The 56,257-nt window shown below is 71.0% G+C and carries 53 protein-coding genes and 2 pseudogenes (2 of these 55 only partly in view); 29 read left to right on the top strand and 26 right to left on the bottom strand.

Annotated features, from left to right (window positions below; all coding sequences use genetic code 11):
- Positions 1 to 122, bottom strand: partial view of a TetR/AcrR family transcriptional regulator C-terminal domain-containing protein gene (locus tag EER30_RS23485; protein ID WP_127502663.1) — the start only. Its footprint begins 748 nt before the window's first position; 122 of the gene's 870 nt are visible here — the first part of the coding sequence; its start codon is at positions 120 to 122; the stop codon falls past the left edge of the window.
- Positions 123 to 186: 64 nt separating this feature from the next.
- Here EER30_RS23485 and EER30_RS23480 point away from each other — a divergent pair, with 64 nt between their 5' ends.
- The 5 genes and pseudogenes from EER30_RS23480 to EER30_RS23460 form a co-directional block, all read left to right on the top strand.
- Entirely contained in the window at positions 187 to 921 is a 735-nt protein-coding gene (locus EER30_RS23480) for an ABC transporter ATP-binding protein (protein ID WP_127502662.1), read from the top strand.
- A complete protein-coding gene (locus tag EER30_RS23475; RefSeq protein WP_127502661.1) occupies positions 918 to 2,213 on the top strand; it encodes an FtsX-like permease family protein in 1,296 nt (431 codons plus the stop codon). The genes EER30_RS23480 and EER30_RS23475 overlap by 4 nt, the downstream gene beginning before the upstream one ends.
- Before the next feature lie 325 nt (positions 2,214 to 2,538).
- Entirely contained in the window at positions 2,539 to 4,419 is a 1,881-nt protein-coding gene (locus tag EER30_RS23470; protein ID WP_127502660.1) for an elongation factor G, read from the top strand.
- A 60-nt stretch (positions 4,420 to 4,479) separates the two neighbouring features.
- Positions 4,480 to 5,124: a hypothetical protein gene (locus EER30_RS23465; RefSeq protein WP_127502659.1), complete on the top strand. Its 645-nt coding sequence runs from the start codon at positions 4,480 to 4,482 to the stop codon at positions 5,122 to 5,124.
- 36 nt (positions 5,125 to 5,160) lie between these two features.
- A pseudogene (locus tag EER30_RS23460) lies at positions 5,161 to 5,400 on the top strand (zinc-binding dehydrogenase); the annotation flags it as partial.
- 3 nt (positions 5,401 to 5,403) lie between these two features.
- On the opposite strand, the gene gap reads toward EER30_RS23460, so the two are convergent.
- Both gap and EER30_RS23450 read right to left on the bottom strand, forming a co-directional pair.
- Positions 5,404 to 6,399, bottom strand: coding sequence for a type I glyceraldehyde-3-phosphate dehydrogenase (gene gap / locus EER30_RS23455; protein ID WP_127502657.1), 996 nt, complete (start codon positions 6,397 to 6,399; stop codon positions 5,404 to 5,406).
- Positions 6,400 to 6,462: 63 nt separating this feature from the next.
- Positions 6,463 to 7,413, bottom strand: coding sequence for a GlxA family transcriptional regulator (locus tag EER30_RS23450; RefSeq protein ID WP_127502656.1), 951 nt, complete (start codon positions 7,411 to 7,413; stop codon positions 6,463 to 6,465).
- A 72-nt stretch (positions 7,414 to 7,485) separates the two neighbouring features.
- Here EER30_RS23450 and EER30_RS23445 point away from each other — a divergent pair, with 72 nt between their 5' ends.
- Complete coding sequence (locus tag EER30_RS23445; RefSeq protein ID WP_127502655.1) at positions 7,486 to 8,418, top strand: thioredoxin family protein; 933 nt, start codon at positions 7,486 to 7,488, stop codon at positions 8,416 to 8,418.
- Positions 8,419 to 8,501: 83 nt separating this feature from the next.
- Here the strand turns inward: EER30_RS23445 and EER30_RS23440 are convergent, their stop codons facing one another.
- Together EER30_RS23440 and EER30_RS23435 are read right to left on the bottom strand one after the other, a co-directional pair.
- Positions 8,502 to 8,900 carry a four-helix bundle copper-binding protein gene (locus EER30_RS23440; protein WP_127502654.1) on the bottom strand — a complete coding sequence of 133 codons (399 nt, stop codon included), beginning with the start codon at positions 8,898 to 8,900 and terminating at the stop codon, positions 8,502 to 8,504.
- A 78-nt stretch (positions 8,901 to 8,978) separates the two neighbouring features.
- Positions 8,979 to 9,872: an aldo/keto reductase gene (locus EER30_RS23435; RefSeq protein ID WP_127502653.1), complete on the bottom strand. Its 894-nt coding sequence runs from the start codon at positions 9,870 to 9,872 to the stop codon at positions 8,979 to 8,981.
- 181 nt (positions 9,873 to 10,053) lie between these two features.
- Between EER30_RS23435 and EER30_RS23430 the strand changes: the two genes are divergently transcribed.
- Positions 10,054 to 13,587 (top strand): S8 family serine peptidase, encoded by a 3,534-nt coding sequence (locus EER30_RS23430; protein ID WP_127502652.1) that lies wholly within the window; start codon positions 10,054 to 10,056, stop codon positions 13,585 to 13,587.
- A 29-nt stretch (positions 13,588 to 13,616) separates the two neighbouring features.
- Here the strand turns inward: EER30_RS23430 and EER30_RS23425 are convergent, their stop codons facing one another.
- Positions 13,617 to 14,582: a winged helix-turn-helix transcriptional regulator gene (locus EER30_RS23425; RefSeq protein ID WP_127502651.1), complete on the bottom strand. Its 966-nt coding sequence runs from the start codon at positions 14,580 to 14,582 to the stop codon at positions 13,617 to 13,619.
- A gap of 254 nt (positions 14,583 to 14,836) precedes the next feature.
- Here EER30_RS23425 and EER30_RS23420 point away from each other — a divergent pair, with 254 nt between their 5' ends.
- Both EER30_RS23420 and EER30_RS23415 read left to right on the top strand, forming a co-directional pair.
- The gene (locus tag EER30_RS23420) at positions 14,837 to 15,520 is read left to right on the top strand and encodes a response regulator transcription factor (RefSeq protein ID WP_127502650.1); all 684 of its coding nucleotides are present in this window, start codon (positions 14,837 to 14,839) and stop codon (positions 15,518 to 15,520) included.
- Positions 15,517 to 16,851 (top strand): HAMP domain-containing sensor histidine kinase, encoded by a 1,335-nt coding sequence (locus EER30_RS23415; RefSeq protein ID WP_127502649.1) that lies wholly within the window; start codon positions 15,517 to 15,519, stop codon positions 16,849 to 16,851. Before EER30_RS23420 ends, EER30_RS23415 begins: the two co-directional genes overlap by 4 nt.
- Here the strand turns inward: EER30_RS23415 and EER30_RS23410 are convergent.
- Positions 16,838 to 17,164, bottom strand: a complete 327-nt coding sequence (locus EER30_RS23410) for an STAS domain-containing protein (RefSeq protein ID WP_127502648.1) — start codon at positions 17,162 to 17,164, stop codon at positions 16,838 to 16,840. The genes EER30_RS23415 and EER30_RS23410 overlap by 14 nt on opposite strands.
- A complete protein-coding gene (locus EER30_RS23405) occupies positions 17,161 to 17,472 on the bottom strand; it encodes a hypothetical protein (protein WP_127502647.1) in 312 nt (103 codons plus the stop codon). The genes EER30_RS23410 and EER30_RS23405 overlap by 4 nt, the downstream gene beginning before the upstream one ends.
- Positions 17,473 to 17,610: 138 nt before the next feature.
- Between EER30_RS23405 and EER30_RS23400 the strand changes: the two genes are divergently transcribed.
- A complete protein-coding gene (locus EER30_RS23400; protein ID WP_127502646.1) occupies positions 17,611 to 18,165 on the top strand; it encodes a GerMN domain-containing protein in 555 nt (184 codons plus the stop codon).
- A 3-nt stretch (positions 18,166 to 18,168) separates the two neighbouring features.
- Here EER30_RS23400 and EER30_RS23395 read toward each other — a convergent pair whose 3' ends face one another.
- Positions 18,169 to 18,663 carry a hypothetical protein gene (locus EER30_RS23395; RefSeq protein WP_127502645.1) on the bottom strand — a complete coding sequence of 165 codons (495 nt, stop codon included), beginning with the start codon at positions 18,661 to 18,663 and terminating at the stop codon, positions 18,169 to 18,171.
- A gap of 157 nt (positions 18,664 to 18,820) precedes the next feature.
- Here EER30_RS23395 and EER30_RS23390 point away from each other — a divergent pair, with 157 nt between their 5' ends.
- Positions 18,821 to 20,503, top strand: a complete 1,683-nt coding sequence (locus tag EER30_RS23390; protein ID WP_127502644.1) for an aminotransferase class V-fold PLP-dependent enzyme — start codon at positions 18,821 to 18,823, stop codon at positions 20,501 to 20,503.
- 468 nt (positions 20,504 to 20,971) lie between these two features.
- A complete protein-coding gene (locus tag EER30_RS23385; protein ID WP_240670257.1) occupies positions 20,972 to 22,201 on the top strand; it encodes a hypothetical protein in 1,230 nt (409 codons plus the stop codon).
- 52 nt (positions 22,202 to 22,253) lie between these two features.
- Here EER30_RS23385 and EER30_RS23380 read toward each other — a convergent pair whose 3' ends face one another.
- The 4 genes from EER30_RS23380 to EER30_RS23365 form a co-directional block, all read right to left on the bottom strand.
- Positions 22,254 to 22,631 carry a DUF732 domain-containing protein gene (locus EER30_RS23380; RefSeq protein ID WP_127502643.1) on the bottom strand — a complete coding sequence of 126 codons (378 nt, stop codon included), beginning with the start codon at positions 22,629 to 22,631 and terminating at the stop codon, positions 22,254 to 22,256.
- An 86-nt stretch (positions 22,632 to 22,717) separates the two neighbouring features.
- Positions 22,718 to 24,544 (bottom strand): protein kinase domain-containing protein, encoded by a 1,827-nt coding sequence (locus EER30_RS23375; RefSeq protein WP_127502642.1) that lies wholly within the window; start codon positions 24,542 to 24,544, stop codon positions 22,718 to 22,720.
- A gap of 103 nt (positions 24,545 to 24,647) precedes the next feature.
- Entirely contained in the window at positions 24,648 to 25,847 is a 1,200-nt protein-coding gene (locus tag EER30_RS23370; RefSeq protein WP_127502641.1) for a globin domain-containing protein, read from the bottom strand.
- 21 nt (positions 25,848 to 25,868) lie between these two features.
- Positions 25,869 to 26,297 (bottom strand): RrF2 family transcriptional regulator, encoded by a 429-nt coding sequence (locus tag EER30_RS23365; RefSeq protein WP_127502640.1) that lies wholly within the window; start codon positions 26,295 to 26,297, stop codon positions 25,869 to 25,871.
- A 200-nt stretch (positions 26,298 to 26,497) separates the two neighbouring features.
- Between EER30_RS23365 and EER30_RS23360 the strand changes: the two genes are divergently transcribed.
- From EER30_RS23360 to EER30_RS23345, 4 genes are all read left to right on the top strand, one after another.
- The gene (locus tag EER30_RS23360) at positions 26,498 to 27,388 is read left to right on the top strand and encodes a dioxygenase family protein (protein ID WP_127502639.1); all 891 of its coding nucleotides are present in this window, start codon (positions 26,498 to 26,500) and stop codon (positions 27,386 to 27,388) included.
- Between the two features lie 58 nt (positions 27,389 to 27,446).
- The gene (locus EER30_RS23355) at positions 27,447 to 28,667 is read left to right on the top strand and encodes a DUF1800 domain-containing protein (protein WP_127502638.1); all 1,221 of its coding nucleotides are present in this window, start codon (positions 27,447 to 27,449) and stop codon (positions 28,665 to 28,667) included.
- A gap of 11 nt (positions 28,668 to 28,678) precedes the next feature.
- Complete coding sequence (locus tag EER30_RS23350; RefSeq protein WP_127502637.1) at positions 28,679 to 29,896, top strand: DUF1501 domain-containing protein; 1,218 nt, start codon at positions 28,679 to 28,681, stop codon at positions 29,894 to 29,896.
- A gap of 72 nt (positions 29,897 to 29,968) precedes the next feature.
- Positions 29,969 to 30,319, top strand: a complete 351-nt coding sequence (locus tag EER30_RS23345) for a hypothetical protein (RefSeq protein ID WP_205650379.1) — start codon at positions 29,969 to 29,971, stop codon at positions 30,317 to 30,319.
- Here EER30_RS23345 and EER30_RS23340 read toward each other — a convergent pair.
- Complete coding sequence (locus tag EER30_RS23340) at positions 30,212 to 32,929, bottom strand: ATP-binding protein (protein WP_127502636.1); 2,718 nt, start codon at positions 32,927 to 32,929, stop codon at positions 30,212 to 30,214. The genes EER30_RS23345 and EER30_RS23340 overlap by 108 nt on opposite strands.
- 105 nt (positions 32,930 to 33,034) lie before the next feature.
- Between EER30_RS23340 and EER30_RS23335 the strand changes: the two genes are divergently transcribed.
- Complete coding sequence (locus EER30_RS23335) at positions 33,035 to 35,617, top strand: BREX system ATP-binding domain-containing protein (RefSeq protein ID WP_127502635.1); 2,583 nt, start codon at positions 33,035 to 33,037, stop codon at positions 35,615 to 35,617.
- A gap of 106 nt (positions 35,618 to 35,723) precedes the next feature.
- Positions 35,724 to 36,275, top strand: a complete 552-nt coding sequence (locus tag EER30_RS23330; RefSeq protein WP_205650378.1) for a hypothetical protein — start codon at positions 35,724 to 35,726, stop codon at positions 36,273 to 36,275.
- 25 nt (positions 36,276 to 36,300) lie between these two features.
- Here EER30_RS23330 and EER30_RS23325 read toward each other — a convergent pair whose 3' ends face one another.
- The 3 genes from EER30_RS23325 to EER30_RS23315 all read right to left on the bottom strand — a co-directional run bounded on the left by EER30_RS23325 (position 36,301) and on the right by EER30_RS23315 (position 41,295).
- Positions 36,301 to 39,048, bottom strand: coding sequence for an AAA family ATPase (locus EER30_RS23325; RefSeq protein WP_205650377.1), 2,748 nt, complete (start codon positions 39,046 to 39,048; stop codon positions 36,301 to 36,303).
- A gap of 429 nt (positions 39,049 to 39,477) precedes the next feature.
- Complete coding sequence (locus tag EER30_RS47260) at positions 39,478 to 40,239, bottom strand: hypothetical protein (RefSeq protein WP_164842459.1); 762 nt, start codon at positions 40,237 to 40,239, stop codon at positions 39,478 to 39,480.
- 426 nt (positions 40,240 to 40,665) lie between these two features.
- Positions 40,666 to 41,295, bottom strand: a complete 630-nt coding sequence (locus EER30_RS23315; RefSeq protein WP_127502634.1) for an FMN-dependent NADH-azoreductase — start codon at positions 41,293 to 41,295, stop codon at positions 40,666 to 40,668.
- 88 nt (positions 41,296 to 41,383) lie between these two features.
- Between EER30_RS23315 and EER30_RS23310 the strand changes: the two genes are divergently transcribed.
- Complete coding sequence (locus tag EER30_RS23310) at positions 41,384 to 41,863, top strand: MarR family winged helix-turn-helix transcriptional regulator (RefSeq protein WP_127502633.1); 480 nt, start codon at positions 41,384 to 41,386, stop codon at positions 41,861 to 41,863.
- Positions 41,864 to 42,143: 280 nt separating this feature from the next.
- Here the strand turns inward: EER30_RS23310 and EER30_RS23305 are convergent, their stop codons facing one another.
- Positions 42,144 to 43,694: a pectate lyase family protein gene (locus EER30_RS23305; protein ID WP_127502632.1), complete on the bottom strand. Its 1,551-nt coding sequence runs from the start codon at positions 43,692 to 43,694 to the stop codon at positions 42,144 to 42,146.
- A gap of 239 nt (positions 43,695 to 43,933) precedes the next feature.
- Between EER30_RS23305 and EER30_RS23300 the strand changes: the two genes are divergently transcribed.
- A complete protein-coding gene (locus tag EER30_RS23300; RefSeq protein WP_127502631.1) occupies positions 43,934 to 44,113 on the top strand; it encodes a hypothetical protein in 180 nt (59 codons plus the stop codon).
- A 114-nt stretch (positions 44,114 to 44,227) separates the two neighbouring features.
- On the opposite strand, the gene EER30_RS23295 is transcribed toward EER30_RS23300, so the two are convergent.
- Positions 44,228 to 45,028, bottom strand: coding sequence for a spore photoproduct lyase family protein (locus tag EER30_RS23295; RefSeq protein ID WP_349290888.1), 801 nt, complete (start codon positions 45,026 to 45,028; stop codon positions 44,228 to 44,230).
- A 79-nt stretch (positions 45,029 to 45,107) separates the two neighbouring features.
- Here EER30_RS23295 and EER30_RS23290 point away from each other — a divergent pair, with 79 nt between their 5' ends.
- From EER30_RS23290 to EER30_RS23280, 3 genes are all read left to right on the top strand, one after another.
- Positions 45,108 to 45,584: a glutathione peroxidase gene (locus EER30_RS23290; protein WP_127502630.1), complete on the top strand. Its 477-nt coding sequence runs from the start codon at positions 45,108 to 45,110 to the stop codon at positions 45,582 to 45,584.
- 139 nt (positions 45,585 to 45,723) lie between these two features.
- On the top strand, positions 45,724 to 46,638 hold the full coding sequence (locus EER30_RS23285) for an AEC family transporter (RefSeq protein WP_127502629.1): 915 nt from the start codon (positions 45,724 to 45,726) through the stop codon (positions 46,636 to 46,638).
- Positions 46,639 to 46,667: 29 nt separating this feature from the next.
- A complete protein-coding gene (locus EER30_RS23280; RefSeq protein ID WP_127502628.1) occupies positions 46,668 to 47,147 on the top strand; it encodes a flavin reductase family protein in 480 nt (159 codons plus the stop codon).
- Here EER30_RS23280 and EER30_RS23275 read toward each other — a convergent pair.
- Together EER30_RS23275 and EER30_RS23270 are read right to left on the bottom strand one after the other, a co-directional pair.
- Positions 47,129 to 47,539: a GNAT family N-acetyltransferase gene (locus EER30_RS23275; protein ID WP_164842458.1), complete on the bottom strand. Its 411-nt coding sequence runs from the start codon at positions 47,537 to 47,539 to the stop codon at positions 47,129 to 47,131. The genes EER30_RS23280 and EER30_RS23275 overlap by 19 nt on opposite strands.
- Positions 47,514 to 47,786, bottom strand: coding sequence for an HAD-IA family hydrolase (locus EER30_RS23270; protein WP_240670254.1), 273 nt, complete (start codon positions 47,784 to 47,786; stop codon positions 47,514 to 47,516). Before EER30_RS23270 ends, EER30_RS23275 begins: the two co-directional genes overlap by 26 nt.
- Positions 47,787 to 48,269: 483 nt before the next feature.
- Between EER30_RS23270 and EER30_RS23265 the strand changes: the two genes are divergently transcribed.
- The 3 genes from EER30_RS23265 to EER30_RS23255 all read left to right on the top strand — a co-directional run bounded on the left by EER30_RS23265 (position 48,270) and on the right by EER30_RS23255 (position 49,949).
- Positions 48,270 to 48,857, top strand: coding sequence for a hypothetical protein (locus EER30_RS23265; protein WP_127502625.1), 588 nt, complete (start codon positions 48,270 to 48,272; stop codon positions 48,855 to 48,857).
- 28 nt (positions 48,858 to 48,885) lie between these two features.
- Positions 48,886 to 49,311, top strand: a complete 426-nt coding sequence (locus tag EER30_RS23260) for a hypothetical protein (RefSeq protein WP_127502624.1) — start codon at positions 48,886 to 48,888, stop codon at positions 49,309 to 49,311.
- 68 nt (positions 49,312 to 49,379) lie between these two features.
- On the top strand, positions 49,380 to 49,949 hold the full coding sequence (locus EER30_RS23255) for a hypothetical protein (protein ID WP_127502623.1): 570 nt from the start codon (positions 49,380 to 49,382) through the stop codon (positions 49,947 to 49,949).
- Positions 49,950 to 49,997: 48 nt separating this feature from the next.
- Here the strand turns inward: EER30_RS23255 and EER30_RS23250 are convergent, their stop codons facing one another.
- The 4 genes from EER30_RS23250 to EER30_RS23230 all read right to left on the bottom strand — a co-directional run bounded on the left by EER30_RS23250 (position 49,998) and on the right by EER30_RS23230 (position 53,418).
- A complete protein-coding gene (locus EER30_RS23250) occupies positions 49,998 to 50,486 on the bottom strand; it encodes a hypothetical protein (RefSeq protein WP_127502622.1) in 489 nt (162 codons plus the stop codon).
- A 129-nt stretch (positions 50,487 to 50,615) separates the two neighbouring features.
- Positions 50,616 to 51,407, bottom strand: a complete 792-nt coding sequence (locus tag EER30_RS23245; RefSeq protein ID WP_127502621.1) for a hypothetical protein — start codon at positions 51,405 to 51,407, stop codon at positions 50,616 to 50,618.
- Between the two features lie 623 nt (positions 51,408 to 52,030).
- A complete protein-coding gene (locus tag EER30_RS23235) occupies positions 52,031 to 52,225 on the bottom strand; it encodes a ferredoxin (protein ID WP_127502619.1) in 195 nt (64 codons plus the stop codon).
- Positions 52,222 to 53,418, bottom strand: coding sequence for a cytochrome P450 (locus EER30_RS23230; RefSeq protein ID WP_127502618.1), 1,197 nt, complete (start codon positions 53,416 to 53,418; stop codon positions 52,222 to 52,224). Before EER30_RS23230 ends, EER30_RS23235 begins: the two co-directional genes overlap by 4 nt.
- A 92-nt stretch (positions 53,419 to 53,510) precedes the next feature.
- Between EER30_RS23230 and EER30_RS23225 the strand changes: the two genes are divergently transcribed.
- The 3 genes and pseudogenes from EER30_RS23225 to EER30_RS23215 form a co-directional block, all read left to right on the top strand.
- Entirely contained in the window at positions 53,511 to 54,323 is an 813-nt protein-coding gene (locus EER30_RS23225) for a leucine-rich repeat domain-containing protein (RefSeq protein ID WP_205650375.1), read from the top strand.
- Positions 54,324 to 54,345: 22 nt separating this feature from the next.
- Entirely contained in the window at positions 54,346 to 55,305 is a 960-nt protein-coding gene (locus EER30_RS23220) for a DUF1152 domain-containing protein (protein WP_127502617.1), read from the top strand.
- Positions 55,306 to 55,458: 153 nt separating this feature from the next.
- Positions 55,459 to 55,725: pseudogene (locus EER30_RS23215) on the top strand (IS5/IS1182 family transposase); the annotation flags it as partial.
- Between the two features lie 32 nt (positions 55,726 to 55,757).
- Here EER30_RS23215 and EER30_RS23210 read toward each other — a convergent pair.
- Positions 55,758 to 56,257, bottom strand: the final stretch of a protein-coding gene (locus EER30_RS23210) for a hypothetical protein (RefSeq protein ID WP_127502615.1). The gene runs 559 nt beyond the window's last position; 500 of the gene's 1,059 nt are visible here — the last part of the coding sequence; the start codon falls outside the window, past its right edge; the stop codon is at positions 55,758 to 55,760.

Raw genomic sequence — 56,257 nt, 5'->3', positions numbered from 1 at the left:
GCCGTGGCCATCGCCACCCCGTACTCGGCCATGATCTGGCGGGTCGAGGGGATGCGCTGGCCGGGGGCGGGGAGGCGGGTGGCGAGCTCGGCGGCGATGCGGCGATAGACGGGCGTCTGCACTAGTGCAGGATACGGGTGCTAGCACTACTGCCTGCCGATGTAGTGCGCTCGTACGGTGTACTTCATGACTGACGTGGTGCGGGTCGAAGAGCTTTACAAGACGTACGACGGGGGTGTCACGGCACTCGACGGGGTCACCGCCGGGTTCGCCGCGGGCAGCTTCACCGCCGTCATGGGGCCGTCGGGTTCGGGCAAGAGCACGCTGCTGCAGTGCGCCGCCGGGCTCGACCGTCCGACCGGAGGGCGGGTGTTCCTGGACGGGCACGAGCTGACCGCCACGAAGGACACCGCGATGACGAAGTTCCGGCGCGGGCGGGTCGGATTCGTCTTCCAGGACTACAACCTGTTGCCGTCCCTGACTGTCCTGCAGAACGTGGTGCTGCCGTTGCGTCTGGCCGGGCGGCGGGCTGATCTGGCGGCGGCCCGGGCGGCGCTGGCTCAGCTCGACCTGGCCGACAGAACGGATGAGTTGCCCGAGCGGCTCTCGGGTGGGCAGCGGCAGCGGGCCGCGGTGGCCCGGGCGCTGGTCACCCGGCCGGCGGTCATCTTCGCCGACGAGCCGACCGGGGCGCTCGACCTGGGCAGCGCTCGCGAGGTACTGACCCTGCTGCGCGAGGTAGTGCACCAGCACGGACGGACCGTCGTCATGGTCACGCACGACCCGGTCGCGGCGGCGTACGCCGACTCGGTGCTCTTCCTGGCCGACGGGCGACTGGCCGGGTCGTTGAGCGCGCCGACGGCCGACGCGGTGGCCGAGCGCCTCGCCCACCTCGGGGACCGCGCGAGGGCCGCCGCATGATCGCCGTCGCGCTGCGCAACCTGCGCCACCGTCCGGGCGGGTTCATCGCCACGTTCCTGTCCGCCTTCCTGGGTGCGGTGCTGCTGATGGCGTTCGCGTCGCTGATCGACACGGCGTCGGGGGTGGACGCGGCCAGCAACGAGTCGCTGATCACCACGGCCGGCGTCGGCGGCGGATGGTGCCTGGTCATCGTGGCGTTCGCGGTGACGTCGACGCTGACCCTGGCCGTGCGGCGCCGGGAGGAGCAGATCGCCCTGCTGCGGCGGGTCGGGGCGACCGGTCAGCAGCTCCGCCGCATGATCGTGGGCGAGGCGGTGGCGGTCGCGCTGATCGCCTCGGCGGCGGCGGTCCCGGTCGGGTTCGTGCTCGGGCGGTTGCTGGTCTCCCTGATGAAGGACACGGGTCAGGTCGCGGCGGCCGTCGACGCGGCGTTCGGGCCGATCGCGCTGGGGGTCGGGTTCGGCGTGACGCTGCTGGGTTCGCTGGTCGCGGGCATCGCTACGGCCCGGCGTACAGCTGCGCCGGTGGGAACGAAACGCGCCCGGCCGTTGCTGCGCCGGATCGGGGCGGGGCTCTTCCTGCTCACCGGGGCGAACTGCGCGGTGCTGACCGCGACCGTGATGGACGGCAAGGGCATCGACGCCATGCAGACGGCAGGGCAGGCCGGCATCTGGGCGTCGATCGGGCTCGCGCTGCTGGCCCCCGAGTTGCTGCGGCTCGTCACTGCCGTTCTAGGCCCGGCCGTACGTCTGTTCGGCGCCGCGGGTGAGCTGGCGTTGCGGCCGCAGCCGTCCGCGGTCATGCCGGTGCTGCTGTTCACGGGAATCGCGACGGGCACGGTCTACATGCAGGGCATCGAGGACCGTGCCTCTTCGGGTGAAGTTCAGGCGGCGTACGCGCGGGACATCCAGACCCTCAACTATGTGGTCGTCGGGATGATCGCCCTGTTCGTCGCGATCATGCTGGTGAACATGCTGATCGCGGCGACGACGCATCGGCGGCGCGAGTTCGCCCAGCAGCGGCTGGCGGGGGCGACCCGGGGGCAGGTCATCGCGATGGTGGCACTGGAGGGCGCGCTCGTGACGGTGACCGGGGTGCTGGGCGGGGCGGTGGCGTCGCTGTTCACCGTGCTGCCGTTCGGGTCGGCGCGGGCCGGTCAGGTGTGGCCCGACGCGTCACCGCTCGCCTTCGCGGTGGTGGCGGCGATCGCGGTGGCGCTGACCGGGTCGGCCCTGGTGCAGACCACGCGGCGTGCGCTGCGCGGGCCGGCCACGGCGGCGGTGCGCGCCTAAATCGATCGACACGGCCGGCGGGTCTTCTCTACCGTCGGCCCTGTCGATCGCTAATCGATTGCCCGCCGCTGGGTGGGCTGTCGTGCGCCGATCGCTAATCGATTGCCCGCCGCCGGCGGGTTTCGTGTGCCGATTGCTGATCGGTTATCGATTGCTCTTCGAGAGGGGGATGTCGTGCGCTACCGCAACGACGTCATCCTCGTGTCCGGTGTGCCCAGCCTCGGCTGCGCCACCGAGGCTGGTCGTTCCTGACCGCGTTCGCCGAACGCCGCGGTCGGGTGGGCGCCGTCCACCACCGGAACACTCTCGAAAGCCCACCACAACCATGCGAAACATCGGCATCCTCGCGCACGTCGACGCGGGCAAGACCACCCTGACCGAACGCATCCTGTTCCTCACCGGCGCCACCTACAAGCGTGGCGAGGTGCACGACGGCACGACGGTCACCGACTTCGACCCGCAGGAACGCTCGCGCGGCATCACCATCTTCGCCGCCGCCGTGAGCTGCGACTGGAACGGCCATCGGCTCAACCTCATCGACACCCCCGGGCACGTCGACTTCACCGACGAGGTCGAACGCTCGCTGCGGGTGCTCGACGGCGCGGTCGTCGTCCTCGACGGGGTGGCGGGCGTCGAGCCGCAGAGCGAGGCGGTGTGGCGGCAGGCCGACCGGTACGGCGTACCCCGCATCGTGTTCGTCAACAAGCTCGACCGGCCCGGCGCCTCGCTGCCCGCGGCGGTGCATTCGCTGCGCGACCGGCTCGGCGTGACCCCGCTGGTCGCGCAGGTGCCGGTCGAGGGCGGCGTGGTCGACCTGGTCGCGAGGCAATCGATTGTCTGGGCCGACGGCGTCCCGGTCGTCGAGCCCGTCGACGGGTTCACCGCGGAACGCCGCCGCTTGGAGGAGGCGGTGGCCGAGTTGCATCCGGCGGCACTCGAGGAGCTCGGCGCGATGTCGGACGAGACGCTGCGTCAGGCGATGCGTGAACTGACCCTGGCCCGGGAGGCGGTGGTGGTGCTGTGCGGCTCGGCCTATCGGAACATCGGCGTGGAACCGCTGCTGGACGCGGTGGTCTCCTATCTGCCCGAGCCCGGTGGTTCGGCCGCCGCGCCGCTGGCCGCGCTGGTCTTCAAGGTGCAGACCGGCCGCCAGGGACGGCTCACGTTCGTGCGCGTCTATAACGGCACGCTCACGGCGGGCGACACCGTGTGGGACGCGGCGGCGGGCCGCTCCGAACGGGTCGGCCGGATCCTGCGGGTGCAGGCCGACCGGCACACCGACGTAGGCCGCGCGACGGCCGGGGACATCGTCGCGCTCGCGGGCGTGAAGGCGGCCCGGCCCGGCACGACGCTGTCCACTCGTGACAATCCGTCGCTGCTCGTGGCTCCGGTGACGGCTGCGCCGCTGGTGTCGGTGGCCATCGAGGGGCGTACCCGAGCGGACGCGCACCGGCTGCCCGGGGCGCTCGCCGCACTGGTCGAGGAGAACCCGTCGCTGTCGGTGCGCACGGACGCCGAGTCGGGGCAGACTCTGCTGTCGGGGATGGGAGAGCTGCAGGTGGAGGTGGCGGTGGCCCGATTGCGTACGGCCGGGCTGGACGTCACGGTCGGGCGCCCGCAGGTGGCCTATCGCGAGACGGTCGTACGGGGTGTGGCCGGGCTGGTCTATCGGCACGTCAAACAGGACGGCGGCGCCGGGCAGTTCGCCCACGTCGTGCTCGACGTGGCTCCGGGCGACGGCTTCACGTTCGGGTCGGCGGTTTCCGGTGGGCACGTTCCGGCCGAGTACGTGCGGGCGGTCGAGGCCGGCTGCCGGGAGGCGCTGACGCACGGCCCGCTCGGCGGCCACCCGGTCGTCGGCCTGCGCGTGACGCTGACCGACGGCGCGACCCACTCGAAGGACTCGTCGGAGATGGCGTTCCGTGCGGCCGGCCGGCTCGGACTGCGGGCGGCGCTCGCGAGTTGCGAGATGGCCCTGCTGGAGCCGGTCGCCGACGTGACGGTGCACGCTCCCGCCGAGACACTCGGTGGCGTGCTCGGCGACCTCGCGGCCCGCCGCGGCCAGGTCACCGGTTCCACTATGGATTCGGTGACGGCGCTGGTGCCACTGGCGTCGCTGTTCGGCTATGCGACCGACCTGCGCAGCCGTACGCGGGGAAGGGGCACTTTCTCGACCAGCCCGGCCGGATATCGCCCGGCCGCCTGAGGGCACCCGGCGGCGTGAGCACGCTCACGCCGCCGGGGTAGGCTGCCGCCCTCTTTGGACATGGGGGACACGATGGGTGACGTGGCCGGTTTGACGATGACGCGGGCGGTGCGCGTCAGTTCGCTGTTGTTCTCGGTCGCCACGGCGCTGGCCGTGACGGCGTTCATCCTGGGGACAGTGGCCTACGACCAATTCACCGCGGAATCGCCGAACTACATCCGCCTGTCGATACTGCCGCAGTTCAAGTCCGAGGAGGCGGTCGAGGATCTTCGAGGAGCCCTGATCTACATCCTCGTGGCCTACGGCGCGGCTTTCGTGCTCGCCGCCATTCTGACCCTTCTCGTACGCCGTCCGCGTCCCTGGGTCCGCCCGGTCGCCTGGGTGGCGGCGCCGCTGGCCGCGCTGCTCGTGTTCCTCGCGCTCATGGGCGCCCTCGAATCGGCCGGCCTCAACCCGGACAGCGAGGATCACGAGCAGATGCTCTTCGCCGCCCTCGTCCCCGACTGGTTCACGCAGGTCAACGCAGTCGTGGGAGGCTGTCTGCTGGCCGCCTTGATCGCCGCCCTGATCGCCGCGACCCGCAGCTCCTCAACCGACTTCTACCGCCCGGCCAGCAAGGTCGAAGATCCGCGGTGGGCCGCCTTCGTAGCCCGCCAGCAGGAAGCCATCGAACAGGGCACCGACAACGAGCCTCGAAGCACCTGAGCTGGACGCCTGATCGAAGCCTCCCGAGCAGCCCGGGCCGGCGCTCAGCAGACCGGCGTCCCCTTCAGCCGGGGCGACAGCGGCCGGGCGACGTACGCGTTGGCCCAGGCCGCTCGGCTGGCCGAGGCCGGCCGCTTCACCGTCGTGGTGGGCCGGACCTTCCCGCTCGACGAGGTGGCCGAGGCTCATCGCGTCGGTGAGGACGGGGGCGTGCGGGGCAAGACAGTGCTGACCGTCGCGCCGCTCAGTGGAAAGCGGCGCGACGGCCAAGGGTGAGCGTCAGGCGCTGAGGAGTTCCAGCGTGTCGATGACGCGGTTGGAGAAGCCCCACTCGTTGTCGTACCAGGCGACGACCTTGATGTGGCGGCCGTCGACGCGGGTCAGGGCCGAGTCGAAGATGGACGACGCCGGGTTGCCGACGATGTCGGAGGAGACCAGGGCGTCGTCGGAGTATTCGAGGATGCCGGCCAGGGGGCCGTCGGCGGCGGCCTGGTAGGCGGCCAGCACCTCGTCGCGGGTCACATCGCGGGCCACGACCGTGTTGAGTTCGACGATCGAGCCGACCGGCACGGGGACGCGGATCGAGTCGCCCGACAGTTTGCCCTCGAGGGTGGGCAGCACCAGGCCGATCGCCTTGGCCGCGCCGGTCGTGGTGGGCACGATGTTCACGGCGGCGGCGCGGGCCCGGCGGGGATCGCGGTGCGGGCCGTCCTGCAGGTTCTGCTCCTGCGTGTAGGCGTGGACCGTCGTCATGAAGCCGTGCTCGATGCCGGCCAGGTCGTCGAGCACCTTGGCCAGCGGGGCGAGGGCGTTGGTCGTGCACGACGCGTTCGAGATGATCGTGTGCGCCCCGGGGTCGTACGCGGAATTGTTGACGCCGTAGGCCAGCGTGACGTCGGCGCCGTCGGAGGGGGCGCCGACCAGCACCTTCGACGCGCCCGCGGTGAGGTGAGCGCGGGCCTTCGCGGCGGCGGCGAGGCGGCCGGTGGCCTCGAGGACGATCTCGACGCCGAGGTCACGCCAGGGAAGCGCGGAGGGGTCGGGCTGGGAGAGCACTTCGATGCGGCGGCCGTCGACGACCAGGGCGGTGCCGTCGACCGTCACCGGGCGACCCAGCCGCCCGGCGGTGGTGTCGAAGGCCAGCAGCCGGGCCAGGGCCGCGGGCTCGGTGAGGTCGTTGACGGCCACGACTTCGAGCTTGCTCTCCCGGGAAAGCAGCGCGCGCAGCACGTTACGACCGATGCGACCGAAACCGTTGATGGCGATGCGAGTCATGCGTCAAGCGTCGCCAAAACACCGGAAACCCAACAGTGGCGCGCCGGACACCGATCGCAAGGATCACGCCACGAACGTACGGCGGTAGGAGGACGGCGTCGTGCCGAGGATCCGCTGGAAGTGCAGCCGCAGATTCGCGCCCGTGCCCAGCCCCACGTCGCCCGCGATCTGCTCGATGCTGCGCGACGACAACTCGAGCAGTTCGCGGGCCATGTCGATGCGGGCCCGCATCACCCACTGCATCGGCGTGTAGCCGGTGTCCTCGACGAAGCGGCGCGAGAACGTGCGCGGCGAGACGGCCGCGTGCCGGGCGAGGATCTCCAGGTTCAGCGGCTTGTCGAGCCGGTGCAGCGCCCACTCCCGGGTCGCCGCGAACCGTTCGCCGAGTGGCGACGGCACGCTGCGCGGCACGTATTGCGCCTGGCCGCCGCTGCGATAGGGCGCCGCCACGAGACGCCGCGCCGCGTGGTTGGAGGCGGCCACCCCGAGGTCGCCGCGCAGGATGTGCAGGCACAGATCGATGCCCGAGGCCGCGCCGGCCGACGTCAGCACGCTGCCCTCGTCGACGAAGAGCACGTTCTCGTCGACCCGCACGGAGGGATATCGAGCGGCGAGCTGACGCGTGTAATGCCAGTGGGTCGTGGCCCGTCGTCCGTCGAGCAACCCGGTCGCCGCGAGCGCGAAGGCCCCGGTCGAGATGGCCGCCAGCCGCGCACCCCGGGCGTGGGCCGCGATCAAGGCGGAGACCACGGCGGCGGGTGGATCTTCCCGATCGGGGAAGCGGTAGCCGGGGATGAACACGATGTCGGCCCAGGCGAGAGCGTCGAGCCCGTCAGCCACGTGATAGGACAACCCGTCCCCGCCGGTGACCAGCCCCGGCGCAGCGCCGCACACCCTGACCTCGTACGGCATGCTCTGTCTGGTTGTGAAGACCTGTGCCGGGATGCCCACGTCGAGCGGTTTCGCCCCCTCCAGGACGAGGACGGCGACGCGATTCAGGCGGGGTGAGGACACGAGCCCACCGTACGTCGCGTGCCGATCGCCACATTGCTGGCGTAGCCGCAGGCAGGCTGGCAAGTTGAGTCCATGAGAACGCCCTCGCTTATCGACGCCGAGTGGCTCAACTCCGACCCGCTCGGTCCCGACGACCTGCAAGGCCACGTCGTCGTCTACGACTTCTGGACGCTCACCTGCATCAACTGGCTGCGCACGGCGCCCTACCGGCTCGCCTGGTCCCGCGCCTACCGCGACGACGGGTTGATCGTCATCGGGGTGCACACGCCCGAGTTCGGTTTCGAGCACGACCCCGAGCTGGTCGAGAGCGCGGTCGCCGAGCGCGGCATCGACTACCCGGTCGTGATCGACAGCGACTACGCGATCTGGAAGGCCTTCGACAACCACTACTGGCCGGCCATCTACATCGCCGACGGCGACGGCAAGATCCGCGACCACCACTTCGGCGAGGGGGAGTACGAGGCCAAGGAACGCTCGGTGCAGAAGTTGCTCGGCGTCAAGCGCCCGCTCACCCAGGTCGAACAGGTCGGCGTCGAGCTCGACGCCGACTGGAACACGCTGCGCACCCCCGAGACCTACCTCGGGTACGCCCGGGGGGAGCATTTCTCGTCGGCCGGTGAGGCGGAGTTCGGCCGTCCGCACGACTACGCGTACTCGAACTTCCTGCACTTCAACTATTGGGCGCTCGACGGCAACTGGACCGTGGGCAGCGAGCACGCCGACCTGAACGAGCCGGGCGGCAGCATCGCGTTCCGCTTCCAGGCCCGCGACGCCCACCTGGTGCTCGCGCCGGGCCGCGACGAGCCGATCCCGTTCCGGGTGACGCTCGACGGCGAGGCGCCCGGCGACGCCCAGGGGCTCGACGTCGACGCCGACGGCAACGGGGTGCTGCGCGAGGGCCGCATGTATCAGCTGATCCGTCAGCCCGGCCCGATCGGCGAACGCTTCCTCGAGGTCACCTTCGCCGAGCCGGGCGTCCGGGCGTACGTCTTCACGTTCGGCTGACCGCGGCCGGGCTGAGCGAGCCGGGCTGAGCGATCCGGGCTGAGCGAGCCGGGCAGTGCGAGCCGGGCTGAGCCGGGCGCCGGTCAGAGCGTGGCGAGCAGCTCGCCGCAGGCTTTCTCGCAGGCCCGGCACGCCTCGGCGCAGATGCGGCAGTGCTCGTGCATCTTGGCGTGCTGCTCGCACTCCGCCGCGCAGGCCCGGCAGGTGACGATGCACGCTTCCAGAACGCCGCGGGTGACCTCGGGGTCGTAGCCGGTGCGGCGCGACAGCACGCGGGCCGTGGCGGTGCACACGTCCGCGCAGTCGAGGTTGGTGCGAACGCATGTCGTGAGCATGGCGACCATCTCCTCGCCCAGACAGGCGTCCGCGCAGGCCGTGCATGATTGCGCGCACGCGGTGAGGGCGTCGATCGCGGCAGCGAGCTTCGTCAGGTCCAGCTCGATGGGCGTCGGATAGGTCGCGAGCATCTCAGCGGCGGTCATCGTTCCTCCTCAGGGTTTTCGCCAGCTTGCCCGGCGGCACCGGGATGCATGCGGGACTGAGACGATCACCGCGTTCTGTCACGTCCAGGCCAGCGACGACCGGGTCGCCCAGTAGATCTCGGCCGGTTCGGCCAGCTTCTCGAGGTCGGCCAGCCGGGCGGGGCTGAGCGTGAGCGTCGCCGCCGACAGGTTCGAGGCGAGCTGCGCCCCGGTGGCGGCGCCCGAGAGCACGACGGTCGCCCACGGCTGGGCCAGGATCGCGGCCAGAGCCTCCGCGTCGCGGCCCGCCAGCCGACCGTTCGCCATGCCCTCTTTGATGATCACCGTACGACCGGAGGAGTGCGCCTCGGCCAGGGCGGGGCCGGCGCTCTGCTCCAGCAGGTTCCACGTGGCCTGCACGCTGCGGAAAAGCGGCACGCCGTCGACCTCGACGGCCAGCGCGGCCCGGATCGCGTCAGCCTGGCGCGGCCCGCTGGTCGACAACCCGACCACGGCACCCTGCGCGGCCAGCCGCCGGTGCAGCACCTCGTCGGTCAGGGCCGGGCTGTCGGGCGTGACCGAGTGGATCTGGTAGAGGCCGAGCCGGTCGCCGAGCAGCGCCCGCGACTCGGCGATCTGCCGGTCGAAGGTCGCCACGCTGTGGTCCTTCGTCTCGTGCACGTCGGCCGTGACCCGCCAGCCGGCCGTGTAGGTGTAGCCCCACTTGCTGCCCACGATCGCGTCGTCGTGTCCCGGCAGCCACGAGGCCAGGAACTCCTCGGCCCGACCGTAGGAGCGCGCCACGTCGAAATAGCGAACCCCGGCCACGTACGCCTCGTCGAGCAGGGCGTGCGTGCGCGAGCGCATCGCCTCGACGGTGCGGTCGGCCGGCAGGTCCTCGTCGCGGCCCAGATTGATGTAGCCGGGGCGGCCCACCGCGGCCAGCCCGAGCCCGATCCGCGCCACCCCGGTCAACCCGTCGAAAAGATCCATGCCTCCCATGAAACACCCGCGCGGAGCCGAGCCCCGACGGTGGGTGACGAGACGTGAAACATAACTGGCGGAAGTCCGCCATGTCCCTTCTCCGCCACGGCTGATCTTGTCCACCGCGGCGCGCGGCGTCCAAGAATCGGCGCGCGGCACCGCGTCGGCGTGGCCGGGAAGGGAAGACTTGATGTCCAGTCGGAGACGTCTGTGGGCGGCGGCGGCCGTTCTGACGCTCGTGGGCGGGTTCGTGGCCACGCCGGCCTCGGCGGCCGCCCCGGCCCCGGCCGCCGAGGTCGATCCGCGGCTGTTGCAGGAGCTGGCCAGGCCGTCGGCGGGGGACGTGACGTTCTTCGTCGACCTCGCCGACCGCGGCACGCTCAAGCTCGGCGGTGCGAAGGAACGCGTGGCCCGTACGCGGGAAGTCATCGCGCAGAAGCGGGAGCACGCCGACCGCACCCAGAGCGCGGTGAGAATCCTCTTGCGAGACCGAGGAGCGGCCTTCACCCCGTACTGGATCTCGAACACGGTCGAGGTCACGGGTGACCTGGAGCTGGTGCGGGAGCTGGCGCGGCGCGACGACGTGAGCCGGATCTCGCTGCCCGCGGTGGCGCAGACCGTCGACCCCGCGCCGACCACGGCCAGCAAGAAAGCCGAGCTGCCGTGGGGGCTGACGCAGATCGGCGCCGACAAGGTGTGGAACGGCTACGGCGTGCACGGTGAGGGCGTCGTGGTCGGCAGCGTCGACACGGGCGTGCAGTTCGACCACCCGGCGCTGGCCCGGCAGTACCGCGGGACCAACGCGGACGGCACGGTCACCCACGCCGGCAACTGGTTCGACGCCACCGGCACCTGCCCCGAGGCGGGCGTGCCCTGCGACGACGTCGGCCACGGCACCCACACGGTCGGCACGATGGCCGGCGACGGCATCGGGGTCGCTCCGGGCGCCAAGTGGATCGCCGCGAAGGGTTGCGCGACCAACGGCTGCGCCGAGGGCGACCTGCTCGCGGCCGGTCAGTGGATGCTCGCGCCCGACGGCCGTCCCGAACTGTCGCCCGACATCGTCAACAACTCGTGGGGCGGACCCGAGAACGGCAACCGCTTCTACGACGACATCGTCACCGCCTGGACCAGCGCGGGCATCTTCCCGGTGTTCTCCAACGGCAACGACGGTGAGTACGGCTGCGGCACCGCCGGCTATCCGGCGACCAACCCGAGCACGTACGCCGTGGGCGCCTACAGCAGCAACGGCACGATCGCGTACTTCTCCAGCCGGGGCAACGGACCGTCGATCCGCCCCGACATCGCCGCGCCGGGCGTGGACGTGCTCTCCAGCGTGCCGGGCAGCGGTTACGCCCTGAACAGCGGCACCTCGATGGCCGCCCCGCACGTGGCCGGCGCGGTCGCCCTGCTCTGGTCGGCCCAGCCCGACGTACGCCGTGACGTGCAGGCCACCCGCGAACTGCTCGACCGCACGGCGGGCGACGCCGACGACACAAGCTGCGGCGGCACGGCGGCCGACAACAACGTCTTCGGCGAGGGCCGCCTGGACGCGTACGCCCTGGTCGAAGCGGCCACGGGCGGCGCCCACGGCGGCGTGACCGTGACCGTGACGGGAGCCGGGGCCGTGATGTCCGGCGCGCTCGTGACGCTGACCTCGGCGCTGATCACCCGCTCGGGGCGCACCGGCGCGGACGGCGTGGCCCAGCTCGGCCGGGTGCCGGGCGGCAGCTACACGCTGACGATCGCGGGCTTCGGCCGCCGGACGGTCACGCAGCCGTTGACCGTGGCCGCCGAGCAGCCGCGGGTCACCGTCGACCTGTCGGCCGCGGCGACGTGGCACCCGGTGAGCGGGATTGTTCGTGATCCGGCCGGGAAGGGGCTGGCCGGGGTGCGTGTCACGCTGGCCGGCGAGTCGTTCGCGGGGTTCGTGACCGGCGCGAACGGGCGGTTCACCGGGCAGCTGCCCGAGGGGCGCTACGACGTGCTGGTCGACTACGGCCGGTGGCTGGCGCCCAAGACCGTGCCGCTCACCGTCGACAGTGCCGAGACCCTTGACGTACGACTCGAGGCGAAGACGGATCAGTTCGGCTACACCCTCGCCGAGTCACCGGTCCGGCTCGTTCACGGTGGCCGTCGCGTGTCACCCGGTGCGATCGAGCTGCCGTTCCCGGTCACTTTCTACGGCGTCACCTACCGTGAGGTCACTGTGCGCGCCGACGGTTCGCTGACGTTCGGTGAGTCCGGCGCGGCGATCCGCGGTGTGGCTCCGCGCAAGCACGCCGAGATCCGTATCCACCCGAGTTCGAGCACGTTCATGGTGACCTGGGGTGACGTGCAGATCGCGCTGGCCTCGACCGGCTCGATCACCGCGCAGGGCTCGGCCACGATCCAGGACGAGCGCGGGCGCTCGCTCAGCTACGAAGGACCGCTCGCGGTCACGTTCTCGGTGCCGGGCGCGGGTCTGCTGCGCGGCCGGGTACTCGACGCGAACGACGGACAGCCGGTCGAGGGCGCGGCGGTCACCGTCTCGCCCGAGATCGTCACGACCAGCGGCGCCGACGGGGTCTACCAGGTGCAGGCGCCGGCCGGGCCGCTCACGGCGAGCGTCACCAAGTCCGCGTACGGAGAGGGCACGCTGACCGCCGCGGTCCGGGCCGGCGCTGTGCGCGTGGCCGACGTACGCCTGGAAACGCCTCTGCTGACCGCGCCGTCGAAGCAGCCGGTGACGGTGAAGGCGGGCGGCACGGCCACGATCGACGTGACCCTGCGCAACCGCGGTGGGCTGCCCGCCACGTACACGGCCCGGGAGCTCAACGGCCCGAAGCCCGACGGCGAGCCCGGCAAGGTTCTCGGCTCGTTCAACGTGCCCGACTTCTACAACGCGTACGGCGTCGACTGGCACGACGGGAAGCTGCTGGTCTCGGACACGTACTTCTGGGGCCGGGTCGAACGGTTCACCGAGAACGGCACGTCGCTCGGCAAGGGCGCGATCACGATGAACGGCTGGCCCTCGGACATGACCCCGATGCGCGGGCTGGTTTGCGCGCCGAGCATGTCGATCGTCGGGGACCTGCCGATCGTCTGCCTCGACCGCGAAACGCTCGAGGTCAAGGCGACCATCCCGACGCCGCGGCCGGGCGCGCTCTACTACGGCCTGGCCTACCGCGAGTCCGACGACACGTTCTACCTGGCCGGCGACTACGCGATCCGGCACATCGCCGGGCTGACCCACGCCACCCCGGGCGAGGTGCTCGGCGAATGCCAGCCGGTCGTGCCGTGGACGACGGGCATCGAGCTCGACCGGAAGCAGAACGTGCTCTGGACGATCAACCAGGACAACGTCGGCGAGCGGATCCGGGCGCTCGACCCGGACACGTGCACCGAGCTGGGCTGGGCCCCCGACCCGGACGCCGACGAGCTCAGCGCGGGCGGCATCACGCTCGACGACCAGGGCGACCTGTGGACGGTGGGACAGACGCGGGCGCCGTACCGGGCCGCGGTCTACCACCTTTCCGGGCAGCTTCCGGTCTACAGCGACATCCCGTGGCTGACCATGGCCGCGCCGACCGGCTCGATCGACGCTGACGGGCACGGCAAGCTGCGGCTCTCCGTCGACACGACCGGACTGAGGCCGGGTAAGTACACCGCGACTCTGCTGCTGATCAGCAACGGTGCCGCGGCGGGAACCGTGCCCGTGACGGTGTCGCTGACGGTCCGCTGACACGAGGGCTGTGAGGGCCGCCCCGGCCCTCACAGCCAGTTGTTGCGGGCGGCGTAGAAGCCGAGCTGCATGCGCGTCGACGTGCCGGTCGCGTCCATGAGCTGCCGCAGACGCCGCTGCACGGTGCGCAGCGACATGCCGAGCTGCGACGCGACCGCCTTGTCGGGCAGGCCCGAGAGCAGCAGCGACAGGATCCGGCGGTCGGTCGGCGTCGGCACGTTCCAGCGGTCGAGGTCCTCCACGACGTCGGAGGCCGGGGCCAGCCGCAGCGGGGTCGCCCGGTCCCAGACCTCGTCGAAGAGCGCGACCAGCACCTCGACCCACCGGCTGCCCCGCGCGACGAAGGCCCACGGCTCGTCGAGGTCGCCGAACGCGGGGAACGAGAGCAGGCCGATGCGGCGGTCGGCGACGGCCAGCTTGGCCGGCACATCGGCGGCGCCCCGAGCCTCCTCACCGGCGGCCACGCACGCGCCGATCCGCTGGGCGGCGGTCGGGCGCTCCAACGTGCGACGGTCATAGACCACCCGGAACCGGATGCCGCGCCGCAACATCTCGAGCTCGGTCGGGTTGTCGTGATAGCCACCCAGGTAGGGCGGGCGGTCGAAGCCGAGCACCTCGTCCTGGGCGCCGCGCAGCACCTGGTCGAAGACCTGCCCCACGGCCTGCACGCCGACCACGGTCTCGACCCCGCTGGTCGACGGCTCGACGGTCTGCTGGCTGCGCACCCAATCGCGCAGCGTCAGCCGGGCCTCCTGCAGCTGCCGCATGCGGCCGAGCAGCAGCGAGTCGAGCGCGAGATCGGGCGGCGCGGCCGTGAGCAGCTCGCCGTCCAGCCGCAGCAGGCCGTTGGCGGCCAGCCCGTCGACGGCGGCCGACGTCCGCTCGGCCGTGGCTCCCAGGCGTTCGGCCAGCTCGGCGGCCGTGCCGGGGCGACCGGCCAGCAGCTCGGCATAGATCCGCTGTTCCAGCTCGGCCAGACCGAGAGCCGCGAGCATGTGTTACCTACCCCAGATGTGCCCGTATTGACGACGATGATCTCAGCACAGCGCGTCAAGCGGGAGAGCCCGCGCCCCCGCTCGCCGAACCGACGGGCTGGGGCGCGGGCCCAGGGTGGGGAGGGTAGGTCCCACCGATCATGGTGCTCGCGCACGATGGCGATCGCCCGCCGGGGATATGACGGTTGCATGACGAAAACGCGGATTCGCCACACACTCGTGTCGCGGCGTGCCCGGCGCGGCATCATGCGGTTATGAGCGCCGTGCTGTTGATCGAGGACGACGACCGGATCCGCCTGTCCCTGGCCATGGCCCTGGAGGACGAGGGCTATCAGACCCACGCCGTGGCCACCGCCGAGGAGGGTCTCGAGATGCAGCGCCGGCAGCCCGCCGACGCCGTACTGGTCGACCTGATGCTGCCAGGGATGGACGGCTTCGAATGCATCCGCCAACTGCGCCGCACCGACGACGTGCCGGTGATCGTGGTCAGCGCCCGCGACGACACCCACGACATCGTGGCCGGGCTCGAGGCCGGCGCCGACGACTACGTGGTCAAACCGGTCGCCGTGAAGGAGCTGGCCGCCCGCCTGCGAGCTCTGCGCCGCCGGGGCCGGACCGCCTCGGCCACCGCCCCGGGGGTGACCACGATGACCTTCGGCGACCTGGAGATCCGTCCCGAGGCGGGCGAGGTGCGCCTGCACGGCGAGCCGGTCGCGGTCACCCGCACCGAGTTCCGGCTGCTCTGCGAGCTGGCCGAGCACGCCGGGCAGGTGCTCTCCCGGCAACAGCTGCTGAGCCGGGTGTGGGAGTACGAGATCGGCGACGAGCGGCTGGTCGACGTGCACGTGGGCCGGCTGCGCCACAAGATCGAGGACAGCGCGGGCAAACCGAAGCACCTGGTGACCGTGCGCGGCCTGGGCTACAAGCTGCAGCCGTGAGAAGAGCGGGCCTGCGTACGAGGGTCAGTGCCGCGTTCGCCATCGGCGCCCTGGCCCTGTCGGCGGGCGTCACGTTCGTCTCCTACGAACTGATCAGCAACACGCTCTTCCGCGAGCGCGAGCGGGCCGCCGTACGAGCCACCTACTTCGACGCCGCGGTCATCAACTCGGGCCTGATCGGCGACGACCCAAACGTGGGCGACCTGCTGCAGTCGCTCGACATCGGCGCCGACCGCTACGTGCTGCTCTCACGCCAGGGCCGGTGGTACGCGCGCAGCGCCGGCCCCGCGGCCGACGTCCCTACGGCTCTGCAGGAGATGGCGGCCCGGGGTGAGGCCGGGGCGCAGCGAATCCGCCGCGACGGGCAGCCCGCGCTGGTCGTGGCCGTTCCGGTGCAGAACTCGGCGGTCTTCTACGAGATCGTCTCGCTGCGCGAACTGGAACGTACGCTGCAGCTGCTCGGCCTGGTGCTGACCGCGGTGGCGATCATGGTGTCGGCCGGGGGAGCGGCCGTCGGCTGGTACGTCACCCGGCACGCCCTGCGCCCCCTGGCGGCGGTGGCCGAGGCGGCCAGCGGCATCGCGGGCGGCGACCTCGACACCCGCCTCGACCCCGACGCCGAACCCGAGCTGGCCCGGCTGACGTCGTCGTTCAACCACATGGCGGACGAGTTGTCGCGCCGGCTGAAACGCGACCGCCGGTTCGCCGCCGACGTCTCGCACGAACTGCGGTCCCCGCTGCAGACCCTCGCGGCCGCGGTCAGCGTGCTCAACCGGCGCCGCGACGGCCTCGACGAGCGCTCGGCCGCCGCGATCGGGCTGATCGCCGACGAGGTCGCCCGCTTCCAGGCGCTCGTCGACGACCTGCTCGAACTGGCCCGCAGCGACCAGCCGGTGCAGCGTGAGGCGGCCGACATGGACCTGCTGGCCCGGCGCGTGCTCAGCTCCCGCGGCCTGCCCGGCGACCTGGTCGAGTTCATCCCCGGCACGCCGGTCGACTGGCCGGTCGACCGCCGCCGCGTCGAGCAGGCCCTGGGCAACCTGCTCGACAACGCCGTCCGCTACGGCGGCGGGCCGGTCGCCGTGCGCGTCGGGCCCGGCTACCTCGAGGTGGATGACGCGGGACCCGGAGTGCCGTCCGAGTCCCGCGCCACGATCTTCGATCGCTTCGTCCGCGGCCCGGCCGCCGGCGCGCGCGGCGGCGGCGACGGCACCGGGCTGGGCCTGGCCATCGTGGCCGAGCACGCCGCGGCCCACGGCGGGCGGGCCACCCTGGCCGACCGGCCCGGCGGCGGCGCCCGCTTCCGCATCGAGCTGCCTACACCGTCCTGACGGCCGTTTCGACGTCCGGGTACATCGGGAACACCTGGTGCAGCTTCATCGTGTGCAGCACGGTGATGACGTAACGCGACGGCGCGGCCAGGCTCAGCGTGCCGCCGCGACCCTTCGCGTCGTTGTAGGCCCGCACGAGCAGGCTCAGCCCGGCCGAGTCGATGTGCGCGGCCGCGTGCAGGTCGACGACCACGTGCCGGTGCGCGCTGAGCGCCTCGGCCAGAGCCTCGCGCAGCAGGTCGGCGGCGGCCGCGTCGATGTCGGTGAGCGGCGTGACGACCGCGGTGTCCGTGTCGTTGCTGACCGCGGTCATCGAAGGCCCTCCTTCTCGGTCGTGCGACCATCGGCGGTCGCCACCACGACGGTGACCGCGCCCGCGGCGAAGACCACTTGCAGGCCGAGCTCGGCCGCGCTGAACCCCGATGGCAGGTCGGCGGCGATGCGCGCGATCGTCGACGCGAAGACGGCGGCGCCCACGCCCACGGCCGGGGGCAGCCAGAACGGCACGCGCCGGCCGGCCAGCGCGCCGGCGACGCCCAGCGCGCCGGCGACGCCCAGCGCGCCGGCGACGCCCAGCGCCACGCCGACGACGACGGCGGTGGCCAGGCTGGTGAGCGTCATGGCTGGGAGACTCTTCCTCTCCGGATCGACCGTTTACGTCCTCCACAGTGCCCGCCGGACTTTGCGGAACGTTCCCGGCGATATGACAGTTCCGTGACGGAGGCGCAGACCCGCCCGGACGCGAGGCATCATTCGGATATGCGCATCGGGGTCCTCGCCGCGGCCGCCGTCGTGCTGCTCGGCGGCTGCGGGGTGCGGGCCCAGGCCGAGCCGCACGGCGTCGACCTGCCCCGCCATCCCCTCACCACGCCCGGTGCCGGGGCGACCGTGCCCGTCGGCGAGGTCGCCCAGGTGCTCTGCCTGGTGCGCGACGACCGGCTGGTGCAGACCGTCCGGCGTACGCCCTCCTACCCGGGCGTGCAGGCCCAGCTCGACAGCCTCGTCGCCGGTCCCACGCAGGCGGAACGGGCGGCCGGGCTCGGCTCGGCGCTGGCCGGCGTCGCCCTCACCGCGCGGCTGACGGCCGGGGCCGAGGTCACGGTCGAGGTGCCCGACGTCGAGGAGGGCACCGCCCGCAACGACGAGATCCTGGCGTACGGCCAGATCGTGTGCACGCTGACCGCGCGCAGCGACGTCGGCTCGGTCGTCTTCACCCGCGGCGGGCAGCCCCTCGAGGTGCCCCGGGCCGACGGCACGCTGACCAGCGGCCCGCTGCGCAGCAGTGACTACGCCGACATGACCGTGCCCGGCTGACCCCTATCTGGCCGATGCTGTGCGGGCGACCAGCATCTGGGCCGGGGTGAGCTGGTCGCCGCGGGTGCGGCGGCCGGTGCGGCGGAACCCGTCGGCGCCCGGGCCCAGCCGCGGTTTCAGCTCGCCGGTGTCGACCAGCGGGGCCGGCTCGTCGGCGGGCCGGGTCAGGGCCGGGTGCCGCTGCTCCCACTCGTCGCGCACCTTGGCCGGCAGATGCAGGTGGCGCCAGAGACGACGCAGCACACTCGGGTTGAGCAGGTCGTTGATCTCGCAGCAGTCGGCGGCCTGGCAGAGCACCGTCTGATAGGCCTGCCGCTGCTGCGCCGGATCCTCCAGGTCGAGGATGCGTCGGGTGCGACGGCCCGTCGCCATGTGTTTGGGCAGTTCGAGCAGGCCCACGCTGTGGCCGTGCAGATCGTCGAGGCTCTCGGGGACGCTGGGTGCCCGGTGGCTCGGGCCGCGCTGCTGGCGACCGTCCCGGGCGGCGACGTACGACATGGCCTCACGTTAGGCTCGCTCAGTCGCGCGGGTCACCAGGTCCGGCGGACGGGATGTCAGAGTGCTGAGTGCGATGAGAGTGATATGCGTCTTGTCGCTTTTAGCGCTCGACGCGCCACAAGCGTGATCGAGCGTCGGGGCACGTGGAGGGGTACACATGGACACACCGATGTTGCGGCGGCTCCGCGAGGGCTCGATCGGCACGGGAACCGTCATCGACGGGCCGTTCGGGCCGCGACGGGTGACTTATGCCGATCAGACCGCTTCCGGTGAGGCGCTCGACTTCGTCGAGGACTTCATCCGCGGCACGGTGCTGACCGGCTACGCGAACACCCACACCGAGGCATCCTCGACCGGGGCCCGTACGGGCGCCCTGCGCGAACAGGCCCGCGAGACGATCCACCAGGCGGTCGGCGCCGGGCCCGACGACGTGGTTCTGTTCTGCGGCTCCGGGTCGACGATGGCGGTCAACAAGCTCGTCGCGCTGCTCGGTCTGCGGGTGCCCGAGAACCTCGACGACCGGTACGGGTGGAGCGGGCAGATCTCCGCCGAGCAGCGCCCGGTCGTGTTCGTCGGGCCGTACGAGCACCACTCCAACGTGCTGCCGTGGCGTGAGTCGATCGCCGACGTGGTCGAGATCGCGAGTGACGGCCGGGGGCACCCCGACCTGGACGATCTGGCGACGGCGCTGAAGGCGTACGAGGGAAGGCCTTTGCGCATCGGCAGTTTCTCGGCCGCCTCGAACGTGACCGGGCTGATCACCGACGTGGCAGCGGTCTCGGCGCTGCTGCGCTCGCACGGGGCGCTGTCGGTGTGGGACTACGCGGCGGGCGGGCCCTACCTGCCGATCACGATGACCGACAAGGACGCGATCTTCCTCTCGCCGCACAAGTTCCCGGGCGGGCCCCAGACACCGGGCCTGCTGGTGGTCGGCAAGCACCTGCTGCACAACCGGGTGCCGACGGTGCCGGGCGGTGGCACGGTCGCGTTCGTCGACCCGGACAACCACCGTTATCTGGACGACCCGATCGCCCGCGAGGAAGGCGGCACGCCGGCGATCGTCGAGTCGATCCGGGCCGGGCTGGTCTTCAGTGTCAAGGAGTCGGTCGGCACCGACGTGATCGCGGCGCAGGAGAAGCAACTCTGGGAACGCGCCCGTGACCGGCTGTCGAGCCGGGTCGAGATCCTCGGCGACCTGGAGTCGGAGCGGCTGCCGATCGTGTCGTTCCAGGTGCGCGTGGGTTCGCGATACCTGCACCACAACTTCGTGGTCGCGCTGCTCAACGACCTGTTCGGGATTCAGGCGCGCGGCGGGTGCTCCTGCGCCGGACCGTACGGGCACCGGTTGCTCGGCATCGGGCAGGAGCTGTCGCACCGCTTCGAACACGAGATCGAGGACGGCTGGGAGGGCATCAAGCCCGGCTGGTCACGCCTCAACTTCGCCTACTTCGTGTCGGACGCGGTGGCCGACTACATCATCGAGGCTGTCTCGCTGATCGCCGCGTACGGCGACCGGTTGCTGCCGTTCTACCGCTTCAGCCCGCTGACCGGTCAATGGCGTCACGTGTCGGCCTCGCCGTCCCTGCCCCGCCTGACCGATCTGAAGCTGGCCGCCGACGGCACCGTCACAATGCCCGCCGCGCCCGCGACGCTGGGCGAGGACGCGCTGCCGGCTCACCTGGCCGAGGCTCGCGCGCTGCTGACCGGCCTGTCATCACCGGTCGACGGCAACGGCGCGAAACTCCCGACCGCCTTCGAAAAGCTCCGCTGGTTCCTTCTCCCCGACGAATGCCTGGACGGCTGGGTAGGCGCCTACGGCGACGGCACGCCGGTGCACTGATCCTTCTTTCGACCTGATCACGGCAGTCGTGTATCCGGCGGGCCTGGGACATCGGGGCGCAGAATCGACCAGATGAGCACGGCCGGAGCGGCCACAACGACCGCGGCGAACACGGCTGAGCCGACGACATGGGCCACGGGGGTCTGGGCGGCCTCCCCGATGCGGTATGCGCAGCCGACGTCAAGCCCGGGGTGATCAACAGTGCCCGTTGCAGCGGGCGACGCACCTCTCGACAGGAGAATGCGACACAGCCGGCCAGCACCAGCGTCGTGACGGCCGCAGCACCGTCGTGGACCCCGGGCCGATCGAGGACGTCTCCCGCGACGGCCACACAACCACCGGCACCGAAAACGGGAGCCATCACCGGAACCGGATGCTGTCTTACTCGCCCACCGCCCAGCTCGGGCCGTGCTGAGCACGTCCGATCGCTATCGTGCTGACGGCACAACGTCGAAGGGACCAACCGCGATGCGTCTGGACCGAATGGTCATGCCGGGGCAGGTATGGGGAATCGCCACGGACGATATGGGCGGTCCGGTCTTCGTGACCAGCGTCGACGGACGCGATCTGAACGCCACCGCGTTGGCCGCCGTCGATCCGTCGGATGGCGTCGTCTGGCAGCGCAGCTTCCCGGGCCGTCCCCGGCCGCCGCGGGTCTCCTCGGCCGGCACGGTCTGGCTGACGCACCGCGGCCCTGAGGGTCACTCCTTCACCGAGGTGAGTTCCGACGGCCGGACCCTGCGCACGGTCGTCCCCGAACATCAAGCCCACGAACACCTCGGCGCCTTCGTCGTGCTGCCCGACGGCTTCTGCGCGATCTGGCTACCAGCCGACCCTTACCACCCCGTCCCACCCGGTCAAAGCCCCCGAATCGTCCGCCACACCGAGACCGGCACCACTGCCTGGTCCACACCGCTGCCGCTCGATCGCGTCTCCTTCCCCGGCGTTGTCGAAACAGGCGAACACAACGGCTGGAAACCCCGTCCGAAACGGCCGTGGCGGCGATCGACGATCGAGGCCGACCACTGGGAACCGCTCCTGATCTCCGGCGACCGGGCGCTCGCCGGCATCACCGACGGCAGCAGCGGTATCGGCATCTGCACCATCCTCGACACCACCACCGGCGAGATCATCACCACCACCCCGCCTGGACCCCACCAGCACAAGGCCATCGCGGCGGACGGGTCCTTCCTGATCGGCCGGCAAGGCTACGGCGCATTCTCGACGACGCGATACGACCCGCAAGGAATCGCGCAACAGACCTGGCCCAGCCACGGCATGATGCTCGTCGACCACCACGGAGCGATCCGTGGCCCCGAATCGGAGAACGTCGTGCCATCGGGGTCCCGGTACCGTGTCCTCAACGCCGACAGCTCTCTGACCGACGGCCCACCGCTGAGCGGCTACTACACCACCTATCCAGCTCTGGACGCCGACGGCACCGCTGTGTTCTGGCGTGACGGCAAGCTCCTGACCATCGACTCCGATCTTCAGGCCCGGACGCTGTTCGCACAGGACGACGATCGCGCAGTGATGAGCAGAGTCCTGCTCCTCGAACATGGCCGTGTCGTCTTCAGCCTGCACGGCGAACTGTTCATCTTCCGCGACACCGGCCTGGCGAAGCTCGCCGACGGGCCCTGGCCGTGCGGAGACGGCAACCTGCGCGGCAACCCCGCCCTAGGTGCGCGTCCCTTGTGAGGTGACCGAAGCCGGTACGAGAACCTCGACGTCGAGGTTCTCGCTGATACGCCTACTTCGCGCAGACCGTGCTCTTCGTCGCCTCGACGATTTGCGTGGCAACCGCAGCATCCACTTGGAATTGCGTAGCCGCGTGGTTCACCACCTGGGCATCGGTCCTACCCTGTCGAATGTCGCGGCAGATCTCTCCGGCATAGCGCACAATTTCCTTGTTCTCCGCGAGGCCTTTGTCGATCTTGACCAGCGCTTCCTGGTAGGCCCGCAACAGATCGTCACTGATTCGCCATCCTGGTTCAAGGAAGGCCGTGGACGACGCCGACTCGGTCGGTGCCGCCCCCGTCGGTTCGGCCACGGGTTTGGATTTCGCGCTGGCACACCCCATGAGTGCACCAACCGTCGAGACCGCAACCGCCCACACTCGTACACGCATCATGGCCTCCTAAGTGGACTCCTGGTGGCACGGTATCCGGGCGCCAGATCGATGGCTGCCCCTGTGCGTGGTCGGGGTGGCGGCGACTACGACGACATGGTGATGGTGTCCACGTCGGACGCGTCCGGGCCTCGGAAGACCAGGACGAGGGCGCTGGAGCTCTTGGCGGCCAGGGTGGCGGTGACGGTCGCGTAGGTCTGGAAGTTGCCGGTGGCGGGCATGGTGACCGTGGCCAGCAGGGGGCCGGTGGCCGAGCCGCTTCTCAGCTCGACCACGGCGTGGCCGTCGGCGCCCGCGTGGCGCAGGGTCACCTTGCGGATGCCGGTCAGCGGATGGTTTCGGTAGCCGACCCAGTCGCCGTTGTCGGTGTGGCCGACCACTCGGCCGCCGCTGGCCTCCTGGGGGAAGGAATCCTCGGTGCCGCTGTTGTCGGTGTAGGACTCGGCCTCGAAGGTGACTCGGATCGGTTTGGGCGGCGGGGGTGTTGTGGCCTTGGCCGTCGGCGTGGGCTTGGTCGTCTGAGTCTTCTTGGGGGCGGGGGACGGCTTCGTGGGGGTCGACCGCCGGCTCGGGGTGGCCGATACCCGGGCTGACGGCGGAGCGACGGGTGTCTCCAGGCCGGGCAGGCGAACTCCGGCCGCGTCGAGGCTGGGGGCGGGCTGCGCGGCCGGGGTATCCGAGGTCTGAGTGACGACCACCGCGGCGATCGAGGCTGCCACCACGGCCGTGGAGATCGCCAGGATTGCGGCCAGCGGGCCGCGCGAGCGGTTGCGGGGGATCGGCGCTTCCAACGTCGGCTCGGCCGTTCTCGCCGGCGCGGGCGATGGGGTGAGCGCGGCCGTCGGCGATGATGCTGCCGGAGCCGGAGCCGGAGCCGGAGCCGGAGCCGGAGCCGGAGCCGGAGCCGGAGCCGGAGCCGGAGCCGGAGCCGGAGCCGGAGCCGGAGCCGGAGCCGGAGCCGGAGCCGGTGATGCTGCCGCCGCGGGCGGAGCGGCCGCGGCCACGGGAGCAGCAACGGGCGGAGCCTCGGGAGCGGGTTGCGGTTCGGGCGCCGGGCTCGGCTGGGGCGCGGCGTGCGGGCCGGTTTCCGGGGAAGCCGGAGCCGACGCGGACAGGACGTGCTTGAGAAGATCGGCGGCCTCGTCGGCCGTGGCGCGCTTGGCCGGGTCTTTCTCCAGCAGCGCCGCCAGGACGGGCTCCAGCGGGCCGGCCTGTTTCGGCGTCGTAGGCGGCTCGACCATCAGCGCGGCGAGCGTCGCCATCGGGGACGACCGCTCGTACGGCGGGTGCCCCTCGACGGCCGCGAACAGCGTGGCGCCCAGCGACCACAGGTCGGAAGCCGCCGAGGCCGGTTCGTCGCGAGCCCGTTCGGGGGCCAAATAGGACGGTGAACCCAGCAGAACCCCCGTACGGGTCATGGCCGAGTCGCCGAGCAGCACCGCCAGGCCGAAATCGGTCAGCACGACCCGGCCGTCGGTGGCGAGCAGCACGTTGGCCGGCTTCACGTCGCGGTGCAGGATGCCCGCGCGGTGCGCCGCCCGCAACGCTTCCAGCACGTCGAGCCCGACGCGGGCGGCCCGCGCGGGATCCAGAGGCCCGTCCTCGCTGACCACGTCGAACAGCGAGCGCGACCGCACCAGCTCCATCACGATCCAGGGCGCGCCCTCGTGCTCGATGACGTCGAAGATGCGTACGACATGGGGGTGGTCGACCTGCGCGGTGGCCCGTGCCTCGCGCATCGCCCGCTCGCGCAGGTCGCCCAGCTCCGCCGTCGTGAGGCCGTCCGGCTTGATCTCCTTGATCGCCACGTCGCGGCCGAGCAGCTCGTCGCGGGCCTCCCAGACCTGGCCCATCCCTCCTCGTCCCAGCAGGGACCGCAGCCGATAACGGGAGGCGAGAAGGTCGTTGATCATGGCTACTTTCGGGCCGAGGCGGGCGGATCGAGACCGGACACCACGACAACGGATGAAAATGGCCGAAGTTCAGTTCACACCGCGCGGTGTTGCTTCGAGCCGATCACACTGCGACCGGAACCGGGCGGTACTGCTCCGAGCCGAAGACCTCGTAGCGGATGCGCTCGTCGGGGATGCCGCGGCGGTGCAGTCCGGCCCGGATGTGCTGCATGAACGGCACCGGGCCGCACAGGTAGACCTCGGCGTCGCCGTCGAGCGGGATCAGGTCGACGTCGACCCGCCCGGCCTGGGCGCCCGCGGTCGGCTCCTCGTACCAGACCTGGTGGTCGAAGGACCGCAGTCGCGAACCGTGCAGGGCCGTGTCGGTGCGCAGCGGGTGACGTTCGGCGTTGCGGTCGGCGTGGACGGCGGTGACCGCGCGGCCGGGCTGGGTGCGGGCCACGTGGTCGAGGATCGCGGTGATCGGCGTGATGCCCACCCCGGCGCTGATCAGCAGCAGAGGTGAGGTGCCGTCGCGCAGGGTCAGGTCCCCGTACGGCTGACTCAGGCGCAGCACATCGTCGACCTGGACGTCGTCGTGCAGCCAGCTCGAGACAACGCCGTCGGGCGTGCCGGAAACTCCGCGCAGACGGCGGACCGTGATCCGCAGCGGACCGCCGGTCGCCGAGGACAGCGAGTACTGCCGCAGCTGGCGGGTGCCGTCGGGCAGGTCGGCGGCGACCGTCACGTACTGGCCGGGCTTGAAGTGCGGCGCGGGGCCGCCGTCGGCCGGGGCGAGCAGGAACGACACCACGTCGTGGGCCTCGTGGATCTTGTTGACCACCGTGTACTCCCGCCACGGGTCGGCGCCGTCCACGCCGGCCTCGCCGTAGATGCGGGCCTCGCGGCCGATCAGCCGGGCCGCGAACAGCCAGTAGACCTCGTCCCACGCCGCGGCGATCTCGGGCGTGACCGCGTCGCCGAGAACCTTGCCCACCGCGCCCATCAAGTAGCGGCCGACCGTCGTGTACTGCTCGGGACGAATGCCGAGGGCGCAGTGCCGCTGGGCGATGCGCTCGACGATGTGGTCGAACACGCTCGCGTCCGGGCCCTGGCCGACCAGGTGAGTGGCGAAGGCGGCGACGGCGCCGGCGAGGGCCTGCTTCTGTTCGCCGGTCGCCTGGGCGCTGCGGCTGAACAGGTTGAGCAGGTCGGGGTTCTCGCCGAGCATCGTGTCGTAGAAGACGCCCGAGATCGCGTCCAGGTGCTGGGCGACGACCGGAAGGGTGGCCTCGACGACCGGGACGCTGGTTGGGGACAGCATTGTTCCTCCGTGGATCGGTTGTTACGGGCGGCCGAGGGTGAGCAGCACCTGCTGGGTCGGGGGTGCGGCCAGGTCGCCGATGGTGAGGGGGTCCAGGGACGCGTAGAACGACTCCTGGGCGCGCCGGAGCGCCCCGCGCAGGCGGCAGCCGTGGCGGAGCGGGCAGGCGGGGTCGCCGTCGCAGTCGACGACCTCGGTCTCGCCCTCCAGGGTGCGAACCAGGCCGCCGACCGAGGTGTCCCGGGCCGACGAGGCCAGCCGGACCCCGCCGCTGCGGCCGCGCACGGTCTCGAGCAGGCCCATGTGCTGGAGCTTCTGCACCACCTTGGCGAGGTGGTGGCGGGGGACAGCCAGCGAATCGGCGAGCTCGTCGATGGTCAGCAGACCGTCGCGGGCGGCACCGAGCATGAGGACGCGGAGACCGATGTCGGTCGAGCGGTTCAAGCGCACGGGACGAGCCTAGTTAAAGAAGACTCTGATAGTCCTCTTTTATGCCAGTGATCACAGCAGGGGATGATGGCGATATATGTTAACGATCACAATGCATGGCGTGTCCAGTCGTGTACTGACGCTGAAAATACTTGACGAAACAAGTTTCTGGCGTATGGTGGAGATGTTACTTGTTGCTTCAAGTAAATTCGGGAGAGCGCATGTCCAGCAGCACCGCGGTGGCCGACGCCCGCATTCCCGCGTCGCACCCGTTCGCCGAGCACCTGCGCAAGGCAGCCGCCGCCGGGGAGCACCGCGCGTGGACGCCCGAGGACGGCCCGATGCCGAGCCTCTACGTCAGCCACGGCGGCGGCCCGATGCCCTTCGAGAACCCGGAGTGGCTCGACCCGCTGCACACCTGGGCCCGCGCGCTACCCAAGCCCACGGCGATCCTGGTCGTCAGCGCCCACTGGGAATCGGCCCCGCTGTCGGTCAGCGCCCCGCGCCCGAGCGAGCTGGTCTACGACTTCAGCGGCTTCGACCCGCTCTACTACACCTTCCGCTACGACACGCCCGACGCCGGCGAGCTGGCCGCCCAGGTCACCGCGATGATCTCCGGCGCCGAGCAGGTGCACGAGCACACCCGTCGCGGTCTCGACCACGGCGCCTGGGTCCCGCTGAAGATCATGTACCCGGGCGCCGACGTGCCCGTTCTGCAGCTCAGCCTGCCCACCGACGACCCCGACGAGCTGCTGGCCCTGGGCGCCCGGCTGCGGCCACTGCGCGAGCAGGGCGTGCTGGTGATCGGCTCGGGCCACATGACCCACGGCCTGCCGTTCCTGACCCGCGAGATGTTCACCGAGGGCAAGGTCCCTAGCTGGTCGGCCGACTTCGACGCGTGGGCCGCCGAGGCGCTGGCCCGCGGTGACGTGAGCGAGCTGGCCCGCTTCCGCAGCGCCGCCCCGGGCATGCCCTATTCGCACCCGACGGTCGAGCACTTCACGCCGCTGTTCGTCACCCTCGGGGCCGCTTCCGACCCGGCCGCTCCCGTGATCACCAAGCTCGACGGCTACTCGATCGGGCTCTCCCGCCGCTCGTTCCAGGCGGCCTGAACCCGATCCGGATCTCGCGCTTACACAACCCGAACAAAGGCCGCCTAACGTCGCCGGCATGAGCGAGGTCACGCACCTGCTGCGCCGCCTCACCTTCGGCCCGACCACGGGCGAGGTGCAGGCGGCGGAGAAAGCCGGCCGCGACGCGACCCTCGACCGCCTGCTGCGGCCGGTCGCCGTGCCGGAGCCGCCCGACCTGGGCGACGATCCCGTCGCCCGGCTCGGGAAGGACGCCACCCGCGATCAGCGGCAGGCCGCCCGCCGCTCGCAACGCGAGCAGGTCTCCGCGGTCGTGCAATGGTGGCTGGGCCGGATGGCGGCCGGGGGAGCGGCCGAGAAGCTCACCTTCTTCTGGCACGGGCACTGGGCGACCAGCGTGCAGAAGGTGCGCTCGGCCCACCTCATGCTCGCCCAGCAGCAGACCTTCCGGCGCTACGGGGCGGGCGGCACCGGCCCGCTCGTGCGGGCCATGCTGCGTGACCCGGCCCTGATCCTCTGGCTCGACGGGCAGAAGAACACGCGCAAGGCGCCGAACGAGAACCTGGCCCGCGAGGTCATGGAGCTGTTCACGCTCGGCGTGGGCGCCTACACCGAGGATGACGTCAAGGCCGGCGCTCGCGTCCTCACCGGCTGGCAGGTCGACCGGGCGACCGGCCGGGCGCGGCTGGTGGCGAAACGCCACGACGACCGGCCGGTCACCCTGCTCGGCCGCGAAGGTGTCCTCGACCTCGACGGGTACGCCGATCTGCTCGTCCGCCACGAGGCGCACCTGCCCTTCATCGCCCGCCGGCTGTGGGCGCGCTACGGCGGCCCGAGCGAGGCGCCGGCGGTGACCGGGCCGGACACAACGGCCATGCTCCGCGCGCTGTGCCGCACGCCCGAGTTCGGCGGGACGGCCGGAACCCTGGTCAAGCAGCCGATCGAGTGGCTGCTGGGGGCCGTACGCCAGCTCGGTCTGCCGCCGTCGGGAAGCGAGCTGATCCTGAAGGCGCTCGGGCAGGTGCCGCTGCGGCCGCCCTCGGTCGGTGGATGGCCCGCAGGGGCGGCCTGGCTGACCACGTCGTCGACGCTGACCCGGCTGCGAGCGGGGCAGAAGCTCGCCGGCCGGGCCACCGCGGCGGCCGACCGGTTGACCGGGTCCGACCGCATCGAGGCACTCGCCGCCCTGCTCGCCGTCGACGGCTGGAGCGACCGCACCCACGCCGCGCTGAAAGGCATCAAGGACCCGCGGCGACTGCTCGCCACCGGGCTGGCCAGTCCCGAATACGCCGTCCACTGAGGAGGCAGGCAATGGACACCCTCACCCGCCGCCGGTTCCTGATCGCCAGCGGGGTGACCGCCGGGGCGGCCGCCGCGACGCTGGGACTGCGGGAGATCCTCGCGACCTCCGGCGACCGCGACCCGGCCGCGAAGACCCTCGTTCTGATCACCCTCTACGGCGGCAACGACGGCTTGAACACCGTGATCCCGCACGCGGATCCCGCCTACGCCGCCGCCCGGGCCGACCTGGCGTACGCGCCCGGCGAACCGCTCGACGTCGGCGACGGCTTCGCCCTCAACCCCGGAATGCCGGGGCTGCACCGGCTCCTCGGCGACGGCCGGCTCGCGATCGTGCACGGGGTCGGCTATCCGAGACCGAACCGCAGCCACTTCCAGTCGATGGACATCTGGCAGACCGCGCAGCCCGGCCGTCCCGGCACGACCGGCTGGCTGGGCCGCTGGCTCGACTCGGCCGGCGGCGATCCCCGGCTGGCGATCTCCTTCGAACCGGTGCTGCCGCCGTTGCTGGCCGGGGCGAAGAGCGCGGGCGCGACCGTTCCCGGCGGCGAGCTGAGGCTGCCCGCCGGGGTGACGCCCGAGCTGCTGAGCGGGCTCGGCGCTCCGGCGCCGGGGGAGTCGCCGGCGCTCGCTCGCGCGGCCGCGTGCTTCACCGACCTCGTGCGGGTCCGCGACCTGATCTCGTCGGCTCCGTTGGAGGATGAGGACGACGACAGCGACGCGCCGGCGACCGCGACCGGCGGCGCCGCACCCCCGCTCGACCAGCAATTGGCCCTGGTGGCCCGCTGCGTGGAGGCGAACGTGGCAACCCGCGTCTACTCGGTCTCGCTGGGCGGCTTCGACCTGCACGCCGACGGCAAGGACGCGCAGAAGGCGCTGCTGGCCAAGCTCGACAAGCCGCTCGCGGCCTTCGCCGACCGGATGGCGGGCCGGGGCGTCGTGGTCGCGGTCTACTCCGAGTTCGGCCGCCGGGTGCGGGCCAACGCCTCCGACGGCACCGACCACGGCACGGCGTCACCGATGTTCCTGCTCGGTGACGGCATCCGGGGCGGTCTGCACGGGGAGCCACCCAGCCTCACCGACCTCGACGACGGCGACCTCAAACACACGACGGACTTCCGCGACGTGTACGCCGCCCTGCTCGCCGACGTGCTGGGAAGCGACCCCGCGCGGGTCCTCGACGGCTGGTCCGGCCGCATGCGCGAACCCTTCGTCAACGACGCGTCATAAATCGGCCCAGCGCCGTTCACGTGGCGTCAAAACAGCGGTCGTACGGGCCCCGGCCGTGGATCTTTTATTGACGTGAACGCACACCTGACCACCCTCGGCGTCGGAGCCGTCGTGGTTGTCCTTCAGCTCTACCTGATCCACCGATGTCGCCGCACGAAGCGCCGCGGCGTCGCCACCGCCACCGCCTCGCTCGGCATCCTGATCGCCGTGGCGCTGCTGGAGACCGGCCACTCGGCCCAGCGCACCCGCGCGGCCCGGCACGAGTCGCTCGAAGCCCTGCAGCTGCACGACCGGCCCGCCGCCGTGGCGATCGACTCAGTCCACGGCGGGGAGCCGTTCGGCCAGGTCGGCGCGGCTGGTCACGCCCAGCTTGCCGAACACCTTGCCCAGGTGCCACTCGACCGTGCGGGCGCTCAGAAATAGCTGGGTGCCGATCTCGGGGTTGCTCAGGCCGTCGGCCGCCAGCCAGGCGATCAGCGACTCGCGCGCGGTCAGGGCGGCCGGGGCCACGGTCCTGCGACGGCGGGCGGTGCGCTCGCCGGTCGCCAGCAGCTCACGCCGGGCCCGGTCGGCGAACGCGGCCATGCCGATCGAGTCGAACATCTCGCGGGCCGTCCGTAGCTGCTCCCGAGCCTCGTCGAGCCGGTTCTGGTGCCGCAGCCATTCGCCCAGCAACAGGTGGGTGCGGGCCAGTTCGGTGCGGATTCCGGCCCGCCCGAGCAGCTCGATCGCCTCGCGATAGTCGGGCTCGCCGCCGCCCAGCAGCGCCCGGCCCTTGGCCTCGAGCCCGCGCCCGAAGTCGGTGCCTTCCCGCGTTGTCTCGGCCAGCCGGGCCAGCGCGCGGGCGGCGACCTGAATCTCGCCCACCTTCACGGCTGCCTCGATCAGCTCGGGCAGCGCCCACGTCGACACGAAGACGTGCCCGTCGTCGACCGCCAGCTTCGCCTGCGCGTACGCCTCAGCGTGCCGGCCCAGACCGCTCTCGAGCACCGCGTTCACCCAGTGCGCGTACGTGGTCTGGGACTGCTGACCGGCCTGGCCGACGGCGAACAGGGTCGCGGTGTGCGGGGCCAGCTCGGCCCGGTCGCCGCGCAACGCCGCCAGGAACGCCGTGGTCGACGGCGGCATCAGGCTCCCGGTGATCTCGCAGATCGCGGCGGTCTCGGCCATGTGCGTCGCGGCCGACACGAAGTCTCCGCGCCACGCCTCGGCCAGCGCCATCGCCACCAGGTCGAGCGGCAGCATGTCGAGCGCACCGGTCGCGCGCGACATGAGCACCTGACGGGAGTTGATCTCGTACGCCGCGTCGTTGTCCCAGATGATCGCGGTCGCCAGCCACCCGTACGCGAGCCCGTCCTCGCGGGTCAGGCCGCTGTCGGCGAACTCGCGGGCGACCGTGCGCAGGGCCGGAGCGGCCGCGGCCGGGCCCTCGACGAAGACGGTGGCGAGGGCGTCGAGCAGGCGGTCGACCGGGCGGGGCGACTCGGCGGGCGGAAGCGCGCGGGCGGCGTACGCGATCTCTTGCATCGACCCGGGACCGGTCATGCGGCCGGCGAAGGAGGCCGCGCGCCACGCCTCGAGGTAGGTCTCGCGGGCCAGGCCGGGGTCGAGCGGGGTGAGCCGTTCGGCCGAGCGGAAGAGCACGGCCAGCGCGTCCTCGCCGACGCCGACGACGAACGTGATGCGGGCGCGCAGCTGGTCGGTCTGCGCGGCGTCGAAGGCGGAGAGCGGGCCCGCCGCGGCCGTATCGAGCAGCTCGCGGGCCCGGCCGAAGGCGCCCGAGGCCATCGCGGTGCGGGCCGCGGCGAGGGCCCGTACGGCGTGAAGTCGAGGGTCTGGGGTGAGCCGCACGGACTGCTCGCGGAAGGCCGCCGCGGCGGCCAGACCGCCCCTCGACTGGGCGCGCTCGGCCGACCGTTCGAGCTCGGCGGCCACGCTCTCGTCGGGCCCGGAGACGGCCTGGGCCCGGTGCCAGGCCCGCCGGTCGGGGTCGACGGCCGCGTCGGTGACCTCGGCCAGCGCCGCGTGCAGCTCGCGCCGGGCCGGTTCGGCGGCCGACAGGTAGGCGGCCGAGCGCACCAGCGGGTGACGGAAGTGGACGTGCTCGTTGAACTCCATGAGGCGCGCGTCGATGGCGGGCTGGGCGGCCTGCGGCGGGATGCCGAGCCGGCGGGCCGCGCGGTGCACGAGCACCGGATCGCCCGACGGGTCGGCCGCCGCGAGCTGCAGCAGCCGGCGAGCCGAGGCGGGCAGTGCCTCGAGCTGACGCCGGAAGCCCTCCTCGAGCCGCGCGGCCACCGGCACCTGGGCCGGCATCGACGACAGCCCGAACCCGCCCGCGAAGTCGGCGCTGGTCATCGTGCGCGGCAATTCCAGCAGGGCCAGGGGATTGCCCCGCGCCTCGGCCACGATCAGGTCGCGCACCTGGCTGTCGAGCGGTCCGGCCAGCCGCTCGTCGAGCAGCTCCCGCGCGTGGTCGGGGGCCAGGCCGGCCAGTTCCAGCACCGGCAGCCCGGCCAGGTGGGTGCTCGGCTCGCGGGCGGCGAAGACCAGCCCGACCGGGTCGGCCGACAGCCGCCGGGCGACGAAGCCGAGCGCCTGGGCCGAGGCCTGGTCGAGCCACTGCTCGTCGTCGACGACGCAGACCAGCGGGCGGTCCCCGGCAGCGTCGGAGAGCAGAGTCAGCAGGGCCAGCCCGACGAGGAAACGGTCGGGCGGCGGGCCCGGGCGCAGGCCGAACGCCGTGCTCAGCGCCATCCGTTGCGGGTCCGGCATGTCGTCGAGGTGGTGCAGCACCGGCTCGGCCAGCAGGTGCAGGGCGGCGTAGGCCAGCTCCATCTGCGACTGCACGCCGGACACGGGCAGCACCCGGAACTCGTCGGCGCGCCCGGTCAGATAGCCGAGCAGCGCGGTTTTGCCGACTCCCGGTTCCCCTCGCACGATCAGCGACTGGCTCCGGGCCGTACGCACGCTGTCGAGAAGGCGGTCCAGCGATGCTCTTTCGGCATCGCGATCGGTAAGCGCTAGGACCACGACGAGCCCCCCTCGGCAGCGGCAGCAGCATGATCTTAACCGGGTGCGCAAGCCTGTGAGCTGGGGCACAGGCGCTAAACGGAGTCAGGGTTACGATTTTCGCGCATGGCTGCGAACCCCTCCGGCCTCTTCGGCCGGCGCCAGGAACGCGCGGCTCTCGACCGTCTGCTGAAGGACGTCAGCGGCGGCAGCGGCCGCGTCCTCGTCATGCGCGGCGAGGCCGGCTCCGGCAAGACAGCCCTTATTTCGTACGTATCCGCGCGCGCCCAGAAGCTCCAGGTTCTGCCCGTCGCGGGCGTCGAGTCCGAACAGGAGATGCCGTACGGCGGTCTGCACCAGTTGCTGGCCCCGCTGCTCGGGCACCTCGAGCGGCTGCCGGCCCCGCAGTGCGAAGCCCTCTCCACCGTCTTCGGGCTCAACACCGGCCCGATGCCCGACCGGCTCATGGTCGGGCTGGCCACCCTCACCCTGCTCGCCGAGGCGTCCACCGACCGCCCGCTGATCTGCCTCGTCGACAACGTCCAATGGCTCGACAGCACCACGGCGTACGTCCTGTCGTTCGTCGCCCGCAGGCTGAGCGCCGACGCCGTGGGGCTGCTCTGCGCGACCCGCGAGAACGGCGAGGACGTCCTGTCGGGACTGCCCACCCTGTTCGTGCGCGGGCTGAGCGACGCCGACGCGCGTGCGCTGCTGCTGCGCACCGTCCACGGCTCCCTCGACGCGGCCGTGCTCGACCAGATCGTCGCCGAGAGCCACGGCAACCCCCTCGCCCTGCTCGAACTGCCCCGCACCCTGGCCGACCTCGCGGGCGGATTCGGGCTGCCCGGCACCCGGTCGGTCGCGGGCCGCATCGAGGAGAGCTACGGTCGCCGCATCGGCCGCCTCCCGCCGGGAACCCGTCTGCTGATGCTGACCGCGGCGGCCGACCCGCTCGGCGACCCGGTGCTGCTCGACCGGGCCGCCCGTACGCTGGGCGCCGATCCGGCCGAGCTGGCCCCGGCGGTCGACGAGGGGCTGGTCGAGGTGCACCGGCGGGTGGTGTTCGCGCATCCGCTGGTGCGGGCGGCCGCCTATCGCTACACGGACCTCGACGACCGCTACCGGGTGCATCGCGCGCTCGCCGAGGCCACCGATCCGGTCACCGCGCCCGACCGGCGGGCGTGGCACCGGGCCCGGGCCGCCGCCGAACCCGATGAGGGGGTGGCCGCCGAGCTGGAGAGTTCGGTCGGACGGGCGCAGTCACGGGCCGGACTCGCCGCCGCGGCCGCATTCCTGAGCCGTTCGGCCGAGCTGACTCCCGACCCGGCCGCGCGGGCCCGCCGCGGTCTGGACGCTGCCTTCGCCGGTCAGCGCGCGGGCGCCTTCGACCTCGCGCGGCGGCTGCTCGTGCTGGTGCTCGCCGGCCCGCTCGACCCGACGCAGCAGGCCCGCGCCGACCTGCTGCGGGCTCACCTGGCCGAAGACCCGGTGCCTCGCCTGCTCGCGGTGGCCCGGCGGCTCGAACCGCTCGACGCGCGGCTCGCCCGGGAGGCCTATCTGGACGCTGTCGTGGCCGCGCAGTCCCCGGCCGGGCGGCGGCACGGGCCGGGGCTGGCTTCGGTGGCCCGGGCGGCACGCTCGGCTGCTTTCCGTTCCAGCGGCGGCTCGACCGAGCTGATCCTCGACGCTTTCGGTGCTCTGGCCGACTCGTCGGACACGGCGGCGCCGCTGGCCCGCGAGGCGTTCGCCGCCCTGCGCTCGGTGCCACCGGCCGCGCGCGAGCTGGGGCAGGGGGCGATGCTCGCGCTCGCGTGGTGGGACGACCAGGAGGCGTACGGGCTCTCGGACCGTTATCTGCGCGCGGCGCGCAGCACGGGGGCGCTCAGCGAACTCCCGCCGGCGGTCGGGATCCGCGCCGCCGTCCTCCTTCTCAGCGGAGAACCGGTGGCGGCCGCTGCCCTGGTCGAGGAGGTGGCCGCTCCAGACGTGGCGCTGCTGCTGGCGGCCTGGAACGGGCAGAAGGGTGACGACCAAGTCGGCGCCCCGGCCGACTACGCCCGCGCGCTGCTGGGCAACGGGACCGGACGACATGGCGATGCCCTCGAAGCGGCCCGGCGCGCGGCCGACGACCCGGTCGTCCGCGGCCACGCGCTGAGCGAGCTGGTCGAGGCGGCTGTGCGCAGCGACCAGGCCTCACTGGCCGCGCCGGCCGTGGCCGAGCTGGCGCAGCGGGCACGCGCGGCCGGAACCGACTGGGCCCTGGGCATGGCGGCACTGGCCGGCGCTCAGCTCGACGGGAACTTCGCGCCGGCTCTCGAATGCCTCGGCCGCACCCGGGTGCGGCCCGCGCTGGCCCGAGCGCACCTGCTGCACGGCGAGTGGCTCGGCCGGTCGGGGAAGCGCGCCGACGCCGGCACCTCGCTCGCCCTGGCGTACGAGATGTTCACCGCCTTGGGCATGACCGGGTTCGCCGACCGGGCCCGTCGTGAGCTGCTCGCGGCCGGGTCCTCGGCGCCGCAGACCCGGCTTCGGGAAGACCTCACCGAGCAGGAGGCCCAGATCGCGCAGATGGCCCGGGAGGGTCTGTCGAACCCGGAGATCGGCGCGAAGCTGTTCCTCAGCGCCCGCACGGTCGAATGGCACATGCGCAAGGTCTTCACCAAGCTCGGCATCAGCTCACGCCGCCAGCTCCGCTCGCTCCCTGGATAGCCGCTGCCGCTAAGTTCACGTAGCCCGGTCAGGGCTCTGCAGCGCGGCAGAAGCCGGCGATCTCACAGGAGGCCGCCGCGCCGGTACGGTGCGGTACGGTTCGGCGATGGGTGATCGCGTCAAGAGCAGACACCACCCGCCGAAGGTGAACGGGAACAGGTTCCACGGAGACCCGGATCGTTTCCATTTGCTCGCCGAGTTCATCGGCGAGCGCTTCGGCAACTCGGTCGAGTACGTCGCCGACGTGGCCGGCGGCCAGGGAATGCTGGCGCGGGAGCTGCGGAAGCGCTTCAACTACCGGGTCGAGGTCGTCGATCCGCGCGGGTGGACGCTGAAAGGTGTCGAATCACGCCCCGTTCCGTACCGGGCGGAAGACGCCTCTTACTACGATCTCGTCGTCGGGCTTCATCCCGACCAGGCGTTGCGCGAGGTCGTTCACTCGGCACTGGGCAGTGCAACGGTAATTGTCCCTTGCTGCAACTTCTGGCGCGACGACCAACGACTGGGCCGGGATGCCTTGGCCGTGTCGATCGCGGATTGGTTCAAACAGAACCACGTCCGCTACGAGAGAGTCGAGTTCCCCTTCCGAGGGCCGCAGAATCTTGGGTTCGTGACAGCGCCCCCGGAAAGGCGATCGACAGTTCCGAGGCCGAATTAGGCACGGCACTTGGCCACGCTCGCTGCTAACCGGCCAGCGTCTGGCGCAGGCGGCGGCGGTTGCCGACGCCCAGCTTCGAATAGATGCGGCGCAGATGCCACTCGACCGTGCGCGGGCTGATGTAGAGGGCGGCCCCGATCTCCGGGTTGGTCAGGCCCTCGGCGGCGAGCCGGGCGATGTGCGCCTCCTGGGCGGTCAGCTTCCCAGGCGACTCGACCGTACGCCGCCGGATGGTTTCGCCGGTGGCCTGCAGCTCGCGGGCCGTGCGGCCGGCGAACGCGTCGGCCCCCATCGTGCTGAACGCCTGGTGCGCCGCGCGCAGCTCGACGCGGGCGTCCACCCGGCGGCCCTCGCGTCGCAGCCACTCGCCGTAAAGCAGACGGGCCCGGGCGAGCTCGAAGCCCATGCGGGTGCGGGCCAGCCGTTCGACGGCCTCGTCGTGCAGGTCGCCGTTGCCCTCGACCAGGGCCCGCCGGCTCGCCTCAACCCCGAGGGCCCAGTCGGTGCCGCTCGCGTGGGCCATCGGCGAGAGCTCCTCCAGAGCCATCGTCGCCGCCCGGGTGTCGCTGTTGTGCACCGCGGCCTCGATCAATTCGGCCAGGGCCCACTGCGGCAGGCCGAGCTCGCGCGGGTCGGCGGCGGCCTCCCGGGCGGCGCCCACCGCCTCCGGATAGCGGCCGAGACCGTTGCACAGCACGGCCCGCGACCATTGCGCGAGGTTGATGCCGACGCCCTCGCCCCGCGCGGTCACGTCGCCGAGGCAGTCCCTGATCATCGGCTCGACCCTCTCGGCCTGGCCGCGTGCCGCGAGAAGGGCGATCTCCCCGTACGGGGCCAGGCCGCTGCGGGTTGCCTCCGCGACCGCGTGCCGCTCCTCGACGAGGGCCGCGGCCGCGGCGAGGTCACCGCGGAAGATCTCGACGACCGTACGGGTGTCGAGAGCCAGGGGGAGAGCGCTGAGCGCGCCCGACGAGCGGGCGGTGCCGAGATGACGGCGGGTGATGTCGTCCCAGTCGGTGTCGTCCCACAGAGCGGACGCGGTGGCGATCGACAGCCACGCCGAGCGCAGAGCCTCCTCCATGGTGAGGTCCTCGGTGGCGAAGGCTTGAACCGCCTTGTGCAGGGTCGGGGCAGCGGCCGGGTAACCGTCCGAGAACAGGGTGGCCAGGCCGTCGAGCAGCACGTCGTTCTTGCGGGGCTTGACCGGCGGGGGAGTGGCCCGGACGGCCTCGGCAACCTCTGGGGCGCCGGCGTCGACGGCCAGACGGCCGGCGAACAGGGCGGCCGACATGGCGTCGAGGTAGGTGTCACGGGCCAGCTGGGGGTCGAGAGGTTCGAGTCGGCGGGCGGCGCTGATCAGCAGGGGGAGGGCTTCGTTGCCGCGTTCGGCGGCGAACGAGATCTGGGCCCGCAGCACCTCCACGTGAGCTCGTTCGGCCTGACCGAGGGAGCCCGACTCGGCGGTGGCGAGCAGGGCCAGGGCGTCGCGGAAGGCGCCGGCGTGAGCCTTGGCCTGGGCGCCGGCCAGGGAACGACGTACACGGGTGGTCGGGTCGGGAGTCAGGGCGGCGGCCTGGTCGAGGAAAGCGGCGGCCGCGGCGATACCGCCGTGGACGGCTGCGCTGTCGGCACAGCGTTCCAGCTCGGCGGCTACGGCTTCGTCGGGGCCCACGGCGGCTCGGGCCAGGTGCCAGGCGCGGCGTTCACGGTCGGTTTCGGGGTCGGTGCTGTCGGCCAGGGCGCGGTGGGCTTCGCGGCGTTCGGCCAGTCCGGCGGCGCGGTAGATCGCGGAACGGACGAGCGGATGCCGGAACCGGACCCTGTCGCCGATCGAGACCAGCCCCGCAGTTTCGTCGGCGCTTCCGTCCCCGTTCGGTGCCGTCGCCGGGTCGGCGCGGATGCCCAGCCGGGCGGCGGCTCGCAGCAGCAGGGCCGGGTCACCGACCGGTTCGGCGGCGGCCACCAGCAACAGGCGGCGGATCCGGGGCGGGAGCGGGGCGAACTGGCGCAGGAACTCTCGCTCCAGCCGCTGCACCAAGGGAGTCGTCTCCGACTCGGCGGCACCGCCGAAGGCCAACTCGGCGTGGGTCAGCCCACGCGGCAGTTCGAGCAGGGCGAGCGGGTTGCCGTGGCACTCGGCGAGGATCCGCTCCCGCACCCGGGGATCGAGCCCACCGGGCGCCGCCGAGTCGAGCAAGGCGGCCGCGTCATCATGGTCGAGTCCGGTGATCTGGCTGGTCGGCAACCCGTCGAAGCGCGGCTCCGGGCCGTCCCGCAGGGCCAGAACGATCCCGACCGGCTCGGCGGCGAGGCGGCGGGCGACGAACTCCAGCGCGTCGGCTGACGCCTGATCGAGCCACTGCGCGTCGTCGACCAGACAGATCAGCGGCTCGCTCTCGGCAACCAGGCTGAGCAGCGTCAACGCGGCCAGCCCGACGACAATCGGATCAGGCGTGGCTCCCGAGCGCAGCCGGAACGCCGTACCGAGGGCTTCGCGCTGTTTGCCCGGAAGCTGGGCCAGCCGATCGAGATGCGGACCGCAGAGCTGATGCAACCCGGCGTAGGGCAGCTCCATCTCAGACTCGACACCCGCCGCCCGGTCGACCCGGCAACCGGACGCCTCCGCGACCATCGCCTCGAGCAGGGCCGTCTTCCCGATGCCGGCCTCACCCCGCACGACCAGAACTTGGCTGCTGCCGTCCCGAACGGTGTGCACCAGCCGGGTCAGCGCCTCGTTCTCCCGTTGCCGCCCCAGCAGCCCACTGCCGCTCACCGATGCTCCCTCATTACGCCACCCCTCACCCGCCGGCCACGATCGCAAGCGCCAGGGGAACACCGGGGGCGGGCGTTGCCGCGAGCACGTGACCGCCCTGAGCCTAGAACCGAAAGCGATCTCCTGTCTGCACCGACAACCTGATGCCTCAGCCAGACCCCGTCACCCGGTAACGGTGCGTAGGCCCTCGTCGGGTGGCCCGGCGCGGATTCCGTGGTCTGCGGCGCCCCGGCCGCTGTTGATTCGCGCTGTTCTGCTCGCGCTGTTCTAGCCTGTGCTGCCCGGCCTGTGCTGCCCGGCCTGTGTAGTCCCGGTTTCTTCCGTTGGGGTCTGTGTTTGTTCCGAGCTGGTATGTCCTGATCCGTGCTGTCGCGGTCTCCGCGACCGATTTGGCGGCGCGGGACCGGTCGGGCAGCCCTGGATGAGGCTTCAGCGCAGGATTTCGACCAGGGCGACCCAGGCGTTGACCAGGCCGATGCCGAAGCCGATCAGAACGCCCGGCACCATCCAGTACAAACCTCCGATCGAGGTGGTCGCATAACCCACGCCCCCGACCGCGATCATCAGCGCGGCCAGGATGCCGGACGTGACGGCGATGATCGCCGCTCCCCGGTAGGGCCGCTCGGCGGCGCGCAAGCTGTGCTGGAAGTACATCAGCGCGGCGATGCCGGTGCCCACGATCGCGATCTCGATGCCCAGCAGCCGGTGATCCTGCCCTGGCACCAGCAGCAGGCTGCTCACCGCGAGGATCCCGGTGAACTGGGCCAGCGTCGCCCCGAGCCGTTTCAGAATGACCGGCAGCCTGATGATCCGCTCGATGTTGATCGAGGCTGCCACCACGATCAGCCCCGCCAGCGCGGCCGCCGCACCAACCTGGGCAACGGCGAAGCTCTCCCAGTCCTCCACCGCATAACCCGAGGTCATGGCCGGATCATAGGCAGAATTACCCCGATTCGCGCGACGGGCAAGTCCCAGCTCGCAGCCCCCAAGCACGCTCAGGCCCGGGCAGGGATGCTGGTCACCGCGGTCGCATGACCCGCCGCCGACCATCGGCGGCAGGGCGACCCTCAGCCTGCCCGTCTCTGTCAGAAACCAGCCCGTCTCGTCAGAAACCAGAACCACCACGAGAACCAGAACCACCACGAGAACCGGAACCACCACCGGAACCGGAACCGGAACCGGAACCAGCACCAGGAACCAGGAACTTGGCCCCTGGCTGCTTGATCGTTCTTGCTTTTCTTAAGCAGGTGTCTCGAACGCGATCGAGGGGTCTACAACCTGGAACTCGGATTGATCATGGGGTTTCGAGGGGCAGGTACTCCTGGATTCGTAGTCCCGAAGCCGGGACCTGTCCTTCGGCTCGGCGTGAGCACTTGTCAGCGCAGCCAGCGGCACTGGGCGAACCACGACGCCGGCCTGTTTGGGCGGATGGCGATCCTGGTCTGTCTGGGTGAACCGCGACGCCGGTCTGTCTGGGTGGATCGCGACGGAGGCCCGCCCTGGGAAGCCGCGGGGAGCAGCCTGCCGCGTCGTCGTCGGGCACTGGTCGGCGGTCGCGGCAAGCGTTCCGGCGGGGCAGCTACCGGCGCGGCGTGAGGTGCTGCCGTCTCGGCGGGGTTATAGGAAGAGTTTGGCCTGGTCTCGGGCCTGGGAGTGGGCCAGGCGGCGGGCGGTGGGGGCGTCGGCGGTGGCCAGGTTGGGGCGGAAGTGGACGGTGCGGATGTCGTCTATGCCGGTCCAGCGGAGCCAGTCTTCGAAGTATGGGGTTTGGAAGTCGGCGCCGAAGGCGGGGGCGCGACCGGGGCCATAGACGGCGCTTGTGTAGACGACGGCGACTCGTTTGCCGTGGAGCAGGCCTGTGTAGCCGGCGTCGGGGTCGAAGCCGAAGACCAGGCCGGGTTGGCTGATCACGTCGATGAACTGCTTGAGGATGTACGGAACTCCGGCGTTCCACATGGGGACTGTGAACAGGTAGCGGTCGGCGGCGTCGAAGCGGCGGAACGTGGCGATCGCGGCGGACCAGGCCTCGGCGGCGGCACCCCGGGGCTGCTCGCCTGCGAAGACGGCCATCTTGGCGGCCGCGGCGTCGGAGCCGAACGAGGGGAGGGTGCCGTCCCACAGGTCGTATTCCTCGATCTCGGTCGTGGGGGAAACCTCGCGCACCGCCTCGAGGAAGGTTCCGGCGAGGGCCAGCGACTCGGAGCGCTCGCCGCGAGGGGAGGCGGAGATGTGCAGCAGCTTGGTCATGACAGGTTCCTTTCTGATGGCTAATGCGTGCGCACACACATTTCTACTCTGATGCGTGCGCACGCACAAGAGTTGGTAGGGTGGGGTGGTGAGCGACACCGGCAGCGATATCGGCACTGCCGCCTGGGCGGGGCTGTTGAGGGTCCACGCGGCGCTGGTCCCGCGGATCGACAAGGAGCTTCAGAGCGCCTGCGGCCTGCCCCTGACGTGGTATGACGTGCTGCTCGAGCTGAACTCGGCCCCCGCTCGACGGCTGAGCATGGGCGAGCTCGGAGAGGTCGCGGTGGTCAGCCGCACGCGCGCCAGCCGGGTCGTCGACCAGCTCGTCGAGGCCGGCCTGGTCGCGCGCGAGCTCAACCCCGAGGACAAACGTTCGGCCTGGGCGGTCATCACCGAAGAGGGCCGCAAACGTTTGCGGTCGGCCGCGCCGATCTATCTCGACGCGATCCGCCGCCACTTCACAGCCCAGATGACCGATGACGATGCCCGCATCGTCGCCACCGCGCTCGAAAAGGTGCTGACCCGCCCGGCCGGCTGGGACATCAACACGTTCCCGCGCCCGCGTTGATCGGTCGGTCGCGACGTGCGACCGGGCTGGCTGAACGTTCTCCTGCGCTGATCGACCGGCGGGGACGTGCGACCGGGCCGGCTGAGCGTTCTCTCGCGCTGATCGACCGGCGGCGACGTGCGACCGGGCCGGCTGCACGTTCTCTCGCGCCGATCGGTCGGCGGCGACTTTCGCCACGGGTGTCCGAACGTGCCCGCGTCCCCGCTGTTCAGAACGGTGACAGGCGGACCTCCCCGACAGAGGAGGTCCGCCTGCGCCGGGTGCGCCTGCGGCGTACCGGTCAGCTTGTGTAGGTCTCGAACTCGGTGACCCGGGGTGCGGTGGAGGCGGCGGTGATCTCGAAGGTGACCTTCTTCAGCGAGGTGGCCGTGAAGATTATGACGCCCGCGCCGCTGCCGGACTTGAGGACCGCACCGGTGTCGGCGTTCAGGACTCGATAAGCGCTGATCGCGCCCGTGGTTTCGCGAATGTTGATGCGGGCGATCGTGGTGGCCGAACCCCACTTGATCGAGATCGAGCCGGTCGAGCCGCTGGGGGACCAGTACGTGCTCTGGTTGCCGTCCTTCACGTTGCCGTAGCTGGTGCCGCTCGCCTTGCTCGAACCGTCCGCGCCCGCGTTGAGGCTCAGGTTCGTTCCGCTCGGCGGGGGAGTGGTCGGCGGGGGAGTGGTCGGAGGAGGCGTGGTCGGCGGCGGAGTGGACGGCGGCGGCGTGGTCGGGTTGGTCGGCGTGCAACTTCCGTCCGACGTACGGATGCCGGTGTTGGCCCCGGCCGTCTGCCGCACCAACGCGGGTACGCAGGAGGCGCCGTCGAGACGGTACGAGTACGGGACACTCACGCTCGTGTTGGAGGTGGGGTTCGGGCCCGCCGGCTGGTTGTCGTCGCCGGGGCTCGACCAGGTCACGTTGTCGAAGACGTTGCCGGCGACCTGCCAATATCCGGGCTGGTCGGTGTAGAACGTGCCCAGCACGTCCTTCGAGTCCTCGAAGTAGTTGTTCTCGACCTTCGCGCGGGCTCCGGCTCGCGAGTTGATGCCCGACTCGTGCAAGTCATAGTAGTAGTTGTTGAAGATGTGGGCGATGCCGCCGCGCAACAACGGCGTACGGGAATCAATGTTCTCGTATCTGTTGTGGTGGAACGTGATGAAGCCGTTGCCGGTGTCGCTCTCGCTCGACCCGATGAGCCCGCCCCGGCCCGAGTTGCGCAAGGTGCTGTACGACAACGTGACGTACTGCGTGTCGTCCTTCATGTCGAACAGTCCGTCGTAGCCCTCTGACTCGCCGCCCGAGGCCTCCAGCGTGACGTGGTCGACCCACACGTTGCGGACGGTGCTCTCCATGCCGATGGCGTCACCGCCGTTGGAGGTGGGCGAGCCCGACTTCTTGACGTTCCGTACGGTCACGTTCTGGATGATGATGTTGCGCGAGTCCCGGATGTGGATGCCGAGCTGATCGAAGACCGCGCCGCTGCCGACCCCGATGATCGTGACGTTGCTGATCTCCTTGAGTTCGATCCTGTCGGCGGCCGTGTTGCAGCTGTCGCCCGAGACCTTCGTCGTGTTGCCGTGGTTGATCGTGCCCGAGACCTCGATCGTGATCGGCGTGCTGCTGCTCGCGCGGCTGCAGAGTGCCTGGTGGATCTGGGTGCCGGTGGTGGCTCGTACGGTGGCCCCGCCGTTGCCGCCGGTCGTGCCGCCGTTGCTGGAGGCGTAGCCGGTGGCGGTGCCGACCGCCGCCGCCGAGGCCTGGGGCAGGGGGAGGGCCACCACGATCGCGGCGCCCACGGCCCCCGTGGTGAGGGCCATGAGGGCGCGTCTGCCTGTTCGTCTCATCGTCGCTCCTGTTCGCAGAATGGGCGCTGCCACCACGAACGGTTGCCTCGAGTCCGCGGCTGTCCGAGCCGCGGGCCTGCCACCCACGCGGGCGATCCGTATGCAGGAAAGCGCTTACCACAGTGACGATAGAAATCTGTCTATGTCCAAAGCAAGCGTTTGCAGTGTTTGCATTTGTCAGCCCGCGCATGGGTGCGTGACGACCGGGTACGTCATGGGTTGAGCCGAAGGAGGCTGACATGTCTGTTCGTGAACCGAACGCCCAGCCCGAGTTCGAACGCCCGCTCGACCTGACCGACCTGCCCGACCGCGCCGAACGGCCGGCGCCCGCCCGGATCCCCGAGCACCACCCGGACGACTCCGGCATGCCGGGCGACGTCCCCGGCCCGAGCGGCCCCGACACCCCGCGCCGCGAATGACGTTCCGGGCCTGAGCCGCCCACCGGCGTGTTGCCGACGGCTGCACCCGGCGCCGCTCAGGTCCTGACGTTCTGCTCGCCACCGCGCGCCCGGCCCGGCTCAGGATCAAGAAGCTCAGGTCCAATAGAGGATGCGGCAGGCCGGCAGGCGTGCGGCGATCGACGACTCGAACCAGCCGCGCAGCTCGGCCATGATCTCGGGCGGATAGACGTACTTCACCGCGCCGAACTTGCCGTGCTTGCGGCTGCGGGCCTGCTCGTCCATTTCGAGCCGGGTGCGCGGATACCAGCCGAGCAGCACCTCCTTGCTGCCCGGCGTGAACCTGTGCGTGATCAGCTCGGCGGTGAGATCGAGCCCGGGGACGTCCGAGACGGTGGCCGCCACCGCGTCGAGCAACTCGCCGTAGTGGCGCTGCCAGTCGTCGACCGGGATGATCGGCGCGATCGTCAACCCCACCGGATAGCCGTCCAGGGCTAGCCGTCGCAGCGCCGCGAGCCGGTCGGCGAGCGGGCTCGTGCCACCCTCCATCCGTGTCGTCACCGGCAGGCAGTTGACGCTCAACCGCACCCGTGTACGCCCGTTGTGCCTCAACCCCACGAATCCGTCCACGTCACCGAACTTGGTCGTCCACCGCAACTGCACCGGCGCTTCCCACTCGCCGAAGTGCTCCACCGCCCGGCGCCAGCTTCCCGTCAGGTGCTCCAGCGCGAGCGGATCGGTGTAACAGGACGCCTCGAAGGTCGTCCCCTCGTCGCGCCGAGTGACCCGGCGGCTCGTCACAGTTCCCATTCCGGCGTACGCCGCCAGGTTCGCCGGGATCTCGTCGAGGTCGGCATTGACTCGCGTCACCGGCGGGCCCGACAGCGAACCGGCCAGATAGCAGTATTGGCAATGAGCTGGGCATCCCTCGGCCAGGTCGACGCGCCCGGTCCGATACCCGCGCGGGCGCGGATGTACCGTTCAGTTTCCGAAGACTGAGGGAGCGAAGACAGCCATGACGGCGATCCAGGAGATTCCGCTGCGGACCATCACCGGCGAGAGCACCACGCTCAACGCGTACGCCGGCCAGGTGCTGCTCGTGGTCAACGTCGCGTCGAAGTGCGGCCTGACCCCGCAGTACGACGGTCTCGAGAAGCTGCACGAGCAGCTCCGCGACCAGGGCTTCTCCGTTCTTGGCTTCCCGGCCAACGACTTCGCCGGCCAGGAGCCGGGCACCGATGAGGAGATCGCCGAGTTCTGCCGCAGCTCCTTCGACGTGCAGTTCCCGCTGTTCTCCAAGATCAGCGTGCTCGGCGACGACCGTCACCCGCTCTACGCCGAGTTGGCCGGCGACGAGGACGTGCGGTGGAACTTCGAGAAGTTCCTGATCTCCCGCGACGGCGAGATGGTGGGCCGGTTCGCGCCGACCGTCACCCCCGACGCCGAGGAGCTCACGTCGGCGATCGAGCGGGAGATCGCCGCGGTCCGCTGAGCCCGGTCCGCTGAGCCCGGTCCGCTGAGCCCGGGCCGCTGAGCGGCGGGCCGTTGAGTGGGCGGCCGGTGCTGAGCGAGCCGCCGCGTCCCGGCCCGTTCCCTGCGGACATTCCGTCCTTGCCGTAGCGTCACCCCCGATGATCTCGGCACTCTCCGGATTCGCGGTCATCGGCGTGATCGTGCTGGTCGGCTGGGTGGCCGGGCGCTGGGCCCGGCTGCCCGCCGAGACCCAGACCGTCGCCGGCCGGCTCGCGTACACGGTCTTGACGCCCTGCCTGCTGTTCAGCGACGCCGCCGACTCTGATCCGCGAGCACTTCTCACCCAGCCGCTGATCGTCTCGGCCGCCGCCGCGCTTCTCTGTTTCGGCCTGCACGCGCTGACCACCCGCCGCCGTGACCCCGGCACGCGCATCGTCGGCGCCCTCGCCTCCGGCTACACCAACGCGACCTTCGTCGGCATCCCCGTCGCCACCTACGTGCTCGGCGACACGGCTCTGGTCGTGCCGATCGTCCTGCTCCAGTTGCTGATCATCACGCCCGTCGCCCTGACGCTTCTCCAGCTCGTCACGACCGGTCACACTTCCTGGCGTACGTCACTGACCGCACCTCTGCGAAGCCCACTGACCGTAGCCGTCGCCCTCGGCGTGGTCCTCGCCGTGACCGGTGTATCGCTGCCCACGGTGATCACCCAGCCCGTCGCCGCGATCGGCCAGGCCGCCGTACCCGTGGTGCTGTTGGTCTTCGGCCTGTCGCTGTCGGGCCGTCGCGTCCTCGAGCCGGGCCCCGACCGCCGCCCGGCCGTCACCGCCGCCGTCCTCAAGACCGTGATCATGCCGGTGCTCGCGTTCCTGCTGGCCCTGGCCCTGCGGCTGACACCGGCCCAGACGTACGCCGTGACCGTGCTCGCGGCCCTGCCGACCGCGCAGAACATCTTCCTCTATGCCCAGAGCTTCGGCACCGGGCTCATCCTCGCCCGCGACGCCATTTTCCTGTCGACGCTCGCCTGCGTGCCCGCCCTGCTGACGATCACGGTCCTGCACACCTTGACTTGAAGTAAGCTTCATGTTCTACGGTTCGCCGCGTGTTCAGCAGTCTCGAGACCGCGGTGGCCGAGCAGTTCAAGGCCGCCTTCCGCCGCCACCCGACCGGCCTGGCGATCATCACCGCACCCGGCCCGGTCGGCCTCACGGCGTCCAGCGTCGCCTCGGTCTCGGCCGACCCGCCCGCCCTGTCGTTCTCGGTGATGGGCTCCGCGTCGGCCCGCGCGCTGCTCGACGCGCCCAGCTTCGTCGTGAACCTGCTCGGCCCCGGCTCGATAGCTCTGGCGCGGGCGTTCGCCGGCCCCGGCGGCCCCCGCTTCACCGCCGACCAGGGCTGGGACCAGCTCCCCACCGGCGAACCCGTGCTGACCACAGCGTCGGCCTCGTTGCGCGGCACCCCGTTGAGTACGGTCCCGGTCGGCACGTCGACCGTTGTCATCGCCGAGATCCACGCCGTCCTGCTCGGCGTGCCCGGCGGACACCTCATCTACCACAACCGCGACTACATCGAGAACCAGTAGCTCACCGTCGGCCCCTGCGTCGCCAGGCCGCCGCCCATCGACTCGTACAGCCCGCGCGCCACGATGTTCGCCGCGCCGGTGGTCAGGAACAGCTTGTCGGCGCCGGCTTCGCGGGCGGCCGTCATGAACGAACGCAGCAGCTCGCGTCCGAGACCCCGTCCGCGGTGCTCCGAGGCCACTTCGAGGTTGTGCAGGTAGGCCATGCTCGTCCCGTCGGGGCGGGCCATCAGATAGCCGTAGCACCACCCCTCGACCTCCGACGCTTCCACGGCGACGAAACCGAGCGCCCCCGGCGACCGAGCGAACCCCGCCACCCCCGCATCCCCGTCGCCGAACCGCCGAGCCGCCGCCGCGAACGCTTCCCGCTCATCCGGTCCGACGCGCAGAATCACGTACGCAGCCTCGCAGATCGGAAACACCGACGCCCACCAGACTCCGCCGACGGTGCGCGCCTTCGAGATCGGGCAGGTCCTGCCCGCTCGACGCGGCGATCACGGCCGCACCCGCCGCCCAGGCGCTCGCCATTCCAGCCGCGGAGTCCTCGACGGCGATGCACGCGCCAGGCGCCAGGCCGAGCAGTTCGGCCGCCCGCCGATACGGTTGCGGGTGGGGCTTCGGCCGAGCGACGTCGAACAGCACCGCCCATCTCCCCGTCACTACCGGCACCGTACGCGCCGGTGCTTCTTCTCTTCGAAACCGTCTGATGTGGATGCTTAATCAATGCCTGTGGTTCCTCGAACTATCAAATGCCGGTCGGCCGATTTGATCGGCCCGCTGCCGCGCCGGTAACCAGGACCAGCGGGCGGCGCAGGATGCCCGGCTGGTGCGCACCAGCTCCCCGGTGCCCACGCCCGGCTCGGCGGCCGGCTGGGCCAGGGCGCGCAAATTGGGCCTTCCCCTTGTCTGATCGTTCGGCTGATCCTTGATGTCGGGGCCTCGAACGCGTTCGAGGGGCCAGCCACCGGGATTTTGTGTTGACCAGAGGGGCCCCAGACGCCGTTTTTTCCTGGACGCCACCGCATATTCAACCGACCCACCCTGTCCTCCCGCCCGGCCAGGTGAGATGATCTTGCGCCGCCGCCTCGTATCGACGGTGGTCTTCGCGAGCTTTGGAGGTAGGGCGTGGAGGACTGGGACGCCGACCAGCGACGCCGGGCGGCGACCGCCCCACGAGTACGACCCATCCTGGTTCTGCTGGTCTTCCTGCTCCTCGCCGTCCACGCTGTCGTGATCGGCTGGTCGCTGCACCGGAACCATCCGCAGAACCCGTACGCGGCACCGGCGGATCCCGAAGCCTCGGCCCGGACGGCGGCGGCCGTCGAGATGCTTTTCGGCCCCGGCCCGCTGCGAGCCGCCGACCCGGACGCCCTCACCATGACGGCGGGCCGAACCGCCACCCTCGAGAACAAAAACACCGAGGTACGAGTGACGCCCGGCCGGATCTCCGCCGGAACCGCCGCGTGCGCGCCCGGTCCGCTGCTGACGGTTCCCGTGAACGTGAGCGTGCAGCGCGGTTCGGCCGCCCTGCCGCTGGCTGAGTTCGCGTTGGTGCAGCTCGACGGCTCGGTGGCGTACCCCGTCGAATCGTGCTCCGCCGGATTCACCGAAGGAGCCGAGGAGCGTACGGTCGTCTTCGCCGTGTCGCAGCCGGGACTGCTCGCCCTGGGCCCCGACCCCGAGCATCCGATCGTACGATGGCAATTGATGTGACCGTTGCGGCGTGGACCATGATTGTCCTATGAGCACCATCATCGAATTCTTCGTCGTGGCCGATGATGCCGCCGCCGCAGCCGTGGCGCGGGGCGGTCCCCGGGCGGAGCTCGAACCGCTCGAGCTGGGCAACTTCGACGTCTGGTCGGCCCTCGCCGAATGGGAGAGCATCCTGACCGGGCACGACCTCGACGAGCTGTTCACCAGCGGCGGCCCCGACGTGGTCAGCCCCGACGACGAGCCGCTCGTGCTGCGGGTGCCGGCCGCGCTGACGGCCGCGCTGGCCCAGGCCGACGCGGCCACGGTGAACCGGGCCGCCGAGCAGTGGAACGACCTGCAGACCGCGGAGGGCGAGCAGGCCATCGAGGACGCCGGCGAGATCCTGGGCGAGGTCGCCGCCCAGGCCCGCAAAGCCGTACGGGCCGGCGGCGCCCTCTACTGCTGGATCTGTTGAACCAGGCTGGGGTGCATGGTCGTACGCATTCTTTCGGGCAGCTCGGTCGCCCTTGCTATGTTCTGAGCGTGGGGAGTGGACGATGGTGCCTGGTGGCCTCAGCGATCCTGCTGGCCGGGTGTGCCTCGCCGTCCTCGCCCGTTGTCTCGGCCCCCAGCGTTGTCGCTGCCCCGGCCGCCCCCGTTCCGCGGGCCGTCGACCCTTCCCTGCTGGCCCCCGGCTCGACACGCCTCGGTGCGGTCTCGTGTGCCCGGGGCCCGGCGCCGCTGATGCCCGACCCGTCGGCCTCGGTCGACCTGAACGATCCACGCCAGCGGGCTTTGCACGCGCTGGCCCAGCAATATCGTCCGACGCCCCAGCGCGCTCCGGTCCCCGAGGCGGCCGTCCCCGGTGCTGAGGCCTGCGTCCAGCTTCTGGCGGTCACCTTCTCGCTGGTGGCCGCGGGCACCGGCCGCACTCCCGAGGCGTCGGAGATCGACGGGGCCCTCCGGCAGGCCGGCCTGACGAAGATCGTCGTGGACACCGGGCCGGTCTTCAGCGCGTCCACCGGCGAGGCGTGCGTCTTCGGTACGTTCCCGGCCGGCGAACCGGAGTTCATGCTGGGCCCGCTCGGCGCCGACGGATCCTGCGGCCCGTGAGGGGCGCCGAAACGCCCCTCACCAGGCTCGTCTCACAATGAGCTCGTCTCACAGCGAGAAGGAGCAGATCACCTTCACGCTGCCGGTGAACTCGGTCGTCTCCGACGGGGACGGGCCGATCCGGTAGATGTAGTTGATCTTCTTGCTGATGATGCCGCACTTGTCCGTGTAGGAGAGGTCCTCGATCCAGACCGGAGCGCCGTCCCGGCCGTGGAGGGCCGTCCACGTCGCCGCGCCCAGGAACTGCCAGACCCCCTTGCACGCCCCCTTGGTGTCGGCGATCTTGGCGCTGATCTCGGCGGACAGGGCCGCCACCGCGGGCAGGCCGCCCTTCGACTTGGCCTTCTTCATCTTCTTCACCGTGTCGGCCACGAAACAGTGCAGCTTCGCGGCCCCGGCCGCCGCGGTGAAGTTCTCGACGATCTGATCGACCTCGCCGCCGCTGTAGTAGCGCGCGGTGGCGGCCTGCGCCGGCGCCGCGACGGCCAACGTCATCGCGATCACGGCTACGAGGGTCGCGCCGATTCTCCTGAGCATTCGCGCTCTCCTTCGGTAGGTGCTGTCGACCACCCCACCGTAGGAATAAACGCCCTTCTCTGACTATCAACGTAAATGCCCGACAAAACTGTCGCCCTGACGGATCCTGAACAGGGTCGGCGGAACGGCCTACTTCCTGTACTGCGAGGACGGCAGTTCCGTCACGCGGGTGGGCTTGACGATCCGCACCGGCTGACCGATGCGGCTGAACGTGGTCGTGGTGCTCAGGACACCGCCGTCCGCGGTCTCGAAGCCAGACTTGATCGAGGTGATGTCGCCCTTGGCGTCCATGGTCACCGTGTAACTCGCCCACTGCCCGCCTTGCGCGAAGCGGAAGATCGGCGCACCCGGCGGCAGATAGGTGAGCGCGTCGCGGGTGACCTCGAGGCGAGCCGAACCCTCATAGGAGCGGGGAGCGCCGGCCCGTGCCGAGTGGAGGGCCGCGAGCAGACGGTTGAGTCCGCCCGGATCCTTCGGATCGGCGAAACGGACGGCGCTGGTCGGCTTCAGCCGGGTCAGATCCGCGTGCGTCCAGCGGCTCGCGCCGTCAGCGCTTGCGTAACTGTCGTCCCCGATCACGATCACCTTGCGCGACGTCGCTTCCGGTCCGCCCGAGATCTTGTACGACCGGCTGTCCTTACGGGCCTTCGCATCGTGGCTGCCCGAGGCGCTGTACTTCTGACCGCGCCAGTAATCGCCGGTCACGGTGTAGCTGTACGTCGAGCCGGCGAGGCGCTGCAGGCCGGCCTTCACGGCGTCCATGGGCGGCAGTTCTGTGGGCGAGGGCGCGGCTACCGGGGCCGACGAGGCCGGCGCGGCGGCAGTCGCCCCCGGCTCGCTGCAACCGGCGAGCAGGGCGGCCGTCAGCGCGACGACCAGCGGAACAGCCCGAGACGGGCGCAGGTGATTCAGCAATGGCACCCGGAAACGGTAGATGACCGAGGTCAGCCCGCCGACCGGGGTGGTGGCTGGGTGTGGTGGCTTTCGAAGGCCACTGTTCCTCGACGTCGTCGATCAGGGTGCGGCAGCGATGGCGCACGAGGTCGACGGGTGGAATGCGGCCGCCGATCGCGTCGTCGACGGCGAGGGTGACGTCGGCCGTCGAGGACCGGCCGATCCGTTGCAGCGCCACGAACGTGGCCGGGTTGGCCGCAGCCCAGGACAGAAGCACGTCGTCGGCCCATGCTGGGCCGGAGTACGACCGGGTCGGCTCGAACAGGTCGAACCGGATCGCTCCCCGGGCCTCCTCGGAAACAACGCCTCCGTCGTTATGATCCAAGTGTCCCCTCCGGCGACCGAACAAGACACGGAGGCGCAGCGACTGTGTGCTGACCGCGCACTGTGATGAACGTTCCGCTTCGGCCTCTGATTGAGGTCTATCACTTGCCGAACGCGACACTGCGGATTTGCCCTTCAGCGCAGGCCTCGGTATCGCCCGACGCGGCGGGCTCGGTGAAGGGGTGCTCCTGTTCGTGTTGGGTGGGATGTGTTCCGCGCTTCGTCTGACAATTTGCGTCGCGGCCTACCTCATGAGACGGCAGAACTCAGGGATGTAGTTGGATCACGGCGGCGGGGCAGCGGTCGACCGCTTGGCGTACGGCGACAAGCTCTGACTCGGGTGGCGATTCGTCGAGCAGGATCACGACCGCCTCCTCGACGTCCTGGTCGAAGACGGCGGGAGCGGTGAGGGCGCAGTTCCCGGCCCCGATGCACAGGTCGCGATCGACGGTGACCTTCATGACCAGGCCACCGGCAGTTCGACCGGGCCTCGTACGACCGAGTCGGTCTTCCATCGGAGCGAGTCGAGCGGCACCGCGACCCGCAGCGTCGGCACCCGGGTGGCCAAGGCTCGCAGCACCGTGGTCAGCTCCATGCGGGCGATCTGCTGACCCACGCAGGCGTGCGCGCCGTGCCCGAAGCCCAGGTGCGGCCCCGGTTTGCGGGCGACGTCGAGCGCGTCGGCGTCGGCGTGCAGGGCGGGGTCCCGGTTGCCCGACTGCACGGCCACCACCACGTACTCGCCGGTCTTGATCTTCTGGCCGTTGATCTCGGTGTCCTCGGTGGCCTGGCGCAGCAGGCCCGTGCCGACGCCGAGGTAGCGCACCAGCTCGTCGGCGGCCGAGGTGGCGACGTCGGGATCGGCGACCAGCTTCTCCCACTCGCCCGGCTTGTTCAGCAGGGTCACCAGCCCGTGGGTGATCATCGATGCGGTCGTGTCGAAGCCGGCGACGAGCAGGGCCGCGTTCATCTCGGTCAACTCGCCGTCGGTCAGCGGGCGGTCGCTGTCGGCGCTGTGCTCGATCATGCGGCTGAGCACGTCGTCGCCCGGTTGGACGCGGCGGGTCGCCACGGCCTGATAGAGGTACGTGTAGAGGGGGGTCAACGCCTCGCGAAGCTCCTGCGGCGTGGTCGAGGTCGTGAACAACGCGCCGGCGGCCTGGCCCAGCAGGTGACGTTCGGCGGGTGGCACCCCGATCAGCTCGGCGATCACCGACGTCGTGATCGAGGTCGAGAAGCGGCTGTGCAACGGATAGGGCTGCGGCGACGCGAGCATGGCCGTGATCGCCTCGTCGGTGATCCGCTCGACCAGGGGCCACAGCTCGGCGAGCCGGCGCGCGTGCGTGACCTGCGGGGCGAAGTTGCGCCGGATCCGGATGTGTTCCGGACCGTCCCAGCGGGTGAAGTTGTCGACCGGCGCGTCCGGACCGTACGAGGCGAGCATGTGGGACGCCTGCCCCGGGCGGGCCGAGAACCGCCGGCCGTCGCCGAGCACCTCGCGCACCCCGGCGTAGTCGGAGACCAGCCAGGCGTCGAGCCCGGTCGGGCAGGCCACCCGGATCACTTCGCCGCTGGAGCGCAGGTCCGCGTACTCGGGTGGCGGGTCGAACGGCTGCACGTCCTCGCTGGGCAGCGGCAGAGCGGGCAGTGACATCTCGGTACCTCCCCGTGATCGCTCGGTCCCGACTCTACAAGAATTCGACCGAGGTCGATATTTGTTGATCGTGCCGCCCTACACTCACCGACATGGAGCCCCGAGTCTTCCCCAACCGCTTCGCGGGAGCGTCCGGCCCGTCCGGCCCGGAGCCGTCGAGGGATAGCTGCCAATGTGTCGGCTACTCGTCCGCGACTCGCCCCTCCGAGGTGGACTTTCACGCCGAACGGCAGGACGTCGAGGCCCCGGGCTGGCTGCACCTGCTGGAGCTGATCGACGAGGCGGCGGCCGACGGGCGTCCGGTCTTCAAGCCCTTCGTCGAGCTCAGCGCGGCCGAACGCCGGCAGGTCGTGACACTGCCCCCGACCGTGGCCGAGCTGACCGAGGTGCGGCACCTCGTGCTCTACGGCACCAATCTGGTGCGGCTCCCACCCGAGATCGGGCGGATGACCCGGCTCGAGACGTTCGAGCCCTACACCTCACACCGGCTGCATTGGTACCCGTACGAGCTGAGCCGGTGCACCAGTCTGCGCGACAGCACGGTGAGCACCCGGGTCATGTTCGGCAACTTCAAGCACCGGCCCCCGTTCCCTCGGTTGCGGCCGGTCACGCCGGTGGCCGAGGTCGACCTGGCCCGGCTCGACCCCGGCCTCTGGGGCGCGGAGGCGGTCCGATCGTGCAGTGTCTGCGACGGCCCGGTCGAGAACGAACTGCACCAGGTCTGGATCTCGCTCGCCTCGACGCTCAGGGGCCGGAGCTCGCTGTCCCGCGCGGTCGACGTGCTGCCGATGCTCGTCAACGCCTGTTCCGCGGCCTGCGTCGCCGCGCTGCCGGAGCCGCACGCCAACTACGTGCCGACGCCCCACACGGGCGGCCCCGGCGTCGTCCAGCCCCCCGCGCGTTGATGAGGCACCCTACATTGGCGCGGTGCCGTTCTCGCTGAACATCCCGCCCCTGTTCGCCGCCCTCGCCGATTCCCGCCGGGTGCTGGTCGCCGGGGCGGGTGGCGGCTTCGACGTGTACGCCGGTCTGCCGCTCGCGCTTTCCCTCTGGGACAACGGTTTCGACGTGCACCTGGCCAACCTGTCGTTCTCCGAGCTCGAACTCGTCGGCCAGGAATCGTGGATCGCCGACAACGTCGTCGCGGTGACGCCCGACTCGACCAGCCCCGACTGGTATTTCCCCGAGCGCACCCTCGCCCGCTGGCTGGCCGCCCACGACCTGCCTTCGACCGTGTACGCCTTTCCGCCGCTGGGCGTGCAGACGTTGCGGGAGGCGTACCGATGCCTGATCGACCGCTTGGATCTCGACGCGATCGTGCTCGTCGACGGCGGCACCGACATTCTGCTGCGCGGCGACGAGAACGGCATCGGCACGCCCGTGGAAGACCTCACCAGCGTCGGCGCGGTGGCCGGTCTTGATGTGCCGGTGAAACTGGTGACCTGCCTCGGTTTCGGCATCGACGCGAACGACGGCGTCAACCACGTGCAGGTGCTGGAGAACCTCGCCGCGCTCGACCGCGAGGGTGGCTATCTCGGCGCTCTTTCCATTCCCGGTACGAGCCGTGAAGCGCTCCTTTATCGCGACGCGGTCGCCGATGCTCAGGCCGCCACCCCCGACCGCCCGAGCAGCGTCAACGGCCAGATCGCCGCGGCCGTCGCCGGCGAATTCGGCAACGTGCAGTTCACCCGCCGCACCAGCGGGAGCACCCTCTTCGTGAACCCGCTCATGGCCATGTATTTCACGGTCGACCTCGACAAGCTCGCGGCCCGCTGCCTCTACCTCGACCGCATCGAACAAACGGTCGGCCGCCGCCAGGTCATCACCCGCATCGAGACCTTCCGCAACGAGATCACGACCCGCATTCCGCGTGCCTATCCCCATTGAGGCTTTCCGAGTAACGGCCCGCGTGCTATGAGTTGACCGGCGCCTGTCGGGTGTGGATACGCCCGGACCCGCTGTGGTGCAACGAGAGGGCGCAGAACCCGGTAGGAAGTGTGTCCCTCTCACAGTTCACTTCACCAGGGGCTCTCTGTCGTTATGAGTGCCCCATGCAGCGCTGTTCTGCCTGTGCCGGAGCCCACCGTGTTGTTCGTTTCCGTGCTGCAGCACGCCGAGCGGCGGCGGCTGGCAACCAAGGCGGGCACGCGTAGGCTGGGCTGTTACCGGCAGGCGGTCCTGGTGATGCGCTGGCTGCTCGACGGCACCCGGATCCGGCAGCTGGCCGCCGACAACACGGTGAGCCGCTCTACCGGGTACGCCTATCTGCACGAGGGCCTGCGGGTGATCGCCGCTCAGGCTCCCGGCTCAACAAGCGGTTGCGGGTAAGAATCCCACCGCTATGTCACCAGCGGCAGGATTAGTGAGATCAATGCGTCCAGCAGCCACGAGAGGCCGGCCATAACGGCGCTGACCACCGACCCGATGTCTCCACCGAGGTTCTCGATGTCGCCCGGCAGGTCGTGCAGTGCTCCAGGCCCCTGGATGAGCGAGATGAGAAGCGCCGAGCTGCTGAGCACCGCACCGATCCTTGAGGTCGGCGAGTCGGGGTCTTTCTGTTTCAGAGCCTCAGTGATTCTTCGGCGATCCAATGTTGTCCAGTTGTCGAACAGGTTGCCGGTGAGCTGTTCGAGTTTCTGGATCTTTTGTCGAAGCTGATCAGAGCTGACCGGGTCACTCCTCGAAGCGCATCGGTACAGAAACTGCAGATCCAAGGCGGCCGACGAAGCGCCGTCCTTGCGAGGCGGTGGCCAGAACAGACCTCGGGTCTGCACCTGCCAGTCAATCCGGAGACCCAGCTCGGCCAAGAACTCATCCGTCTCGGAACTCGGTGTGGTTA

The organism is Actinoplanes solisilvae, assembly GCF_003999975.1.
GTDB lineage: Bacteria > Actinomycetota > Actinomycetes > Mycobacteriales > Micromonosporaceae > Actinoplanes > Actinoplanes solisilvae.
The sequence above is the reverse complement of the archived record's forward strand: the minus strand, read 5'-3'. Positions and strand labels throughout refer to the sequence as shown.

Bases quoted from the DNA above. Each gene is read 5' to 3' on its own strand.
- EER30_RS23480 (WP_127502662.1), top strand. From the start codon at position 187: ATGACTGACGTGGTGCGGGTCGAAGAGCTTTACAAGACGTACGACGGG.
- EER30_RS23475 (WP_127502661.1), top strand. From the start codon at position 918: ATGATCGCCGTCGCGCTGCGCAACCTGCGCCACCGTCCGGGCGGGTTC.
- EER30_RS23470 (WP_127502660.1), top strand. From the start codon at position 2,539: ATGCGAAACATCGGCATCCTCGCGCACGTCGACGCGGGCAAGACCACC.
- EER30_RS23465 (WP_127502659.1), top strand. From the start codon at position 4,480: ATGGGGGACACGATGGGTGACGTGGCCGGTTTGACGATGACGCGGGCG.
- gap (WP_127502657.1), bottom strand. From the start codon at position 6,399: ATGACTCGCATCGCCATCAACGGTTTCGGTCGCATCGGTCGTAACGTG.
- EER30_RS23445 (WP_127502655.1), top strand. From the start codon at position 7,486: ATGAGAACGCCCTCGCTTATCGACGCCGAGTGGCTCAACTCCGACCCG.
- EER30_RS23440 (WP_127502654.1), bottom strand. From the start codon at position 8,900: ATGACCGCCGCTGAGATGCTCGCGACCTATCCGACGCCCATCGAGCTG.
- EER30_RS23435 (WP_127502653.1), bottom strand. From the start codon at position 9,872: ATGGATCTTTTCGACGGGTTGACCGGGGTGGCGCGGATCGGGCTCGGG.
- EER30_RS23430 (WP_127502652.1), top strand. From the start codon at position 10,054: ATGTCCAGTCGGAGACGTCTGTGGGCGGCGGCGGCCGTTCTGACGCTC.
- EER30_RS23425 (WP_127502651.1), bottom strand. From the start codon at position 14,582: ATGCTCGCGGCTCTCGGTCTGGCCGAGCTGGAACAGCGGATCTATGCC.
- EER30_RS23420 (WP_127502650.1), top strand. From the start codon at position 14,837: ATGAGCGCCGTGCTGTTGATCGAGGACGACGACCGGATCCGCCTGTCC.
- EER30_RS23410 (WP_127502648.1), bottom strand. From the start codon at position 17,164: ATGACCGCGGTCAGCAACGACACGGACACCGCGGTCGTCACGCCGCTC.
- EER30_RS23405 (WP_127502647.1), bottom strand. From the start codon at position 17,472: ATGACGCTCACCAGCCTGGCCACCGCCGTCGTCGTCGGCGTGGCGCTG.
- EER30_RS23400 (WP_127502646.1), top strand. From the start codon at position 17,611: ATGCGCATCGGGGTCCTCGCCGCGGCCGCCGTCGTGCTGCTCGGCGGC.
- EER30_RS23395 (WP_127502645.1), bottom strand. From the start codon at position 18,663: ATGTCGTACGTCGCCGCCCGGGACGGTCGCCAGCAGCGCGGCCCGAGC.
- EER30_RS23390 (WP_127502644.1), top strand. From the start codon at position 18,821: ATGGACACACCGATGTTGCGGCGGCTCCGCGAGGGCTCGATCGGCACG.
- EER30_RS23385 (WP_240670257.1), top strand. From the start codon at position 20,972: ATGCGTCTGGACCGAATGGTCATGCCGGGGCAGGTATGGGGAATCGCC.
- EER30_RS23380 (WP_127502643.1), bottom strand. From the start codon at position 22,631: ATGCGTGTACGAGTGTGGGCGGTTGCGGTCTCGACGGTTGGTGCACTC.
- EER30_RS23375 (WP_127502642.1), bottom strand. From the start codon at position 24,544: ATGATCAACGACCTTCTCGCCTCCCGTTATCGGCTGCGGTCCCTGCTG.
- EER30_RS23370 (WP_127502641.1), bottom strand. From the start codon at position 25,847: ATGCTGTCCCCAACCAGCGTCCCGGTCGTCGAGGCCACCCTTCCGGTC.
- EER30_RS23360 (WP_127502639.1), top strand. From the start codon at position 26,498: ATGTCCAGCAGCACCGCGGTGGCCGACGCCCGCATTCCCGCGTCGCAC.
- EER30_RS23355 (WP_127502638.1), top strand. From the start codon at position 27,447: ATGAGCGAGGTCACGCACCTGCTGCGCCGCCTCACCTTCGGCCCGACC.
- EER30_RS23350 (WP_127502637.1), top strand. From the start codon at position 28,679: ATGGACACCCTCACCCGCCGCCGGTTCCTGATCGCCAGCGGGGTGACC.
- EER30_RS23335 (WP_127502635.1), top strand. From the start codon at position 33,035: ATGGCTGCGAACCCCTCCGGCCTCTTCGGCCGGCGCCAGGAACGCGCG.
- EER30_RS23330 (WP_205650378.1), top strand. From the start codon at position 35,724: ATGGGTGATCGCGTCAAGAGCAGACACCACCCGCCGAAGGTGAACGGG.
- EER30_RS23315 (WP_127502634.1), bottom strand. From the start codon at position 41,295: ATGACCAAGCTGCTGCACATCTCCGCCTCCCCTCGCGGCGAGCGCTCC.
- EER30_RS23305 (WP_127502632.1), bottom strand. From the start codon at position 43,694: ATGAGACGAACAGGCAGACGCGCCCTCATGGCCCTCACCACGGGGGCC.
- EER30_RS23300 (WP_127502631.1), top strand. From the start codon at position 43,934: ATGTCTGTTCGTGAACCGAACGCCCAGCCCGAGTTCGAACGCCCGCTC.
- EER30_RS23290 (WP_127502630.1), top strand. From the start codon at position 45,108: ATGACGGCGATCCAGGAGATTCCGCTGCGGACCATCACCGGCGAGAGC.
- EER30_RS23285 (WP_127502629.1), top strand. From the start codon at position 45,724: ATGATCTCGGCACTCTCCGGATTCGCGGTCATCGGCGTGATCGTGCTG.
- EER30_RS23260 (WP_127502624.1), top strand. From the start codon at position 48,886: ATGAGCACCATCATCGAATTCTTCGTCGTGGCCGATGATGCCGCCGCC.
- EER30_RS23250 (WP_127502622.1), bottom strand. From the start codon at position 50,486: ATGCTCAGGAGAATCGGCGCGACCCTCGTAGCCGTGATCGCGATGACG.
- EER30_RS23235 (WP_127502619.1), bottom strand. From the start codon at position 52,225: ATGAAGGTCACCGTCGATCGCGACCTGTGCATCGGGGCCGGGAACTGC.
- EER30_RS23230 (WP_127502618.1), bottom strand. From the start codon at position 53,418: ATGTCACTGCCCGCTCTGCCGCTGCCCAGCGAGGACGTGCAGCCGTTC.
- EER30_RS23225 (WP_205650375.1), top strand. From the start codon at position 53,511: ATGGAGCCCCGAGTCTTCCCCAACCGCTTCGCGGGAGCGTCCGGCCCG.